The organism is Microcoleus sp. A003_D6, assembly GCF_036702825.1.
In the GTDB taxonomy this organism is placed as follows: Bacteria; Cyanobacteriota; Cyanobacteriia; order Cyanobacteriales; family Microcoleaceae; genus Microcoleus.
The window spans coordinates 1-43570 of record NZ_JAUBWA010000058.1; the positions used below are offsets into that span (position 1 = coordinate 1).

Genomic DNA, 43570 nt, shown 5'->3' on the forward strand with positions numbered 1-43570 from the left:
AAGGTTCTGAACCGACTAAATCGTCAGTAAAAGACGTTAAAACCTACCCCCGGACTGGAGGAAAGTCACGACCGAGGAGCTAGTTGCAATACTAGAATAGCAGACCGCCAATTTTGGCAAAAGGATTGCGCCCGGAAACCCTAGTAATAGGGATATTAAGACCGAAATGTCTTAAGAATCTCAGTCGCTTTAGCGCTGAGAGTGTCAATCTGTTTAAAAATAGCTTGGGCGATCGCACTTCGAGCGATCGACTCGGCCCAAAGGTCGATCGGCATTAAAAATCCCACAACGCAAACACTCACAGTAATCCAACCGCTACAGCAGTTGACTGCACTCGTTAGTTTCGATAAATTTATGTTCAGGATTTGGGATGGGAGTAGAAGGACTTGAACCTTCGACCTTGAGATTAAGAGTCACCTGCTCTAACCAACTGAGCTATACTCCCGCATCTAAGCTACTATAACACAACTCTTCTGAAAATTCAAGTGTTTTCGTAAAAAATTGTGGCGATCGGCCTGACTCAACATTGAAATCGAGAAAATACCGCATACAATTTTTGTGTAATTCCTAGAAAATCATTTTGTAGTAAGGACTTCAGTTCTTTTTGGCCCGCAGTAATTGCAACGCATAAAGCCCCGATTGCTAATGCTTCACTCGATAATGAAGTAACATGAAACCGTTGCTGTAGATTTTGCGATCGGCAAGTTCCAAATTTGTCGGAGCAATTGCACCGGAAAAAAGAGGAATTCCTGCTCCGATAACTACCGGATTTAACTTCACAATCATCTCGTCAATCTCAGAAAAAAGAGTGGTTGCTAAAGCGCCTCCACCGCAGAGCCAGATGTCTTTACCCGTTTCTTTTTTCAATTCCTGAACCAATTCAACAGGATTGTCCGAAACAAGTTGAATATTCTCATCTGGACTGGCTTCCATAGTGCGCGAAAAGACATACTGCTTCAAGCTGGGATAAGGATTAGTTATACCAACATTTAGCCCTACCTCATAGGTTTTCCGTCCCATCAAAACCGCATCAAACTGCTTGTTCTCTGCACGAATGCCTAATGCTTCCTGAAGGTGAACCGGAATAGTCTCAGGAAAAGACTCAAACAAATCAGCAAAATGCTCTCCTTGCATAGGAAAACAATCAAATGACCCATCTTCGCGAGCAATAAACCCATCAACGGTGCAAGCAACGTAATATTTTAGTTTTCTCATGTTTCACCTTTTTTATTAAGTTGTTTGGTTACTGCTTGCTTCTGAATGTAACTAATAGACCTCTTGCAAAAATAACTAGGACGGGCAAGATGCCCATCCCACAAAAAACATTTTTCCTTGTGGAACGGGCCGGAGAGCCCGTTCCAAAATTTGATTAAAAGGACTTTTGCAAGAGGTCTAATATATCCGATCGCTCCCTTGGTTAGAGATTTGCGATCGACCTTTTTATTTGTTAGCGCACAGTTTCGCAGCAGCAGCCATTTTATCGCGCGGCGCCCGCATCCCTACAGACGATCGCAGCAAAGCGCGATCGGACACTCAAAAGGAGATAAGCTGGTGTCAACTAAATATGACTGCTGCTAATGGCTGACAAAGAAGAGACTGCTGTGATTAAAGTCACAGTTCCCAAGCGTTTGCACGAAAAACTGAGAAACATCTCCCAGCAGACAGGAGTTCCTATGTCCACTCTGCTAGTCATGGCGGCTATCAAGGAATACAACCTCGTGGACGAAAATGAGACTAAGTAACTATTAGTGTACTTTAAGTACCCTTTAAAGGTACTATATGGTATATTTTAGGAATAGTCAACCCTGGAGGTGTGCTTGTGACTCAAGATCAACTCGAAGCCCTTGTCGATGAACTCGGCTTAGTGTCAGTCGTCAGCCTGCTGGCAAATATCTGCCACAACAAAGCCCGACAAACCTTGTGCATGAAGGGACAAGGGGCTACTCCTTATACCGCTTGGAACAGCAACGGCTTCTTGCTGAAGCAGTTGATGGCCAGACTGCGGCCAATCGGCAGCTACGATCGCGATTTAGACCTCAAGAACAACTGAGGTTCTGAGGTTCAACCCGTGCAAGTGCGTAAAGCATTGGTTTTAGTCGGTTAACAGCCGAGTATGTATGCTTTAACTGTTAGGGCACGGGTTGAAACTCTTCGATTTGGACTTGAACCTTGAATGGAGAGGACGGGACTCGAACCCGCATCGATCGACAGCAACTTTCAGGAAACGCGCTTCCTTACTGCCCGCAAGCAGACGGGAACTGCCCCCATCTCGGACTGTTAATTCCTTTCAGTGCCTCCGCAACCTGTTGCCCGTTGGCGTTTTCAGGGAACGTCGCGAAGCAACTTTTTACCCTACTCAACCAACCAGATCGTCCTTTTGGGAGCCGCTTTTCCAAAGTTTTTACGGTGCCATTCCACTTAGGCGACCTCCCCATAATTTTGCTCGCTATATATACGATCGCAAATCAAGACAACTGTTTTCGCTCCAGAATATAAGGCAACAGTTTGGCGATATTTCTAGCATCATCAATCCCTCGGTGATGAGTTCCTTCTAGCGGTAAACCCGCCAGTTGCAGAGCTTTCGCCATCCCATGACGTTTTCGCAAACCTTGCTTTTGGGAAAATAATTGTTTGAGATTGACATGAGGATAAGCAATGGGAAAAGGTACTTTGTGAAAATTGCTGTCTTGTTGAACAGGAAACGCGCTTCCTTACTGCCCGCAAGCAGACGGGAACTGCCCCCATCTCGGACTGTTAATTCCTTTCAGTGCCTCCGCAACCTGTTGCCCGTTGGCGTTTTCAGGGAACGTCGCGAAGCAACTTTTTACCCTACTCAACCAACCAGATCGTCCTTTTGGGAGCCGCTTTTCCAAAGTTTTTACGGTGCCATTCCACTTAGGCGACCTCCCCATAATTTTGCTCGCTATATATACGATCGCAAATCAAGACAACTGTTTTCGCTCCAGAATATAAGGCAACAGTTTGGCGATATTTCTAGCATCATCAATCCCTCGGTGATGAGTTCCTTCTAGCGGTAAACCCGCCAGTTGCAGAGCTTTCGCCATCCCATGACGTTTTCGCAAACCTTGCTTTTGGGAAAATAATTGTTTGAGATTGACATGAGGATAAGCAATGGGAAAAGGTACTTTGTGAAAATTGCTGTCTTGTTGAAATTGTTTGCGATCGAAATCACCCCAAGAACCAAACACGCCGTTTGAGTAACCGGACAGCCATTTTTTCAGAAGTGCGATCGCCTCCGGGTAAGTGGGAGCTTCCTCGACTTGTGCCTGAGAAATAGATGTTAGCGATTTGCAGAATTCAGTCAGCATAGGATGGCGAACTGGCTTAATAAAGCTTTGAAATTCATCAATGATAGTTAGCGTTTTTGCTTCTACCATAACGGCTCCAATCTCAATAATCTCCATCTCACTCTGTTTGATAGTTGCTTGTTTGTCACAGCAGGTTGCTTCAAGGTCAAGCACTAAATAGTAATGGTAATTGTTTAAATTCATATTTAACCTGTATTTTTATCCTGTGAAATTACAACAACTTCACATCGTACTGTTTGAACCTGTCGTCATGTGTAATGATAGTATAATCTTCGGCTTGGGCTTGAGAAATAATTAGGCGATCGAAAGGATCTTGATGGTAAAAAGGGAGATTTTGCAATTTATCGTAATGAATGAACTTAGTCTCTAGAATTTGAAACTCGTGGTTAATCAGAAATATTTCTAACTCCGATACAGAAATAGACAAAGACAACTTACCGATGCTGATTTTGATAGTAAGTTCCCACAGACTAGCTTGGCTGATATAAATTTCATTAACAGGATTAGCAATCAACGCTCGCACATCTTCATCAAGCCGAGCGTTACCTTCAACAAACCAAATTAGAATGTGAGTGTCAATTAGATATTTCATGGCAACATATATTCTTCAAAACCAGGAGGTGTTTCATCAAAATCATCCGCAACATAAGTAAAAATTCCTTGGCCACAGCCAAATTGACGGGGTTTGAGGACAGCAGTCTTTTCAGATGACTTTTCTCTCAGTTTTTGGATTTCGTCTAAAAGTTGAATATCCTTTAATAACAAAATCCACTGAATCAATTCTAATTTGAGAACTTGAATGCTCATGGCTACTATGTTGAATGGCTAGCAAATCTAGACTTATTATAAACCAATCCATCCACCAGGGAGGTACTGCCCCTCCTATTTCCGCGTTATCAGCACGGCGTCTCGCTTTTCGACTTCTGGTGGAAAAAGGAAGATGAAGGAATCGAACCCTTACAGTTACCTGTACCCCAGTTTTCAAGACTGGTTGCCAACCGTTTAGCGGCATCTTCCGAGGGGTGTCTGACGGGAATTGAACCCGCTATTACTGGTTTCACACACCAGCGCCGCTACCGCTTTGGCTTCAGACACCGCAGTGGAATCAAGGAGAATCGAACTCCTAACCTCTTGCGTGCAAAGCAAGCGCTCTACCAATTGAGCTATGACCCCGCGTAAAAGATTCACCTGTGGAGTAAATCTAAAATCTAAAATCTAAAATCTAAAATTGGTGTGGTGGATTGCGATCGGATTTGAACCGATATCTTTCTAACAGCCAGTTAGATGCTTTACCAATTAAGCTACGAACCCCAGAGAGCAGGAGCGGTAGGACTCGAACCCACAACATTCGAGGTAGAAGCTCGACACTCTATCCAGTTGAGTTACGCTCCCATGTTTTTTGTTAATGCGCGATTCCTTACGGGAATCGCTCTTAATATAAAAAATTATCCATTCAATGGAATCAACCTCCTTAAATTAAAGCAAAAACAACGAGAGTGGTAGGACTCGAACCCACAACATCCGCGTCCGAAGCGCGGCGCTCTATCCATTGAGCTACACTCCCATAAACCGATTGTAGATTTTAGATTTTAGATGTTGGATTGAATAAAACCTAAACCGATTTTAGATTTTGGATTGAATAAAACCTGTACCGATTTTAACCAAGCGGATAACGGGACTCGAACCCGTATCGCGAGTTTGGAAGACTCAGATGCTACCGTTGCACCATATCCGCACTTCAATTAGTTTTACCGATTGCAACTATTAAATCTCAACATACAGCCTCTACAAAATTGTCAAGTAAGTTTGCGTTGGACTGATGGGTAAAATTATTAACCGCTGATTTTTTAAATCTAATTCAATTCCCAACGCTTCCAGAGGAATCACGCCTAATAAAGCATTCATACCTCCCGGCAATTCCAAACACTCAAACGTGCCTTCGCGTCCTACTAAAGAAATTTTGGCATCCTGAAAAATTCTGGCTTTACCAATGCCATTAGCCGTCTCTACATCCACTTCTTTCAGCAGTTCTAAACCGAGTTGAGCAATGATACTTGCAGGCAAACACAATGTTGTTGCACCTGTATCAACTAGCACATTACTTAGAGTGACTGAACGGATTTGGTCGGAAGGCATAAATCCTCTGGCTGCGACATTTTGATCGGCGCGGTTAGTCACGGTGAGTGTGGTAATAATTTTTCCCATTGAGGTGTTGTCAGTTGCTAGCATAGTTTAACCTTGAACTACTCTACCTCAATCATCGCAAATTTTTGGAAAGTCGTGTAACTTTTAGTTGCCTGAAATAAATGTACTCTGGAATTCTGCAAATATTTTTGCTTGTTCAGAAGAGTCAAGTATAGAAAATAAGATGCTTTTTACTCTTCCCCAGAATTGACCATTGGGCAACAATAAATCTGCAAACATTTGGGCAACCATTGCTGGATCATTTTTAAATACACCGCATCCCCAAGCTCCCAAAACTAGAGCGTCGCAGCCATTAGAAATAGCTAGGCTCAACAATTTTGCACCGCGTTCATACAGAATTTCGCGTATTTTTTCAGCATCCTGAGATTGTTTTCTCCAAACTTCACCAGCATTAGGAGCTGGACTTGTGATGAAATCAACAAGATAAGGTGTTTCTAATAGCGTTCCATCATCTTTTCGGAAAACTGGACAATCAGGTGAATAGAGCATCCTATCTGAGTACAGGAGCGAATCATGAGAGCGATGAAATTCGTAGTGACCGCGACATTTCAAGATACTTTTGTAAAGAGCAGAACTGCGTGCTAAACTCTCTTCTTGAGCTTGTGCGCCTTTGAGAAATCCACCACCAGGATTTTTAGCAGAAGCAAAATTTAGGACTCCAATCTTTTGAAACTGTTGTCCTCTTGCCATACGTTCTGCTCCCATCAAAGTCGTCTCATTCCTCACTTCAAATTCAATGTTTGAGAATTGGGGAGTACCAGAAAGAACGCTTTGTTTGATATTAGAAAGAGCGTCGGGTTCATAGCATTTTGTCTGTTCAACACAGTATGCTATTTTTTGAACAAGTTCAATGCGTTTACCTTCAGGAGAGCAGTAGTAGCCTGCTTCAATAATTTTTAGTGTGTCTTGAGCGATCGCAATCCGTCTCATAATTTTTTCTCTGATTCCTTAGCAAAAAATTAACAGAAATAATATCTGTAGGGTAGTTACAAGCAGATGGCGAGATTTGAACTCGCAAGAAAGCTTTACAAGAGCCTCATGTTGCCAGTTACATCACACCTGCATTTTTGGTCGCGGGGGCAGGAGTTGAACCTGCTATGAAGAGGCTTATGAGACCTCCAAGCCTACCCAGGCTACTTCACCCGCAATGTCACCAAATACCCCTGACTGGCCTCGAACCAGCAACCTTCTCGTTCTAAGCGAGACGCCTCTTCCAATTGGGCTACAAGGGCAAAATCGATCGCACTTTTGGGTTTTGATACCCAATACCCCTGGCTGGACTCGAACCAGCAAAACACTCGTTCTGAGCGAGCGATGTTTTCCAATTACATCACAGAGGTAAAGTCGGGATGGTTGGATTTGAACCAACGACTCCATGCTCCCAAAGCATGGCTTCTGGCCGCTGAATTACATCCCGTTCATACTCCTGGCTGGATTTGAACCAGCATCATCCGATTTTTAAGATCGGCGCCTCTTTCCAGTTGGGCTACAAGAGCTATTTTTGGTACTCCTGACTGGATTTGAACCAGTAACACACAATTTTTGAAATTGCGGCCTCTGCCAATTGGGCTACAGGAGCATCTTATTTTCTACTTTTTGATTATTGAAAAGCAGAACTGGGAAGGCAGGGCTTGAACCTGCATTTGTCCGCTTTCAAAGAGCGGTGCCATACCGATTAGGCGACTTCCCAATAATTGAATGCTTGGGTAGACTGTGAACATAGATAAAATCCTGTTTAAAAAATAGGTAAATTTACCAATTTGTCTACCCAGTAATTTGAAAAATGGCTGCCTCAGTAGGAATCGAACCTACAACCATCACGTTAACAGCGTGCAGCTCTACCGTTGAGCTATGAGGCAACGCAATCCCCCAAGTCAGTATCGAACTGACGACCTCTTGTTCTTCAAACAAGCGCTCTACCAACTGAGCTATCGGGGGAAAACGGAGAAGGTGGGATTTGAACCCACGACGGTTGTTAAACCGCTCTTTCTTAGCAGGAAAGCGCCTTAAGCCGCTCGGCCACTTCTCCACACCGAGAACGGAGGGATTTGAACCCTCAATCTTCAGTTTTATTAACTGAGATGTTATCCGGCTACACCACGCTCTCCAGATTGCAACTGCATATTAAATACAGTTACAAATGGGTCGGGCTGGAATTGAACCAGCAACGCTTTAAGCTACTGTTTTACAGACAGCTACCCACGCCAATAGGAGGGCCGACCCCTGATAGAAATTTTGGTAGGTCGTCGAGGAATTGAACCTCGATCCATCCGCTTAAAAGGCGGCTGCAAAACCATTCTGCCAACGACCCAGTTTGGAAGTGCTGACGGGAGTTGAACCCGCAATCACTTGGGTGAAAACCAAGCGGCTTAAACCATTTGCCTACAGCACTATCGATTTTAGATTTTAGATTTGGGATTTTGGATTGCTCTTTGAGATTTGAGATTGCTCCTGCGAATAAATAGGAACAGAGGTTAGGGCGGGATTTGAACCCGCGAAATTCGGTTTTGCAGACCGACGCCTTCAACCACTCGGCCACCTAACCTGGGAGTCCCGACGAGGTTTGCACTCGCAATCTTCTCGCCAGAGGGGGAGACGGCTTGACTTTTGCCTACGGGACTTTGACCCCCGCCGAAAAACGGATATTTGCTTTCCGACAGGAGGTGTGGATTTTAGACCAAAGTTCCAGATCCCAGATTCTTCTCCTGTGGAGTAAATCTAAAATCTAAAATCTAAAATCTAAAATCGACGGACGGGAGTAACGAGACTTGAACTCGCAACCTTTCGCTCGACAGGCGACTGCTCTGACCGGTTGAGCTATACCCCCGCGAAAATGAACAATATTCTGTCCTTGAATTACTCAAGTTGGGACGGGGTGGCGGTTGATTCCGCGTACTACAACCCGATCGGGCTTTTGTTGCCGGAGTCTACACCGCCGATGTCCACAATTATGTGACATGATTAACTTCCTATTCAGTTTTCAAGGTTCATATTGCTCGTGGAGTAAGGCTTTTAAGCTCTTTCCCCTTCGCCATACATTTATACTACATTGCGTAATACAAGACTGTCAAGGGGGTAATACAACTTTTTTTTAAATTGGGTTTTTTAAAGGGGTGCCGATCGCTCCCACAAACACTCTGCCTTCCCCCAAACCCTTATGAATCAACAGATTTTGCTCCTCAACTGATGTTGTGGCGTAAGCTAAATCTGATTTTGCAACTGTACTACACTCCAATTTCTCTAAATTCTCGCCGTCGCGCGATGTGGCACTTCTGGAAAATGCGATAATCAGCTTTGAGATATCACGTACTACAAATCAAACCTTGTCTCAATTGCCCTTAATTCCCGTGCCCGCAACCCCAGAAGCCGATCGCCCAAACCTCCCTGACTGGCTGCACTCCTTGGATACCTGTCCGAGTACCAACAGTTGGGCGATCGCCCGCGCGGCCCAACTCCACCACGGAGATGCAGTATTTACCCAGCGCCAAACCAGCGGGCGCGGTCAACACGGGCGCACCTGGCACGCCCCAAGCGGTGTCTTGACTGTTAGTTTTGTACTCGACAATCTCAACCCCAATTTGTTACCGGGACTCAGTTTAGCAGCGGGTTTAGCCGTGATTTACGCGATCGAAGATTTGGTTCCCGAATGTCGCGATATGCTGCGCCTGAAATGGCCAAACGATGTCTGGATCGATCGCCGCAAATTAGCCGGAATTCTCTGCGAAGCCACTTCCGGCAATGTTTCGGGTAAAACTCGCGCCGTTGTGGGAATTGGACTCAACCGCTGCGTAGATTTCGCGGCTGCGGGATTGGATGAAAGGGCGATCGGCAATGCGGTAAGCTTGCATTCTATTGCTAGTAAAGTACCAGATGAACTGTGTTTGCTCGATCGACTGCGGCACTATTTACTCGAACTAGCCGATATGTTTTCCACCACAGACAAGCCAGCCTCCAAGTCCGGTTTAGCGCTACTTTTGCCCCAATTGCGCCGCCGCGATGCGTTGATTGGCTGCCCGGTGGCGATCGAACTTGCGTCGGAAACCATCTGCGGAGAAGCCGCCGGGATTGACGGATGCGGCCGCTTGTTAGTATGCTTGGCGGGCGATCGAATACAAGCCTTTACCTCCGGGCGAGTTCGATTAATTTAAAAGGAAGAAGGAAGTTCGGCAACGGATTCTGTAACGGATGTAACGGATGTAACGGATAGAAGGAAGAAGGAAGTTCGGCAACGGATGTAACGGATGTCAGTCCGATGGAAGAAGGAAAATAATGTCCTAACCTTCTTGCCACTTACTATAAATTAAGAGAAAGAAGTCATTAGTCATTAGTCATTAGGGAAAATTCCCAATTAACAATGCCCGATGCCCAATGCCCAATTAACAATGCCCGATGCCCAATTAACAATGCCCGATGCCCGATGCCCAATTAACAATGCCCGATGCCCGATGCCCAATTCCCAATTCCCAACTTTAATTTATAACCTCAAATACTACCAATCTGCTCAGCCACAGCGGTTGATTGGCCTCCACACCTTCGGGACGACCCTTAGTAGTAGCAACTTGTATTCTGTTGCCATTTATCCCTTGTCTAACCAAAATATTTTTCACATTTGCCGCCCTTTCCAGTGCCAACTTTTGATTTTCTACCGGAGTGCTTTTAAAATCGCTGTAGCCAACTATCCTTAAATTATTCGTGCGATTTTTCTCCATATATTCCTTGACTTTACTAAGCTTTTCTGCTACATCTTTCGCCTGCAAACTTGCCGAACCTGCACCGAAATACACGCGAACTGGCATTATTATCTTTGGTGGCGGTGGAGTTCCTATTATCACTGTATTTGTTACCGACTTAACCCCCGGAATTTTCTCAAACGCTTGAGTTATTTTCTCAGCATCTGCCACTTTGCCCACGCTGCCTGCAACGGCGAGTTTTCCCTCTGTATACCGAGCCGAGATATCAATGCTTTCTACTTTATTCAAAAGAGCTGCCGTCCGCTTGACATCGGCTTCGACTAAAACCGGATCGGCTGGTACTTCAACGGCTATAATTTTATTGTCAATTCTTAATTTTGGAGCCGTTTTTTGAGCGATTTTTTCCGCTCTCAATCGCAGCTTTTGATTCGGCACTCGTCCCGAAATCTCCAAGACTTTATCTTTAACATCTGCCGCGAGGCGATAAACCGATAACTCTGGAGCAGATTGTAAAGCTAAATTTGTATCTGCTTCTAACCTCGCTGCAACTGAGCTGCGGTATTGATGAATTCCCCAAGGTACGCCAATTAAACCTAACGCTGCCACACCGATAATTGGTAAAATTGGCAGTTTAGGAGATTTAACTTTTATATCTGTATCGATTAATTTTTGCAAATTCAAGTTGACTTCGGCCGGCACAGTGGTCGGATCGCCGTTAAATGACTGGATTTGAGTTCCGTATTCTTGAACAATATTGTTGAATATCGCTCGCATTTTATACTTAAACCACTGGCGGGTTTCTCCTTGCATCACTACTGCTAGATAACACGAACCCGCCACTTCCAGTACGATCGTAGATGTGCCGTATTCTATAGCATCAATCTCTGCAATATTTCCCGACTGAACTATACAATCGTTGACAAAAGCCCGAATAGCCGTCAGCATCCCCGCTACCATGTCTGATTCTAGCTGTTCGCGTTCAGAGTGCTGCACTGCTGAAATTACTAAGCCCGATTCTGCTTGAATTAAAAACACAGCTTTAACAGTCAGCGGTGTTGTTTCTTGCATCAGCAGTTCGGCTTCAGAAATTCCCTGCAATTTGGCTTTAAATTTGCGACTAATTCCCTCTGGACTTAAAGATGATTCGAGTTTTTTATTGATCTCCCGCATCATCTCGGCGATGTATTTTAAAATCGTGCTGCCGATAATCGGATAAAGTGCATCCGACATTGCTTCTCGCTTGAGATTAATTTGCTGTTTGATAGCAGAGGCCATTTCCGGTGCGATGGCCGTTGCAATTTCATCGGGCGATTCACTGATTCTGTGGCTGATTCCCACAGAAAGAGCCGGCGATATGGCTACTCCCATCGAGTGCCTATTTTCTTGGGTTTTGGTATTAATTAGTTCATCAATTATCGGAGCGATTGTTTCGGTAAATGATTGTCTCGATTCATTAATTGTTTGGAGCATCATTTCGGGAAAGATGATTCTAATGCGGGCCTCTAATTGTTCCCGATCGCCTCCCCATTCAGCATCATTTATTTTGCGTTCGAGTTCCCCCACTTTATCGTTGAGTCTGTAATTATAACTTACAACTTCATCTAACAATGGTAAAATAGATTCGATGACCGACTTTTCCAGTTGGGCGTGATGGCTGACCATCAGCTCGTCAATCAAAGGTTTCAGTAAATCTGTAAACAAGTCTGTCGATTCATAAATCCGGTGTTCGATCGCCACAATCTTTTGTTCGATAGTGCCGAGTCTTTCATCAATCCTTTTATTCTGAACGATCGCATCCACAGCGGGGGCGATCGCAGATTCTATCTCTAGCTTTGCTTCCCCGATTTTTCGCGACAGCATCTCTACAATCGCGGGCATGATTCTTGCCATCAACCCTTCTATCTCGGCTAAAACTTGCTGCTGAACTTCGACTATCTTACTTTCATTTTTAAATATTTGTCCTGCAATACCGCTGTTTTGAATAGCCGTGTTGACAGCCGGCGCGATCGCCTCTCTCACCTCTAACTTGGTCTCGTCAATTTTCCGGTTCAGCGACTCAATCATTAACGGCATCAACCTTGCCATTATTTCTTCCGGCTGAGATTTTTGCTGTCGTTGAAGATTATTTAGTCTACTTTCTACGTCGCTCAATTTTCCTTGAACTTCTCTTTGAAGAATTGCTGATTCTATCAAAGGTTCGATCGCCGCTGCTACCTCTAATTTGGATTCATCGATTTTCCGGTTCAGCAAATCAGTGATTGCTGGCATTAGCACCGCCATTATCTCTTCAGGCTTCTGAGTTGGCGACTGTTGGGTAGCCAGCCGGCGCTCGATGATGCTCAATACTTTTTCTTCTATTTCTACCCAAGCTATTCTTACCTGTACTGAGGGAGCAACAGCTTCTACAACCTCTAACTTTAATTCACTAATTTTGCGGTTCAGCAAATCGCTAACTACCGGCACTAGCTGCTTGATTAAATCTTCCGGTTCCTGCTGGTAACGCTGCTGAATATTCGCAAGTTTATCTTCAATTCTTACTACTTGTTTTTCCAGCCCGTTTTGATTGTGAATTACTTGATTGACTGTCGGTGCGATCGCCGAAGCTACCTCTAACTTAGACTGCTCTACCTTGCGGTTCAGCAGTTCGCCTACCACCGGCATCAGCCGCTGCATTAACTGTTCTGCATTCGGCAGTTGCTGCTGGTTGAAGTTAGCAATTTGATTTTCCAAATCCGCTAATTTTCCCTGCAATTCAAGGCGATTAATTTGACCGTTGTTTGCGAGTTCGATCGCCTTTTTCAATTCCGACTTCAACCCCTCTAATTCTTCTCTCACTAACTCTGGAATTAACGGCTTCAGTAAATTTATCAATTCTTTCGGTTCAGCCATTATATTCTCAAAACTTTCTAACCTTTGTTCCACACTCAAAATATTACTGTAAAATTCCGGCAAATCCCTTTCAAATAGCAGTTTCTGCAACTGCTTAAACTGCTCCACTGCTTGTTCTAATTCTTCCTCCGACGGCCGATATTTTTTTTCTACATTCGCGGTTCTAGATAAACCTGGTTCCTGATTATTTTTTTGTCGTCTTTGAGATGGTATTTCTTCATTTTTAGTCAATACTTCGGGTACAATCGCCAGTGATTCGATCCGAAAAGACAATTGCTTGCGCCGATTTTCCTCATCCTCAAGTCGCTCTACCGGCTTTTCAGAGGGCGGTAACTTCAGCTCGCTTGGTTCTTTTTTTGATTTTTTCACTAACTGCAATTCTGTCAGTATGGTTAGCAATTCCTGAAGTTGATCTCCAGCTTTAGGACTGAAGAGAGTTGTATCAGAAACTTCTTGTTCTGACTGATATATTTTGCCTGAGTTATCATTAGATGCTGCCATACTGTGCTACCCAAATCTGATTTTAACCGATCGCAGGAAATGACCAGCTTGCTTGTCGCCTCGCGCAGCGCGAAAATCAATAAGAATGACACAATTTTTCGTAGCGTCAGGCGTAATAAAGCTATGGCCATATTTTAACTGCTGCTCTGCGACTAGCCAACTGGGCCGCCAACTGCAATGCTGCTTTCATGCTGGAGGCATCGGCAATCCCTTGACCTACAATATCAAAAGCTGTGCCGTGATCCGGAGATGTGCGGACAAAGGGTAAGCCAATTGTAGTGTTGACAGCTTTGTCGAAAGCCATCAATTTTACTGGAATCAACCCCTGGTCGTGGTACATTGCCAAGTAACCGTCGTGAGCTTCCGTGCCTAAACCGTACCAAACTTTAGCCGGTTTTACCCACAGGGTATCTGGGGGTACTGGCCCATCTAACTGGACTTGAGGAAAGCGATCGCGCTGCGTTTCCAACCAAGGTATCATCCAGTATTTCTCTTCATTTCCCAGTTTGCCATTTTCGCCGCTGTGAGGATTTAAGCCAGAAATCGCAATTTTCGGTCTTTCGATCCCAAAATCTTCCCGCAAACAGTCTACCAGCAATTCTAGTTTTTCGCTCAGCAATTCTGGAGTCAAAGCATCGGGGACTTGACGGAGGGAAATATGTGCGGTAGCCAATAAAGTTACGAGAGTCCAGCCGCTGTGGGGAGATGTGGCGGCAAACAGCATTCCGAACCGCTGCGATTTCGCTTTTTCTGCCAGGAGTTCTGTTTGTCCGGGATAATTGTAACCGGCCGCCTGCCAGCAAGTCTTGGAAATCGGGCCGGTGACGATGGCCGAGAATTCGCCGGCGAGGGTACGGGCGATCGCACTTTCCATGTAAGCAAAGCTAGCTGCACCGCTAGCTGCATTCCCGACACCGGGGACAATCTCGCCCCACTTGCTGTCTGGTTCAATATCAATAATCTTTAATGTTTCGGGATTTACCGCTTCTGCTGCTGGATTGCTCGATCGCAACTTATCGTAAGTTTGCTGCAAAATCATCCTAGAGCCGAAAACCGTCACCATCAAAGCAGCAGCCGGATCTGCCAAAGCCTTGAGAATCACTTCCGGGCCAATTCCCGCCGGATCTCCCAGAGTTACAGCTAGTTTTGATTCCCGATCGAGACTCAAGGCAGTTCTCCAACAAAGTACAGGAATTTGGGCACTAAAATTTTAGCATTTAGCTAGCTAATTTGCCAAAAACCGCAGAAAAATGCTACAAACCTCGCGAATGCGACACCGCGCATGAAAGCTAACAGCAGACTTGACAATCCCTGTTAAGTTCTTTGATGGTGATTGTTGATATGAGTAGCTTGATACAGTAAAATACCTACCATGACACAGGCTGTAAAACCGTTGATACGTTTAACCACGATCTGCCAGTGGAACGATCGATCGAGAAGTAGTAATGTCAAGTGGGTAACTCGATCCACTATAAAAACAGTTAGGAAAAGGAAAACTTGACCTAAAAACCAGGAAAACTAAAATTTTGGATAAAAAAGTAGGGTGCGGCACGTCCAAACTCTAGGTCAGTATCCTAGTAGGCTTGATTGAGATGAACCCGCACAGATTTTCTAAACTTCACTGTTTGGTTGCTACTTTGGTACAGTCAAATAGTTCAGGAATTGCTCGCAAGAGATAGCCAATTTTAAGGTAGTTCGCTGAATTAAGAATCCCTATTTATAAGAGATCGGGGAATGTCAAATTATGTTTATTTAACTACCAGCCGGGAAGTCCCGGGCGTATATTTAGAGGGGATTAATCAGAGCGCGGAGCCCCGTACCCCGTTGGGAATTACCGCAGGGATGAAAGGCTCGTCGGGTGTAGGTACGGAAACCGACAAATATTCTTTTATACCCCAAGATGATCGGGAAATACTCTGATACTATATTAGCAAGTGGGGGTGGAACTACCTCACTATAAAAAGCCTTTGAAAAAAAGGAAAAAGAAGCCTGCGGTCTAACTGTACTCAGTTGACCGTCAGGTTTGTTCACTTTGCAATCGTCAAGGAACTCTAAAACAAATGAACCCTGAATTTCTCAGCGCAGCCTTTTTGTCCTTTTCCCTAATTTTCGTCGGTATCGGTGGAGGCTTCCTGCTGCTCAAACTCCAAGGCGGCGAAGAATAATAAGTTATAGCCTTTCTCAGAAATATGAGGTACGACTGGGCATAGGGCATAGGGCATAGGGCATAGGGCATATCTCACTTTTTTGAGAACCGCTATATCATCCCTGACGCCGAAACCGGGTTTTTCTATCAAAAACATCGTGCAGCACCACTGGCGACAGTAGAAAAACCCGGTTGATTCAGATTAGATGCCTGAGTCCTGAGTGATTTCACACATCGTTCCGAAGACAGAAGTATGAAGGCTGAAGGCAAAATTTTTACCGCCGATAAATTCTCCGGGATTTCCCGATCGCACATTTTTGCTTAACTGATGTCTCTTCCCGGACGCCGAACGCCTTTGACCTTGCGCCGGATGCCGGGGCGATCGTTTGATGAGAGGATTTCAGGTTTTTGTTAAGTTTTTTATAAAAACTTAACAAAAACCTGATACCATCTTATTGAAAGTTTAAGATTCATCATTAATCCCTAGATGACTTTATTGATTTTAGGTGCCACCGGCACTCTCGGTCGCCAAATAGCCCGCCGCGCCCTAGACGAGGGCTACCAGGTGCGCTGTTTAGTCAGAAGTTACAGAAAAGCTGCATTTTTGAAAGAATGGGGCGCCCAACTCGTACCGGGGAACCTTTGCCAGCCAGACAGTCTGCCTCCGGCGCTAGAAGGCGTCAGTGCTATTATCGATGCAGCAACAGCCAGTGCAGCGGATTCTGTCAGCATCAAAAGAGTAGACTGGGACGGAAAAGTATCGCTGATCCAAGCAGCAGCAGCAGCAGGCATCAAGCGTTACATATTCTTTTCCTTTCTCGACGCCGAGAAATATCCCCAAGTCCCCTTGTTGGAAATCAAGCGCTGTACCGAGCTGTTCTTAGCAGAATCCGGTCTAGACTACACAATCTTGAGACCTTGCGGCTTTTTGCAAGGACTGCTGAGCCTGTATGCAATGCCGATTTTGGACAATCAGGCAGTCTGGCTGCCCAACAAGCCATCCGCCCTTGCCTACATGAACACTCAGGACGTGGCTAAATTTGCCGTCCGGGCCCTTTCGGTTCCCGAAACCGAGAAAAAAAGTTTTCCGGTTGTGGGAAAGCGCGCTTGGGATGCTGAAGAAATCGTGCGGTTGTGCGAACGGCTGTCAGGGAAGCAAGCCAAAATTACGCGCACCCCAGATGCCTTGTTGCAGGCTACTCGTCAATTTGCTAAGTTCTTTCAGTGGAGTTGGAACGTAGCTGACCGATTGGCTTTTTCAGAAGTTTTGGCAGCCGGAAAACCCTTGAAAGCTCCGATGGATGACGTTTACAGCGTCTTCGGAATTGACCCTAAAGAAACTACTACTTTGGAGTCTTATCTCGAAGAATACTTTAATCTGATTCTGAAGAAACTCAAGGAAATAGAGTACGAGCAGCTTAAAACTAAAAAACGGAGTAAACAAAAAATGCCCTTTACATTTTAAAGTGCCGAAAGCTGGAATTATATACAACGATGTTAAACCTGTGGCTTGTCGCATCGCCGCAGAGTTGAAAGACAAGCTGACTGCCCGCGGCTGGGAGGTCTGCTCGGTTTCTGGTTCGGGAGGAATTCTGGGCTATTCTAGCCCCGATCGCCCGATGTGCCACACTCCGATCGACCAACTCGTCCCCCCCGGTTTTGACAGCGACATGGAGTTTGCAGTGGTTTTGGGCGGCGACGGTACTGTGCTGTCGGCATTTCGCCAAGTTGCTCCCATCGGAATACCGCTGCTGACTGTCAATACCGGTCACATGGGCTTTTTAACAGAAACTTACCTAAACTTGCTCCCGCAAGCTTTGGAAAAGGCGATCGCCGGAGAATACGAAATCGAAGAAAGGTCAATGCTGGCCGTGCGGCTGTTTCGAGAAAATGACTGCCTCTGGGAAGCCCTTTGTCTCAATGAAATGGTGCTGCACCGGGAACCGCTGACTTGTATGTGTCATTTTGAAGTGGCGATCGGTCAGCACGCCTCTGTGGACATTGCCGCAGATGGAGTAATTATCGCGACTCCGACAGGATCGACGGCTTACGCTCTTTCTGCCGGCGGCCCTGTAATCATTCCCGGAGTACCGGTGCTGCAATTGATCCCTATTTGCCCGCATTCAATGGCTTCGCGGGCGTTGGTGTTTTCCAACACCGAACCGGTCAAAATTTTGCCGGCGAGTCCGAATCGCCTGGTAATGGTGGTAGATGGGAACGGCGGATGTTATGTTTTGCCGGAGGATTGGGTGCAAGTCGAGCGATCGCCCTACCCAGCCCGCTTTGTTCGGGTACAATCTTTTGAGTTTTTCCACATTTTGCGGGAAAAATTGGGCTGGGGTTTGCCTCACATTGCTAAACCGAGTTCGGTTGAGTTGCCTTGATAGTTGTTGTTGACACTCCCCGACTATCAAGGTACGGGGATTGTTGGCTCAACCAGTTGGCTTGCTCGTAGATATCATATCAAGTCCTAGCTGTAGGAGATGGCAATTCCCGTTCCCGTTTTTCACCGATTGAAGGGATTTTGATTTCTTTATCTGTTGATAAATCGTAGAATAAAGCAGCAATTAGTGTTGGTAATGTAGGGCGACATTTATCTACCGGAATCCTTAATTCTCGATCGAGCTTCCGAATCATCTCCAAAGTCAGGCAGTGTTTATGATAGATGTATTCTCGTACTTCTGGGAGTTTAAACCATGTCTCTCGCTGAGTTAATTCCTTTGGTGAACAATCTGAGCCAGTCAGACAAATTATCACTCTTCAAACTCCTAGCCGTGCAAATCCCAGACGCTGAACTACAAGTCATCTTTTCTGCATCAGAGTATCCAGTTTCGTCGCCCTACGATGCAACGGAAGCTGCAAACATTATGATGCAGATGATTCGCGACGATCGAGAGGCATCTACTCATGCCTAGTTCGATCGAGTTTCCCTTTTCTGACGATGAAGCATTACCCACGATTCCGATCGCTCTGAGTCATGCAGGCTTTTCTGTCTCCGCGAATGCACTGCTAGATACTGGGTCTGCGGTCAACCTATTACCTTATGACATAGGGCTGCAATTGGGTGCAATTTGGGAGGAACAAACTATCCGCTTGCCATTGGCTGGAAATCTTGCAAGGGTTGAGGCGCGGGGTGTATTTGTGCAGGTTCAAATTGGGAATCTGGAACCAGTTCGTCTAGCATTTGCCTGGGCACAATCCTCTCAGGTGCCATTAATCCTTGGGCAAACGAACTTCTTTCGAGAATTTGATGTTTGTTTTCAGCGATCGCGATGCACGATCGAGATTGTTCGCTTCTAAATAAACGTCGATGCAGAACTCGGAGTTTTATTTATAGCTTAACTCTCGATCGAGCTTCCGAACCATCTCCAAGGTGAGGCAGCGTTTACGAGATAACGGCAAAACGCAGGGGCGGCAAGTAACACCGATAACGAAGCGAAAAGACTCTATTCCGTCCGCTCCACTTTGTTGTTAGCTGGCTGGCTACTACGCGATGCTTCTAATTTCTGCCGAATTGCTGCCTGAATTTTTGCGTCAAAATCGGGATCGCTTGGGCTTGCAATGATTGATTTCGGACGCTGACTGAACCTGTCTAAATATGCCTGACAAGCAGCTCGATCTTGGCGATTTTCCAGAAAGTACCGTCTCAATTCGGGATCGCTCATAGCCTCAAAATTCACTTGGCTCATCAGAATACCTCCCCATTCGGTACAATTTCAAACTCAAGGTCTTCACCAGATCCAGCTAGAACGTATACATTTCGAGTACGACGATCGACACAAACCAGATGAATCGGTTGCAACATGATGAACGTTAACTGATAGCTGACGCGATATAAACTCTCTAACTGAGCAGTAGTTGGCATTTCGGTCACTCACTCCATCTGTTGCCCATTTTAACAGACGCTCTGATTAAACGACTGTGAGCATATCTTGCTCCTTTAGAATGCGGGGTTTTGGTACGTTTGCCGAACCCATTATCTAATGGTGCTTGCTAATATCACGGCTGTTCTTCTACCGCTGCTTCTCCAATGCTTGGATCTGAGCTTCCAACTTGAGCGATTGGGTCTACAGTCACAACCTTGAGTGGGGTCGTGCTTTTGGTCAATGCTGGCAAGGGAAAACAATGCTAAAACTCTACTCTGATCATCAAAGTGAACTCATACATCTCCCTTCTGATCTTTTCAACCTGTGCTTGCAGATTAGCGTACACGGGAATTTTTATGTCAGCCACCACTTGAAGGTTTCTTTTAGACTCTTCACTAAGGCTCAAAGTAAGTTCTCTGCTCTGGATTGGATTTTTGCCTCTACGTTGGTCTATTAAGGACTTCATAGACATATCATTTAGTAGATGATACTGGCGTAGATGAGCTTCGGCTTCTTCTAAATTGGGTTCGCCACCACCAAATTTACTTTGCAACTTAATCTTATTACGTATTTCCTCAAAGGTTTTGTTCACCGCATCAATGCTTCCATCAGCATATGGACTGTCTATGGAACCCTTAAATATTTGCTTACCCGCTGAAGTCTGGACTTCGATTTGTTCTACCGTGACCTCTCGCGCACCAAGTAATCCACATAAAGTAGTGAAATGAAGATATTTAGTTAGTGCAAAAGTTGAAGATGCTTTATTAAAAATGACGTAATCAGATGTGTCATAAGGATTTTGAATTAGTAAAGTTCCTGGCTCTAGAAGCCCACTACTATCTAATTTCTTTTCTATATCGTTAGTAGTCACATATGAAGGAACCAAAAGATAGACTTGCTCACTCAGAAGAAGGTTGCTTCCTCCCGGTGTGTATTCCAGTCGGTCTAATTCATGGGGTGAGATGACTAGAATAGCTTTGCGCTTGTTAGGTGGTGGAACTTCATCAAGTGTCATATCTGTTACTGCTCGATTTCTTTAATAGTTTTTTGGGGAATCATTTTTTTTGTCTAGAAATCTTCCTTAACACCTTGTCCCTAAGAGCTTTATACAGTTTGCCAAGCGCTCCAGAAGACGTTTGAGTCGGCTGAGGAGATTGATCTGGGAGTCTTCCGTCTTTTTTTTTAAGATTTCAGATAGCCCACCCTTAATAGTTGCTAACGTGCTGTGATTTAAATTCCTATTCAATGTGTTTGAGACAAAATTATTGATTTCCTCATACACCTTATCGACCCAAGAAGCTTCTAAAACACCATCCGGCAACACTCCATAAATAACGATAGGAGCAAGACGCTTAAGTTCATCTTTTTCAGTGGGAATAGCTTCTATTACAAACTTTGAATAGCTATAACGAATAGTAACGGCTGAATCAGCAGATACAACCTCACTGTCACTCTTAGGGAACTCATAAATTTCTGAGACAAGCTGTTGTCGTGACTCATCATCAGATAACTCTTTTCCATTCTTGAAAATTACATCACGAGCTTGGTTGTCAAGGCTCTGCCCCCAGAAGTATAAATCTGTCATTTCTCAACCTGCCGAAAAATATCTTTAATCAGAGTTTCTGAATCTTTTTCAGTCGCTAAACTCCCAAGCACAACTTTTACTGTAGCTGCTCCTCCAGCAAGCTGAGTCATTTTTTTCACAACTGGAAGTGCCCTGAAGCGATCCACATAATTACCTATCTGATCGGGGGTAAGATTTTTGAATTCAGGATCTTCGTCCCAATGATTTCCAACAATAAAAAATTGTTTTTTTGAGTTACATTCGTTGATCCAACCCTGAACCTGCCTCATATCATCTTCGGCACGTTCCTCTGCGCTTGAATCATGCTTTAGTAGCTTATCAGTCCTAACAACATACAAAATCAAGTCAGCTTCCTCAAAGAGCTTTTTCCATACGCCGTATGCAGCCTTATCACCTGAAACGTCATCGGTTTTTTTAAGTCGAATATCTAAATCACCAAGTTGGATGCGTGTTCTCTCTATTTCTTGCCTATCGAGAGTTTGCTTATACCTCTCAATCAAAATACCTTTTTCCATATATGTTAGGAGAGTAGTTTTACCAACTGCCCTTGCACCCAAAACAGCGATCTTTTTACCTTTGAGTGCATATGTGATGTTTTCCCAGTTGGAGACAACAGCTCCACCAGCGACCCCGCCTACTGCAAGAGCTATAACTATCGGGATAAAAGGCAAAGGCATAGACGTTAGCCTCAAATAATTTTTTTCTCAGTATACCCTCAGCAATCGCACCCTCAAAGTAACCTTAAAATCCTAACAATCTAATCAATCTCCTGGGCCTTGTCGCTAGGGCGATCGCCCTTCGCTACTGCCTCAACAGACCTTCTTCTGGGCGCTTTCGGGCTGACAGACAACCTTGAACGACGACTGCAAAGATTCGATGCGGAGACAGCTAACTTATAATTTTAGATTAGTTGCGGTACAATACTGGATATAATCGAATAATACCGCAGCTCGATGATGTATGTCAACCCCTTCTTACTCCCCATCAGAATCTCCTTTCCTCGATTGAGTTCGCCGCACGATTCGACTCAATCACTTAAGCCGTCGCACTGAAAAAAGCTATCTATATTATATTTTAGATTAGAGAGCATTTAGAGTCGATCGCACACTCTCGGCGATCGGCTGTATGAAGGCATGAATATTCAAAGAGCAACGGGATTGACTACTATTTCTACTGACGCTTTAAACTGTCCAATCTTCGATCGATAACCCTGTTACTTTACCAAAATCTCTATGATTACGGGTTAACAAAATCAACCCACGGAACATTGCAATTGCCGCGATCCGAGCATCCATCTTTGCCAGTTGAATCCGTTGTGACTGTAATCGATCGAATGTTGTAGCCGCACCTGCATCGAATGAGATAAGGGGCAACACTTTGAAGTCACTAACGAGCCGCGCCATCATTGTATACCCTCTCACTACCTCATCCGGGTTACGAGCACGATTAATATAAGCGTGACAGCCAAGCATCTGTTCATGAAACGTTACAGTGGATACGGCAAAATCTGATAGCGGGTACTGAGCCATGCGCGTCGAAAGGTTACTAAAATCTATGCCTGCTTGACGTTGAAGAATACTCAGATGATCCGTATCCAGTAAATATTTCATAGCTCATCTTGAGCTTCGAGGAGAGACTCATCCCCTTGGCGAATCGCTCGTCCATAGGCAAGTAGCTCTTCAAAGGCAGGTTCATCTTTGAAAGACCCTATAATTTGTTGCAACCAATTCGTCGGTTGAGAAGCCACAATTTGCTTCTGCAACTCTGCGATCGCTGCTTCCACTGCTGCAAGCCGTTCCTCTAAAGAAGTGTTAATTGCCATTTGAGTTTCCCTAATCAATCCTTCCTATCCTATAAAAAATGATAAAAAAATACCCCTTGGGCGACAAGTTTTCATCAAACAGTAATTTCATGCCGATAAGGTCGCGGTCATAAACCGACGCTCGCGGTCAGCAGCATAAGCTATGCAGGCTTTTAAATCTTCTCGCGTCAAATCGGGAAAATCGTCGAGAATTTCTGCTTCGGTCATCTCGGAAGCCAGGTACTCAAGCACTTCATAAACCGTAATTCGCAAGCCTCGCACACAAGGCTTACCACCGCGTTTATTTGCTTCTATCGTGATGTGGTTTCGGTAGTTCATAGTTGGAATTTTTGAGAATCTCCTCGTTTAAGGTTTGGCTAAAAGATTGGATATACTAGCTTCTTGCATGGGTGCGCGATCGAATAATTGTATTGCAGTTGCGGTACAATACTGGATATAATCCAGTAATACCGCAGCTTGATGATGTATGTCAACCCCTTCTTACTCGCCACGATTAGACTACATCACTTAAGCATAATAAATTCAAGATTGCTGCTCGAAAACAATTTCTTCATAGAATTGCTCGATCGCCAAACTCAACCCAATACTTCTAAGCTCGACGCGATCCCCCGATCGATAGCTCAGAATCAACCAATCCCCCGCATCATTTTTATGATAAATATCGATCGCCATCTCATCAGAACTCACTAAAACATAATCAACCAAATTCGGGTTGCGGCGATATTTGTCAAACTTCTTGCCTCGGTCGTAAGCCTCGGTACTATCCGATAAAACCTCAACAATCAAACAGGGATAGGTAATATATTGAGGGCTAGAATTATCTCGCGGATCGCAAGTGACACTCAAATCGGGATAGGTATAGTTGCGAGTATTGAGGATATTAACCTTTAAATCCGAATTAAAAACTCTACATTGATTTCCTCGCAAGTGAGGTCTAATCAATAATAAGAAATTGATAGCGATCGCACTATGATTTTGCGTACCCCCACTCATCGCATATACGCGACCATCGATTAGTTCATGTCTTTCTAATTGTTGCTCCTCCCAAGCAAAATACTCTTCAGGTGTAAAGGACCGATCCTGCTCTCTAGCTGCAATCATAACAATCTCCTAATTTAAAAGTAGTAATACCAAGACGCTCACCGGACGTAAATCACCTGAGCTTTATGATGTATGTCAACCCCTTCTTACTCCCCATCAGAATCTCCTTTCCTCGATCGAGCTCGCCGCACGATTTGACTCAATCACTTAAGCCGTCGCACTGAAAAAAGCTATCTTTATTATATTTTAGATTAGAGAGCATTTAGAGTCAATCGCACACTTTCGGCGATCGCCAAAACCACAACATTCATCAAAACTTCTTCAGGCACGAATAACTGTAACGGTTCGCCCCATTGGTGTCAGATGAATTTCAGTATTCAGTCGTTCTTCTAATTCGAGCGCATTCTCGCGTCGATCGAATATCACCAACCACCCTTCATCTTGTCCCAATCGAGCCAAATATCCATCTAACTGTTCCAACCCTTTACTCAACGGATCGACTTTCCGAGTTCGCCAAACCTTCAGTTCAATTCCCAATGTTACCTCACCATAACGCAAACATAAATCCATTCTGTCGCGTCCGATCGCATATTCTCGCTCCAACGTTCCCCCACCATTAATCACCCGATGCAGAAATGCCATCAACACCAAATGAGGGGCTATTTCGGGATAAGACGCACTTTTGAGTAAGGGTTCGCCATGTTGCAGCCAAAATTCCAGAAAAGTTTTCAATAACGCTTGGGTGTCTAATGTCCCCTGGGGTGTTAACCAACTCGGTGCAATTTGTGGCAGAGAAGCCATCGGCGTTACGGTGAGGACGCGGGGCAAAACTTCGCGATAAATTGGATTGGCGATCGTCAATCCACCCTGAACATCCATCTTACACAAACCCAAATCGATTAAAAACTGAATATCATCATTGGGGATATTGCCCAGTTCCAAACCCGCCAACATCGGCTCGATAATGGCTTTGACTCGATTTTCTCTAAGCCGTTCTGCCAAACTATCCAAATGCGTATCTTGCCGTGTGATGAGAATCTCTTTAGCTGATAAAATATGTTGTGGTGTAATTTCTATAGATTCATCTGTTACTAATTCTTCTACAATTTCCTTAGCTAAAGCATTCACTAACCAAGGTTGTCCCTGAGTCAGTTCAAAAGCTAAGGCTACGGCTTCAGGTGTAAAAACTTGTCCGGTATCTTCGGTATGTTGCGCGTAGAGTTCCGCGACTTCTGAGGCATTAAAATCTCTGAGAGTAATCGATCGCACTTTAATATTAAACGGACTAGATGTATTGAGTCGATCGCTTCCCCCCGCAGCCACTTTGTAATCGCGAACATCCCGCAAACCAATTAAGCCCACCGATTGCGGAAACGCTTTCGGGCGATTGGGATAACCATCGCGTAATTGGCGCAAAATAGAAATCAAAGCTTGGTCTTGCAATGCGTCAATTTCGTCGATGAAAACCACCAAAGGACGAGATGAAACTTGTGCCCACAGGCTGAGTACATGGCCGATTTGCTGTCCCGGTTCCGACGAGGGCCAAGCAGGTGGCTGCAATTCTGGGGGAAGTCGAATCGAAATCGCCCGTCGCCAAGCCCCCAAAATAGCCTCTTCTGCACCCGCGATGTCTTGACTGAAGGGTGCGCCCACTTCAACTGACAGCATCACGGCGGTGTATTGTCCGCTTTCGGTGAGTTGTTTGGCTAACGCCAGCATAGCGGTGGTTTTCCCCACTTGCCGGGGTGCATGGATGACGAAATAGCTTTGCTGAGCAATCAGTCGCTCTAAATTCGGGAGGCGACGGGTGGCAGGAAGCAGATAGTGAATGTCATCGCGGCAAGGGCCGGCAGTATTGAACCAACGCGGCATAGGTCAACTGGGGCGAATGGGGCTGCTCTCAGTTTACTGTACTGTTGTTGGAATGGCGTTCTAGTTGTTAAGCGGGGGTTTGTATCGACTCTCCGCACCCGATGAAACTCTCTCAGAGCGAAAGTCGTACTCGATTCTTGATTCATAGAACGGAAGAACCCCAACTGCCAACAGATAAAGTTTTATTCTTCCACGCGATAGCCCAATTCCGCCAAACGAGTCCGCGACTGCCGCCATTTCGGCTGCACCTTGACAAATAACTCCAAATATACTTTGCCTTCAATTAACTTTTGAATCTGTTCTCTGGCGGCGCTGCCGATCGACTTGAGCATACTGCCGCTTTTACCGATTAAAATACCTTTTTGGGAATCCCGTTCGACGTGAATTGTCGCCAGAATGCGCGTAATTTTGGCTTCTTCTTGAACAATGTCGATGGCGATTGCTACGGAATGCGGCACTTCTTCCCGCGTCAGCAGCAAAATCTGTTCCCGAATCAATTCGCCCATAATAAAGCGTTCCGGCTGGTCTGTGACTAAATCGGGCGGATAATAATAGGGCCCAACCTCCAGATGTTCGATTAACAATTGTTGCAGCGGCTCGACACCCTCGCCCGTGAGAGCGGAAAATTTCACTACAGGCCACTCAGGATTGACAATTTGTTCGTAAGTTCGATCGATCAACACGGAATCCTCCGGTTGTTCGTCCAGCTTATTCATCCCCAAAATCACCGGAATTTTGCAATTGCTGAGAATTTCGACAATATATCGATCGCCCCCTCCCGATTCCACCGAACCATCCACCACAAACAGCACCACATCCACCGACTGAATCGCTGTGCGCGCATTCTGCACCAAAACCTTGCCCAATTGGTGGTGTGGCTTGTGAATTCCGGGAGTATCAACAAAAATAATTTGTGCTTCCGGTGTCGTTAGGATGCCCCGCAGCCTGTTGCGCGTCGTCTGAGACACCGGCGAAGTAATCGCAATTTTCTGCCCCACCAACTGATTCATCAGCGTTGATTTGCCGACATTCGGGCGTCCGACAATACCCACAAAGCCCGATTTGTACCCCGCAGGAGCCGCGGGAACACCCATAATTTCCGATACGTCGATAAATTTACTATCTTCCACTAAAATCACCCATTTTCAAGCCCATTCTCTGTCTATTGTCGCCTGAAAATACTCAAACGCCCATCGATGCACTCTAGCATCTTTCTCGCCCTGGTATAGCCCGCAACACTCAAAGGGCGATCGAGCCGCTTTCCCAGTGTTAAAACGTGATACCCGATCGGCAAAACTTGATATCTGAGACAAAATTTGATAAAGTTCCAATGACATCGATCCAAAATGAATAATTCTGGTAAAACCGACTCCCCAATGCTGTAACAACTTCAGATGTGTCAATATCTAACTCAACTGAAACTATTCTACAGTTGGTCAGGCAAACCAGTTTTAACATTTTTGAAGATGTTTGGTAATAAATTAGCTACGTTGAACTCAAACTCAAAAGCTCAATATCAACAGGCGCTTTCTAAATAAAAGCTAGTGTCTTTTGATCGTACCTAAATTAGTGCTAATCGTCATAAAGTTGAGGAGATGAATCGGATGAAATCGAAATTATTTTGGAGTTGTTGCAGCGTTGTGCTAGCAAGCTTGCCTGTTCCCGCCTTTGCTCAAACCAGCCCTCCCACAAGCCCTGAAGCAGGTATTGACTACAAGGGTGGCTCGATGCAATACCAGTTGCTACCAGGCAAAATACAGGACAGAACCTTGCCAAAAGCTTTTGACTTTCCAATTATTACCAATGTTGCTACTGACACTAGCATCACCAGCGATCACCTAATTACCGATCAGTTTCGGGCGCCAGCGACTCGTACAGAATACACCGCAGCTCTCACCGCCTGGTCACAATCAATCAGAGAATGTCTGGCCAAACAGCCCCGCTTGATTCGAGCCAGTACCAAGAACCCGATTCAGATTAATGGCAGAGTAGGCACGATTGTTAGAAACGCAAATAACCGTGCAGTTTGCAAATAAGCTAGCAATATCACGGCGGCTAAATTGACCGTAATTGCTGTAAGGGCGGGTTCACCAATATCTCCAATGCAAGCATCGATACAGTAAACCCGTCACTGCGGCGATATTGTGGTCAATCGACCCCACTTGATACTAACTTCCCCTGTCTGAAGACAAAAACTAGAGAGTATTTTTGAACAAAAAGAGCAATAGAAAACCTATTGCTCTTTTTGTTAGCGAAATTTCAATTAATATCTATTAGGACTCTATACGGTTCACTTAAGACAGATCCCCCCTAACCCCCCTTAAAAAGGGGGGGACAAGAATGCCCTCAAAGTCAACCCCTACTCCCCTTCTTAAGGGGGATTTAGGGGGATCTCCGGGGCATAAATATGTTAAGTGAACCGTATTGGATTAGGACTTCTATGATATCGGCTGGAACGAGCTCATATAAGAGGTTTGCAGCGAGGAATGCAAGTCCTTATCGAACTTTGAGGACTTGCATTCCTCACTGCAAACGACATAATTACGCAGAAACCAGCTTTTTTCCAAAATATCCCGTGGAACCGGAGAGATATGGATTTTAACACCCGGTTTATCAAAGTTTGTCTGCGTAATTCACGATTTAGTAGCGCAAAATTCATGTGTACTCAGTAAAATTTCGCCATAATCAGGAATCCAAGCTAGCCACTTTTTATCCGAACATTCACACAACAGCCACGCTTCGTCAAAGCTGAATGCGGTTGGCGGATTGAACAATTTAACCCACATAGAAGGAGCCAATTTGGGTGCAGGTACGGCGCAGCCAAATTTTTCCCAGTCGCGGACACTGGCGAAGCTTCCGGGCGTTGGTTGGGATTGCCAAGTACGAATATCTGTTTGCAGTTTCATAACTACTCCTGTCTAGCTAAGAGTCTGCACCAGGGCGCGGTTGAAACAACGCAGAGCTAAGGCGCAGATAAAGTTTGATTATGTAGTCTATGTTACGGAATTATCTAGGCAAATGTGTAACGTTGTAGCAAAAATTTACAATCGAGAGGAAAACACAGGCTCAAAGCTGAAAAGGTCGATCGGCTATTGTTCCGCTCGGCAACGATCGATTACGATCGTAAAAACATCGGATTCATAGCAACCGCACCCGACGGCTAGGAGGTTATTAATTCCTCAGTCTTGGACGCACTCCGACTCTGAGAAACCGGGTTTTTTACCCAATCTGTGGGCTGCAACGAAGTAGACGCAAAAAAAACCAGGTTTCTGGGTTTCATGCAATATCCATCCGTTACATCCGTTACATCTGTTAAAAAATCCGTTGCCGAACTTTCTTCACACATGAACCAAACTGAAAAATCCCAGTGGAAAACTCTAGATCGGTTTGTAGAAATCAACTCTCATTGGGTAAAACTAATCGCGGAACATCTCGAAACAACCGAAGGACAAACAGTAGAATATTGGCGGGTAGAAAGAGCAGATTCAGTTGTAATCTTGACTGTTCAAGCTGACAAATTGTTGTTTCCCTCACCGATGTATCGCCCCGGTGTAGCATCCGCCACCCTCGATTTTCCCGGCGGTCGCGTACCAGAAGACACAACGCCAGCAGCGGCTGTTCCAGCTATAATCAAGAAAGAACTAGGCGTGACAGAAAGTGCGATCGCCCGCATCCAACCGATCAACACCGTCGGCTGGGCAATAAACAGCTCATTCTCCAATCAAAAACTCTACGGTTTTGTTGCAGAATTGCACCCTACAGCAACAGTAAACCCCGAACTTATCGGTGCTGCATATCCTGTCACCCTAGACGGAATTCGCGACTTGCTCAAAAAATTAACTTGCCTGCAATGTCGAGCATTGTTGCTAGAATGGCAAAATCAAGTCGATTTTAGATTTTAGATTGGAATTGTTTTCCGATTGTCGCCGATTTTAAGTTGCTAAAAACCCAAATCACTGAAACTAATCATGCCTCTAAATAACGAAGTTGCTGTCGAATGCCTCGACGTTACATATCGCCTCAACCGCAGGCATTTAGTAGACAAACTCAATTTTAAAGTGCTGCAAGGAGAAGTTTTAGTATTGCTGGGACGCAGCGGTAGCGGCAAAACTACCACCATGAAATTGATTAACAATTTACTGACGCCAAGCAGCGGCGAAGTTCTTGTCATGGGAAAACCGACAACTCAGTGGAACCCAATTCAACTGCGGCGAAAAATTGGCTACGTGATTCAAGAAATTGGTTTGTTTCCCCATTTTACCGTCGAACAAAACGTCGGTTTAGTACCGAAATTGGAAGGTTGGGAGGGCGATCGCATTCAATCTCGCGTCCGCCAACTGTTAGAATTAGTCAACCTCGACCCCCAACACTTCGCCAAACGCTATCCCCATCAGTTATCTGGCGGACAGCGGCAGCGGGTGGGCGTCGCCAGAGCACTGGCGGCTGACCCTCCGATGCTGTTAATGGACGAACCGTTTGGTGCTTTAGACCCCATTACTCGTCTAGAATTACAGCGGGAATTCGGTCAATTGCAGCAGCAACTGGGCAAAACTGTGATTTTTGTGACTCACGGCATTCAAGAAGCTTTTTTGTTAGCTTCTAGAATTGGTTTGATGCAAGACGGACGGCTGGTTGAATTGGCATCGCCCGCTGATTTTATGAAATCTCAGCATCCAGAAGCTCGCGCATTTCTTGAATGTTTGCAATTACCCGGGACTGGGTAAGATTATGTTTGCATTTCTCGTTTTTAGGTATAGGCGGGGCGGGTTTTTTAAGCTGATGGCGGGGAATTAAATATCTGGGCGAACCCGCCCCTACGAGACATTTGATTATACCACAATCATAAATTACCAATTACCAATTACCCAATGATAGAATTTTTAAATCGGTACGGTGTCCAGATAGTTCAGCGCGCGATCGAACACTTATATTTAGTAACTGTGGCAATTTTTATCGCTATTATTGTGGGGATTCCCCTCGGTATTTTAGTCACGAGAAAACCCAAATTGAAAAAGCCAATTTTGGGATTTGCTAATATTATGCAAACAATTCCCAGTTTAGCTTTGTTTGGCTTGCTAATTCCGGTGCCGGTAGTGGGTGGAATAGGCGATCGCACGGCAATTATCGCCCTCACTCTCTACTCTTTACTGCCAATTATCCGCAATACTTATACCGGCATTGTCGGCGTCGATCCGGCGATTGTGGCAGCCGGAACAGGCATGGGAATGACCGATATGCAACTGTTGTGGCAGGTGGAAATTCCCCTGGCGCTGGGCGTGATTTTGGCGGGCGTGCGAGTTGCTGCGGTAATTGCGATCGGGCTCGCTACAATTGCGGCTGCGATCGGTGCCGGCGGCTTGGGCGTGTTTATTTTTCGGGGCGTTGCTACAGTCAACAATCAGTTACTTTTAGCTGGGGCAATTCCGGCAGCTTTGATGGCATTAGCTGCGGATTTTGGGCTGGGTTTGGTAGAAGGGCGCCTCTCGAAAAGATCGGACGGCGGTTGAAACCGCGTCTACAAAAACGAAGTCTGCCTCCGCAGACTGAAGAAAATTATGTTTTACGTTATTTTCACCGCCCGTTCTTCAACCCACGGAGGTGAGTTTTGTTTGTATAGACGCGGTTTCAACCGCCCGGTCTTATGAAGAAAATTATGTTTTACGTTATTTTCACCGCCCGTTCTTCAACCCACGGAGGTGGGTTTTGTTTGTATAGACGCGGTTTCAACCGCCCGGTCTTCTGCAAGCTTCAAACCCGAAGCATTCGCAGGATTCGCTATCAGATTGCGGATTTCATTTGAGCGTTCAATGTACTCTCGATCGCTCAAAACAGCTTGGCTTCCCTCTAGCGAAATAGGAGCCGCCACATCGATCCAAGAACGGCAACCGCCGTATTCAGCAATATACGGAATTTCTACTGTTTCTGCTAACCGATAAGTCCGCAGCAATAAAATAGAAATGGGCTGATTTTGTTTCCATTTCAAACGGTCGCTGACAAATTTTTCATTCCAAATATGGTAAGGAAAAAGCGCGGTAATTGCCGGTTCCCAAGCTACCAAAAAAACATCGGTAATCTCTGCCCAACTGCCAATTCTAATAATTTCAGGATGCCAACCAGATTCAACTGTTTTTACTTGACTCGCAAAATTCGGCTTTAATAAATCAGGATGTTGGTGTTCAAAAGTTGGATACAGCAAAACCTGCTTGTCAGCGATATTAAACTGTCCTGCTTGCTCGCGAATGCCCCCTTTTCGCAACAGCACAATCGTTTGACCTTGTTCCAAAGCATTAACTGCTACATTCCATTCTTTCAGTGCGCGAGTAGTTGCTTTCATAGAAAATTAGTCTTGTTTTAACAATAGTAACAAAATCCGTACTTTCAAGCAAGTACAGCAACTTGATTCTGCTAAAATTATATGGCGTCAGAATAAATGATCGTGAAAAAAAGCAGGGTTAAAGATATGGAAAATCGGCAATTGGGGACATCGGAAATTTATATCACCCCGATAATTATGGGGACTTGGCAAGCCGGCAAGCGGATGTGGGTGGGAATTGAGGATGCTGAAACTGTCAAAGCAATGCGCGCGGCTTTTGAGGCAGGTATTACCACCTTTGATACGGCTGAGGTTTATGGAGAAGGGCATTCGGAACAAATTATCGGTGAAGCACTTTCAGATGTGCGATCGCAAGTAGTTTATGCTAGCAAAGTTTTCGCCAACCACTTGAAACCCGATTTGGTAATCGAAGCGTGCGATCGATCGCTAAAAAACCTCAACACTGATTATATCGACCTTTACCAAATCCACTGGCCCGCTGGCACTTGGAATTCCGAGTTAGTGCCAATTGCAGAAACAATGGACGCCCTGAACAAGTTAAAAGAACAGGGAAAAATTCGGGCGATCGGCGTTTCCAACTTCTCCCGCGCCCAAATAGAAGAAGCCGCCGAATACGGACGCATCGACAGCTTGCAACCGCCATATTCTCTGTTTTGGCGCTGGGTAGAAAAAGATGCTATGTCCTATTGTGTGGAGAATCATATCTCAATCATTGCCTATTCATCTCTAGCTCAAGGAATATTGACAGGTAAATTCGGGCCAGAACACAAGTTTGAAGAAGGTGACCACCGCGCCAAAAATAAGCTGTTCCTCAAAGAAAATTACGACCGAGTGCAAACAGCATTAAATCAACTCAGGCCAATTGCCGATCGCCACCAGACAAGCTTGGGCAACTTAGCTTTAGCTTGGTTGATTTCCCAGCCGCAAACCAATGCAATTGTCGGCGCGCGCGACGGGGAACAAGCAGCCGAAAATGCTAAAGCTGCTGAGGTAAAATTGAGTGAGGAGGACTTAAAAGAGATTGACGCGATCGGGCGAACAGTCACCGACCCTTTAGACGATAACCCAGTCATGTGGAATTTCTAAAATAGCTTGGGATAAGAAGACCGGGCGGTTGAAACCGCATCTATACAAACAAAACCCGCCTCCGCGGGTTGAAGATCGGGCGGTTAAAATTATGTTATTTTCTTCAGTTATTTTCTTCAGTCCGCGGAGGCGGACTTCGTTTGTGTAGACGCGGTTTCAACCGCCGTCTTATCTTATCTAAAATCTTCGTTCGTGTAGACGCGGTTTCAACCGCCGTCTTATCTACAATCCGAAATCCCCAATCTAAAATCGAATGAGTTATTGTTTAAACCCCAACTGTTCCAAGCCACAAAACCCTCCCGCAGCCAAAATTTGCCGAAATTGCCGTTCAAAACTGCTGCTGCGCGATCGCTACCGGGCCGTAAAGGCGATCGGACAAGGCGGTTTTGGCAGAACATTCCTCGCCGTTGACGAAGACAAACCGTCAAAACCCCGCTGCGTCATCAAACAATTCTTACCCCCAGAAACCCAACTCATCCCATCAGCAAGCAATCGCAATAGCAAAAAAGCAGCCGAACTTTTTGAACAAGAAGCAATGCGATTAGACGAATTGGGCAAACACCCTCAAATTCCCGAACTATTAGCCTATTCCATCCAAGACAGCCGACAATATGTAGTCCAAGAATTTATCGACGGGCAAAATTTAGCACAAATTGTAGAAACAGAAGGAACATTTAGAGAAAATCAAATTCAAGACTTACTCAATAGCTTACTACCCGTACTTCACTTCATCCATTCCCACAACGTCATTCACCGAGACATCAAACCCGAAAACATCATTCGCCGCGCAGACAAACAATTAGTTTTAGTAGACTTTGGTGCCGCAAAAATTGCCACAGGTACAGCATTACTCAAAACAGGAACCAGCATCGGCAGCCCCGAATACATCGCCCCCGAACAAGCCAGAGGCAAAGCATTTTTTACCAGCGATTTGTACAGTTTAGGCGTAACTTGTTTGTATTTGCTAACTCAAGTTTCCCCATTTGATTTGTTCGATCCTGGTGAAGATGCCTGGATATGGCGGCAGTATTTGGTCAACAACCGGGTGAGTGAACAACTCGGTAAAATTTTAGACAAAATGATTGAAAATGCTACCAACCGCCGCTATCAAACGGCTGTTGAAGTATTAAAAGAAATTAATCCCCAAGTGGCGATCGACCTCACGATTCCTCAAATAATTACCAAGCCAGTCAAACCCGCCGCCAATCCGAATCCGCCCCCACAGCAAACCCATAATTGGCAATGTATTCACACATTAACCGGACACAAAAACTTAATTTCGTCTGTAGCTTTCAGCCCCAACGGAGAAGTTATCGCCAGCGGCAGCGATGACAAAACAATCAAACTTTGGCAAGTACAAGACGGGCAAGAAATAGTGAGTCTCGCAGGACACGCAAACTCTGTTCATACAGTAGCTTTCAGCCCTGACGGAAAGATACTTGCCAGCAGCAGCCACGACAAAACAATCAAACTTTGGCGGATGAAAGACGGGCAAGAAATCCGCACTCTTAGCGGTCACAGCAACTCTGTTTATGGCTTAGCTTTCAGTCCAGACGGTGAAACAATTGCTAGCAGCAGTTGGGACAAAACAATCAAACTTTGGCGCCTCAAAGACGGACAAGAAACTCGCACGCTTGCGGGTCACATCAACTTAGTTTACTTCGTCGCATTCAGTCCAGATGGAGAAACTCTGGCGAGTAGTAGTTGGGACAGAACCATCAAGATTTGGCGTGTCAAAGATGGCAAGTTAATTCGGACGCTGACAGGTCATACAGACTGCGTGCGCTGCCTAGCTTTCAGTCCAAACGGAGAGTTTCTTGCCAGCGGCAGTCACGACAATACTATCAAAATTTGGTGGGTCAAAGATTGGCAAGAAGTTTTAACAATTGTAGGTCATTCTTGGTATGTTGATTCGATCGCATTTAGTCCCGATGGCGAGGTTATTGCCAGCAGCAGCAATCAAATTATTAAGATTTGGCAGGTAAAAGACGGTAGAGAAATTTGTAATATTTTAGGTCATACAAATTCTGTTTATTCCGTTAATTTTAGCCCGGAAGGAGAGTTTATTGCTAGCGGTAGCAGTGACAAAACTATTAAGATTTGGCAGAATATGATGTTTGTTTAAGTGCTATAATTAAAGTTGTAAATCATGATAAAGATTGTAACCAAAAGATTTCTGCTGCGTGACTTTGTAGATACCGATCGATCGCCATTCTTGGAATATCAAGCCGACCCCCGCAACCAGACATTTTACGAACCCGATCGGTCTAGTCCCGACCAGGCAGCACGTTTATTCGAGATGTTTCAGGCATGGGCTGGCGATCGCCCTCGACTCAATTACCAACTGGCGATCGTACAACGACAGGAACCTTACGCGCTTGTCGGTTGCTGTGGACTGCGGGGAAGATTGTCTGAAACTGGCGAGATGGAATTTGGTCTTGAACTGGCACCAGCCTATTGGGGGCGATATGCCTACGCGATCGAGGTGGGGCGTGCACTGCTCGACTTTGGGTTCACGGAACTCGATCTGAAGGCGATCTCCGGGTCTACCGTGAGTGCAAATACCCGGATCGCTCGGTTGGCCCAGTGGATAGGAGCAGAGGTGGTTGCTACCCGCCCAGGGTCATCATGGATGTCCGATCGCGGTTGGAGCGAGGTCGATTGGCGGATTGCACGGGCGCAATGGGAGCATCGTACTCTGCGGCACGGCCGATAATATATTTTTGTTTTGTGAACGCTTTATGAATGAGACAGCAGCCAATCAAATCCGTCAGCAGGTGGAAGCTGTGTACCGATCCGAGTCGCGTCGCGTTTTAGCCACCCTGATCCGCTTGCTCGGTGACTTCGATCGCGCCCAAGAGGCGATGCACGAAGCCTTCGCTGCGGCTGTAGCGCAATGGCCACGTGACGGCATTCCCGCTAACCCGCGATCGTGGCTTGTTTCAGTGGGTCGCTTTAAAGCGATCGACACCATCCGCCGTCGCGCCCGCTTTGATACGCACTTGGCAGAACTCGCTCAACAACTCGATCCGAGTGACACCACAATCGAGGATGACGAGGACGTTGAGGACGATCGCCTGCGCTTGATTTTCACTTGCTGTCATCCGGCCCTGTCGCCAGAAGCTCAGGTGGCGTTGACGCTGCGGGAAGTCTGCGGACTCAGTACCGAGGAAATTGCCAGCGCCTTCCTGATTGCTCCCCCCACGTTGGCGCAGCGGATCGTGCGGGCCAAGGCGAAGATCCGCGACGCACGCATTCCTTATCAAGTGCCGTCGAAAACCGATTTGCCCGATCGACTGGACACCGTGCTTCAAACGATCTACCTGGTGTTTAACGAAGGGTACGCGGCCTCATCTGGCAGATCGCTGACGCGGGCCGATCTCGCTGACGAAGCGATCCGTTTGGGACGGCTGGTAATGGAACTGTTGCCAGACTCCGAGGTAATTGGACTCCTGGCGCTGATGCTGCTGCAAGAATCCCGGCGCACCGCCCGCACTTCCTCCACAGGCGACCTCATCCTTCTAGAAGACCAAGATCGATCGCTCTGGAATCAAGCACAAATTTCTGAAGGCAGGTTACTGGTGCAGCAATCGCTATCATCAGGACGGTTTGGTTCGTACACGCTTCAGGCTGCGATCTCAGCGGTGCATTCAGAGGCCCAGAGTGCTGCTGCAACGGACTGGGCGCAGATTGTGGGCTTATACGACCTGCTCGTGCAATTAGAGCCGTTCCCCGTTGTTGCCTTAAATCGGGCGGTGGCAGTGGCAATGCGTGATGGCCCCTTAGCGGGACTGCAATCGATCGACCAAATATTAGCGCGTGGCGATTTGGCAGACTACCATCTGGCACACTCCGCGCGAGCCGATTTGTGTCGGCGACTGGGAAGAACGGCTGATGCCAGAGAATCCTACCAAAAGGCGCTGGCGATCGTGAAACAGGAACCAGAGCGTCGTTTTCTCGAAAAACGCCTTCGCGAGTTAGGCTGAAAAATTTTTTTGTCCGCTGTCGATTTGCAGCTTCGCCGAACGACTACTAAATGAAGGCGACTATCTCAGATCGAATTTTGGAGGTAACGATGAAATACATATTGCTGATTTACAGCGACGAAAATGCCTGGACAGAAAGCGAGCGGCAGCAATGCTACGCAAAGTCTTTGCAGCTAACCCAAGAACTGCAAGCGAACAATCAATATTTGGGTGCTTCGCCGCTGCACTCGATCGCCACAGCAACCAGTATTCGAGTGCGTGACGGCAAAAAACTTGTCACCGATGGGCCGTTTGCGGAGACGCGCGAACAACTCGGCGGCTACTTTCTGATCGAGGCCAAGGATCTTGACGAAGCGATCGCGATCGCAGCACGCATACCAAGCGCCAGTAAAGGTACGGTTGAAATTCGCCCGATCGTGGAACTGTCGGGCTTGCCATCAGACCAGTAGTTGCCGTCAATACCGCTCAAGGCAAACTTCCACATCCGCACTGACCAACTTTTCCAGAAAAAATGTTCAACTTGTCGATCGCACGCACCTGTATTCGACTAGATGGTAGAGCAAGGGTTAGCAGTTTTCAATCTGTGCCCGGAACACCAATCGACATAAATAAGGAGATACCGCGATGACTGTGACAACCGAAACCACCAAAACACAACAAGACGAAGCCCAGATTCGACAAATCATCGCAGATACGGCCAGTGCCATCTGCGCCAAAGACCTCGATCGCATCATGGGGCACTACGCCCAAGATGTGATTATTTTCGATGCAATACCCCCGTTCCAAACCAAAGGTGCAGATGAATTTCGACGGACGTGGGAGGCGTGCCTGCCTTGCTTCCCGGACTCCTTCGGGATTGAGATGCGAGACCTCAGCCTCACCGTGAGCGGTGATTTGGCGATCGCGCACTGGCTTTTTCACTTCACAGGGATGCCAACAGATCACCCAGCGGCGCAGATGTGGATGCGAATCACCTCTGCGTGCCAGCGGAAACAGGGCAGATGGCAGATTGTGCACGAGCATTGCTCTGTCCCCTTCGATCCAGAAACGTCTAAAGCCGTTTTTACGATCGCACCTTAGCCCAGCTCAACAACCATAAACAACAGGAGATTTCACGATGAAAGTCATGGTTCTAGTCAAAGCTACCGAAGACTCAGAGGCAGGCGTCATGCCCAACGAACAGCTTCTGACCGAAATGGGGCAATACAACGAAGCATTGGTCAAGGCGGGAATTATGCTCGCTGGCGAAGGGCTACATCCCAGCTCAAAAGGAGCGCGGGTGATGTTTTCAGGCACAAATCGCAGCGTGACTGACGGGCCGTTCACAGAGACAAAAGAGCTGATTGCCGGATTCTGGATCTGGCAAGTGGAGTCGATGGACGAAGCGATCGCCTGGGTCAAACGCTGCCCCAACCCGATGCCTGGAGAATCCGCGATCGAAATTCGCCCGATCTTTACAGCAGAGGACTTCGGCGAATCCTTGACGCCCGAACTCAGGGAACAGGAAGAACGCATTCGGGCGGGGGCAGAACAACTCCAGGGTTCTTGAGGGCATAACTACTGCCTAACTTTTCCTCCGACAGCCACATCATTTCCCGTGAATGGATTGCTCGATCGACTATTAACCAAAGGAGTACATGATGCAATCGAATACTTATCTCTTTTTTGACGGTGAATGCAAAGCTGCATTTAAATTCTACGAACAGTGTTTAGGTGGCAAAATCGAGATGATGACCTATGGGGATGCGCCCATGTCTGAGGAAATTCCCTCCGAACAGCGCGATCGAATCATGCACGCCAACTTAACTGTTGGTGCAATGGTATTGATGGGTTCTGACACTCCACCCGATGGCTTTCAAAAACCACAGGGATTCTCTGTGAATCTTCAATTTGACGATCTGGTCGAAGCGGAGCGGATATTTCAAAAATTGGCAGAAAACGGAACGATAAAGATGCCATTCCAAGAAACCTTCTGGTCTACCCGTTTTGGAATGCTTGTCGATCGATTTGGCACACCGTGGATGATTAATGTCCAGCCAGCTACCTAACCCTTTCAAGTTGGCTCACACGCCTTACCCTTCAATTCAAACATTAGCGAAAAATCGTTAATGTTTCACCTTGCGATCGAAGTTAAAAAGGAGAAAACATGGCTACTAAAATTTTCGTGAATTTACCCGTCAACAATCTCGATCGGTCTGTCGAATTTTTTACCTGCGGGGGTGACAAAGAGGTCTACGAGATAGACCGTATAAGGGTTGCAGCCCGCATACCTTGTTGATAAAAGCGGCGTTTAGAAGGAGTTAACTTCATTAACTGTTCCACCTCCAAAGAATATTGTTCTAGATAATTAACCCACTTTTCTCCATCTATACCAACACCAAATGTACTCCGTCTGCGATATTTTTTCTTGGGTTCTTTGCGACGAGATACATATTTTTGTACCTGCTTTTTCTTCAGTTCAATGCCTTGAAATATTGCTGAACTGTACGCAAGTGTCATGAGCAGAATCATGTTAATAAGTCGGTTCCCTTTGAGGCTAGTTCCTTCAACATCGTAGCCTCCTTTTTTACAGTCGCGGAACATTTCTTCAATGCCCATCCGCTGTTTATAAGCATTGACTGCTGCTGACAATGAACCTAAATCTGTGAGAATAAACCAAGCTTATTTAACTCGATATTTACCATAATTTCTTTTCCATTTACAAGCCAGCTCGAATCCGGTGACAGGTCGAGTTTTTCTGACTCTTTTTCCTTGAACATATAAAGAGGTTTAAGAGTACTATTCCTAATTCATCTAACCGTTGCCAAATCAAATGTTCTGTCTCGATACAAAGATTCTTTTTTAGTCTTAAGCAAAACGACACACCCTTTGATTTAAGCCAGTTTCCTAAATCAACAGAACAAAATTCACGGTCTCCTAAAACGATGACTTTATATTCTGAAAATAGTGGTAAAACTTGCTCTAAATTTGTAGTTTGTTCCTCGAAGCTACTGTTTCCTAATTTGGGCAACAGCGACCAGTATAATGGAATTGCTCTTTTGTCCCAGATTAGGCTAACCATAAAAAGATTAATGCGCCCCCATTGACTACGGTCAATTGCGATTGATAAACGAGTACCAACACGACAATAAGTGGTCAACCAATAAGTAATCAAGGGGAACCAAATTAATGAGATAGTCAAGTTTGGTAAATCCAGAAATCTTTGTAATTTTTTACGCCGACTTTCTGTTGCAATTGGACAAGGAAATACCCGTGCCAGTCGTTCTAATCTCACTTGTTTTTCTGATTGCATCACAGGTAGCAAAATTGTCATGACAAGAAACTGAGCTTTCGTCAGTTGTTTTTTTAAATGAGTCTGGTAAAATGTTGGTATCATTATTTTTTGGATTGCTTGCGTGTAACAATTATGCTGCCTATCTTTTTTTAGCATACATTGGCTCAATCCTCACCACCTCTGGGTTTCAGGCTGGTTGTCACCCCCCCAGATTTTTTACTAAACTTGGATTCAGTTTTAACGCTCAGTTTACTGACAAAACTGCCACTTGTATGGTTGTGAGCGAAGACATCTTCGTCATGCTCTTGACAGAAGCCAAGTTCAAGGAATTTACACCCAACGCAATTTGCGATGCCACCAAGAGTACAGAAGTGCTGGTGTGCTTGTCTTCCGAAAGCCGAGAAGAAGTGGATAAAATGATTCGCAAGGCAGTTGCTGCTGGCGGAACGACCTACAATGAACCGCAAGACCACGGATTTATGTATGGTCATAGCTTTCAGGATTTAGATGGCCACATTTGGGAAACTATGTTCATGGAACCCAGCGCAGTAAATCAAGGTTAGGCATTTTTTATCTGCTTCCTGAAAACAATACAAAGCTCTTCTCAATGGGTTCAAGTTAGCGATTGCATTGAGAAGAGCGATCGAATTTTTCAATCCATCTGCTTCACGACCTCCAAGGCTAACCCTAACACCTCTGCAATTTGCTCATCCTTTAATCCCAACTGTCGTAATTTACCAACCATTTCAATTTTAACTTGATTAGTGCCATCCTGGTAGTCAGGAGTCGCAGGCTGACTTTTATCTGGGTAGGATTGGGTTGTTCTGAGCAACCATTGATATAATTAATTGTGTGGCTATTACCAAAATTAGTAGTGCGATCGCCAAAATTTATATTCAGATTTAATTGCCGTTCTAGAACAGATTCCAGATTACCTTTATCAACTGATTCACCGAAAGTATCAGATAACATATGTAAAAGCTTGTAACCTACATCCTTAGCATGACCCGCCGTACAACCATAAGTATTTGCAATGTCAGAATACTTTTGTCGCTTCAGTATTCCCTCGATAATTCCACGCTGCAAGTCATTTAGATGTTTGCCTGTCTTCGCGCAGACTACTTCATCTACAAATTTCAAAATGTCGGCAGTGTCCATCAGTAGCGGTGTCAGAGAATTACAGTTAGTATAGCCGACTTTTTCCGTCTTTTTCCGTCTTTTTCCGTCTTTTTCCGCCTTGCACCCCAAGTTGAGAAATACCCGTCTTTTTCCGTCTTTTTTCTCTTTGCAGTTTTGGGCGATCGGTCTATGATACGCAAAGAGATAAAAATTAGTTTCATCGCCTGTATTGGTGAACAGAATTTCATCTACCAGTTTTCAGGCTTCTGCTATGTTTATCGATCGGTGATATAGCCAGGTTTTTCCGATATTATCCGATCTTTGTGACATTTGGGCAAATTTTTCTGGAAAAGTTCCGACTCAATCCGACTGACAGGGCGATCGGGTTTTGGTTTTGATTGGGAAGTTATTGTTTGACACTTAGATTGTTAAATATGAATCCGTAAAAGGAGATAAGTATGAAAAAAATGATTGTGGGCATGATTTCTGGAGTTGGAATTTTTGCTTCTACAATACCAGGGGTAGCTCAGAATCCACCACCTCCAAACATCCCATCTGGTATCTATGCGAGTCAAGGTCACAACTATTACTGGAATGACACCGAGAAAGCTTCGTGTCACATTGTCGGTCCAGCCCAGTTGAGGCTATTCGTTAATAGAGGTATGCCGAATCGAGGAAATGCACTTTTTACCCCCTATAATTTTCAAGGTGGTTGTCTATGGCCTCAAGGGCTTTATGTGCCACCAAACAACCAAGGCAGAGTGATGTACATCAACTCCCGTAAAGAGATTTGCCACGTAGGACCGTCATTGTTCGGATTGTTACGCCAGCAATTTGGAGCGCCGCAGGAAGGTTCTTCTCTAGAAGTTATCTCTCAAGGTTTAACAAATATTGGTACTTGCCCAAATCCTGGATAAAATCTTGGGTATTATGGCCTCTATCGCCTTACAAAGAGGGCAGGTAATTCCCACCTTATTTGTAAGGCTATTGACCTGTACTTTTTTGTGCGATCGCCCTGTCTATGAAAAGTGTAGAAGTGTAGATGCGATCGCACCTTGTCTTTTTTCACCGACAGGGCGATCAATGAGGGGTTGGGATGCGATCGCCCCTTACTTTTTTTATCGAGAGGCGATCGATAAGGGGTGTAGATTGTTAAATATCCTAGTATACCTGGCTGTATCAGTCAAGATCGCACCAAAGAAGAGGCACTCTTGAATATTAAAGATGCGATCGCCTATTTTAACTCCTTTCACTCAGGTTAGACTTAATAAGTAACTAATTTTGAACCAGATATGACTACAGTAGCGATCCTACCTGTATTTAATGCCAACGGTGATAAATCTTATCGTGCTATTGCCGGCGATCGGCAGTCTGTTGGCCGAACTGCGGGTCAAGCTTTAGATGCTTTGACTGCTTTGTTAGGTGAAACAGACTTCAGTGCATTAATAGTTATTCAAAGCTTTAACCCTGACGAATTCTTTACTATCCAACAACAAAAACGATTATCAGAACTAATGAATTTGTGGCGTACAGCACGCGATCGAGGACAAAGCCTTTCTCCCAAACAACAAGCGGAATTAGAAAGTCTTGTCGAGGCAGAACTTAAAGCTGCTACAGTTCGGACAGCAGTTCTCGTACAACAATTGAGCTGATGAACCCTTACTACACTTTAGTAGCCGATCGCGCTGCTCATCGCTGCGAATATTGCCGTGCTCCTGAAATTATATTTAACTTCCCTTTTGAGGTTGAACCCACATTCCGCAGATATTCAGACAAATTTAATAATTTTAAATTTGGAGGCATGAAACCCTGAAATAAATACCT

General features: G+C 45.4%; 51 protein-coding genes, 25 tRNA genes and 1 pseudogene. 24 read left to right on the top strand and 53 right to left on the bottom strand.

Annotation, left to right across the window (positions count from 1 at the left end; all coding sequences use genetic code 11):
- Window positions 1-155 precede the first annotated feature (155 nt).
- From QUB70_RS17075 to QUB70_RS17085, 3 genes are all read right to left on the bottom strand, one after another.
- The gene (locus QUB70_RS17075) at window positions 156-302 is read right to left on the bottom strand and encodes a hypothetical protein (RefSeq protein WP_332982133.1); all 147 of its coding nucleotides are present in this window, start codon (window positions 300-302) and stop codon (window positions 156-158) included.
- Between the two features lie 69 nt (window positions 303-371).
- Window positions 372-445: transfer RNA gene (locus QUB70_RS17080), tRNA-Lys, on the bottom strand.
- Between the two features lie 197 nt (window positions 446-642).
- Window positions 643-1215, bottom strand: a complete 573-nt coding sequence (locus tag QUB70_RS17085) for a dihydrofolate reductase family protein (RefSeq protein WP_332982136.1) — start codon at window positions 1213-1215, stop codon at window positions 643-645.
- A 362-nt stretch (window positions 1216-1577) separates the two neighbouring features.
- On the opposite strand from QUB70_RS17085, the gene QUB70_RS17090 reads away from it, so the two are divergent.
- Window positions 1578-1742, top strand: a complete 165-nt coding sequence (locus QUB70_RS17090; protein WP_332982138.1) for a ribbon-helix-helix domain-containing protein — start codon at window positions 1578-1580, stop codon at window positions 1740-1742.
- A 77-nt stretch (window positions 1743-1819) separates the two neighbouring features.
- Window positions 1820-2050: a hypothetical protein gene (locus QUB70_RS17095; protein WP_332982140.1), complete on the top strand. Its 231-nt coding sequence runs from the start codon at window positions 1820-1822 to the stop codon at window positions 2048-2050.
- A gap of 415 nt (window positions 2051-2465) precedes the next feature.
- Here QUB70_RS17095 and QUB70_RS17100 read toward each other — a convergent pair.
- From QUB70_RS17100 to QUB70_RS17245, 30 genes and pseudogenes are all read right to left on the bottom strand, one after another.
- Window positions 2466-2684: pseudogene (locus QUB70_RS17100) on the bottom strand (3'-5' exonuclease); the annotation flags it as partial.
- Between the two features lie 258 nt (window positions 2685-2942).
- A complete protein-coding gene (locus QUB70_RS17105; RefSeq protein ID WP_332982142.1) occupies window positions 2943-3512 on the bottom strand; it encodes a 3'-5' exonuclease in 570 nt (189 codons plus the stop codon).
- A gap of 28 nt (window positions 3513-3540) precedes the next feature.
- Window positions 3541-3921: a type II toxin-antitoxin system VapC family toxin gene (locus tag QUB70_RS17110; protein ID WP_332982143.1), complete on the bottom strand. Its 381-nt coding sequence runs from the start codon at window positions 3919-3921 to the stop codon at window positions 3541-3543.
- Window positions 3918-4136, bottom strand: a complete 219-nt coding sequence (locus QUB70_RS17115) for a hypothetical protein (RefSeq protein ID WP_332982145.1) — start codon at window positions 4134-4136, stop codon at window positions 3918-3920. The genes QUB70_RS17110 and QUB70_RS17115 overlap by 4 nt, the downstream gene beginning before the upstream one ends.
- A 127-nt stretch (window positions 4137-4263) precedes the next feature.
- Window positions 4264-4346: transfer RNA gene (locus QUB70_RS17120), tRNA-Ser, on the bottom strand.
- A gap of 4 nt (window positions 4347-4350) precedes the next feature.
- A tRNA-His gene (locus QUB70_RS17125) sits at window positions 4351-4424 on the bottom strand.
- 5 nt (window positions 4425-4429) lie between these two features.
- Window positions 4430-4502: transfer RNA gene (locus QUB70_RS17130), tRNA-Ala, on the bottom strand.
- Between the two features lie 61 nt (window positions 4503-4563).
- Window positions 4564-4640, bottom strand: a tRNA-Ala gene (locus tag QUB70_RS17135).
- 7 nt (window positions 4641-4647) lie between these two features.
- Window positions 4648-4721 (bottom strand) — tRNA-Arg (locus tag QUB70_RS17140).
- Window positions 4722-4820: 99 nt separating this feature from the next.
- Window positions 4821-4893: transfer RNA gene (locus tag QUB70_RS17145), tRNA-Arg, on the bottom strand.
- A 100-nt stretch (window positions 4894-4993) separates the two neighbouring features.
- Window positions 4994-5064, bottom strand: a tRNA-Gly gene (locus QUB70_RS17150).
- Between the two features lie 50 nt (window positions 5065-5114).
- The gene (locus QUB70_RS17155) at window positions 5115-5558 is read right to left on the bottom strand and encodes a retroviral-like aspartic protease family protein (RefSeq protein ID WP_332982147.1); all 444 of its coding nucleotides are present in this window, start codon (window positions 5556-5558) and stop codon (window positions 5115-5117) included.
- Window positions 5559-5618: 60 nt separating this feature from the next.
- Entirely contained in the window at window positions 5619-6464 is an 846-nt protein-coding gene (locus QUB70_RS17160) for a TIGR02452 family protein (protein ID WP_332982148.1), read from the bottom strand.
- 61 nt (window positions 6465-6525) lie between these two features.
- Window positions 6526-6597, bottom strand: a tRNA-Thr gene (locus QUB70_RS17165).
- A gap of 5 nt (window positions 6598-6602) precedes the next feature.
- A tRNA-Met gene (locus tag QUB70_RS17170) sits at window positions 6603-6681 on the bottom strand.
- 11 nt (window positions 6682-6692) lie between these two features.
- Window positions 6693-6766, bottom strand: a tRNA-Leu gene (locus QUB70_RS17175).
- 34 nt (window positions 6767-6800) lie between these two features.
- A tRNA-Leu gene (locus tag QUB70_RS17180) sits at window positions 6801-6874 on the bottom strand.
- Between the two features lie 4 nt (window positions 6875-6878).
- Window positions 6879-6951, bottom strand: a tRNA-Pro gene (locus tag QUB70_RS17185).
- Between the two features lie 4 nt (window positions 6952-6955).
- Window positions 6956-7030 (bottom strand) — tRNA-Leu (locus QUB70_RS17190).
- Between the two features lie 6 nt (window positions 7031-7036).
- Window positions 7037-7113, bottom strand: a tRNA-Leu gene (locus QUB70_RS17195).
- Window positions 7114-7150: 37 nt separating this feature from the next.
- Window positions 7151-7224, bottom strand: a tRNA-Gln gene (locus tag QUB70_RS17200).
- 94 nt (window positions 7225-7318) lie between these two features.
- A tRNA-Asn gene (locus tag QUB70_RS17205) sits at window positions 7319-7393 on the bottom strand.
- A 6-nt stretch (window positions 7394-7399) separates the two neighbouring features.
- A tRNA-Phe gene (locus QUB70_RS17210) sits at window positions 7400-7472 on the bottom strand.
- Between the two features lie 4 nt (window positions 7473-7476).
- Window positions 7477-7563: transfer RNA gene (locus QUB70_RS17215), tRNA-Ser, on the bottom strand.
- A gap of 4 nt (window positions 7564-7567) precedes the next feature.
- Window positions 7568-7641 (bottom strand) — tRNA-Tyr (locus QUB70_RS17220).
- Between the two features lie 34 nt (window positions 7642-7675).
- Window positions 7676-7757, bottom strand: a tRNA-Tyr gene (locus QUB70_RS17225).
- A gap of 13 nt (window positions 7758-7770) precedes the next feature.
- Window positions 7771-7845: transfer RNA gene (locus QUB70_RS17230), tRNA-Lys, on the bottom strand.
- 4 nt (window positions 7846-7849) lie between these two features.
- A tRNA-Glu gene (locus QUB70_RS17235) sits at window positions 7850-7926 on the bottom strand.
- 79 nt (window positions 7927-8005) lie between these two features.
- A tRNA-Cys gene (locus QUB70_RS17240) sits at window positions 8006-8079 on the bottom strand.
- Window positions 8080-8287: 208 nt separating this feature from the next.
- Window positions 8288-8361 (bottom strand) — tRNA-Asp (locus tag QUB70_RS17245).
- Between the two features lie 6 nt (window positions 8362-8367).
- Between QUB70_RS17245 and QUB70_RS17250 the strand changes: the two genes are divergently transcribed.
- Both QUB70_RS17250 and QUB70_RS17255 read left to right on the top strand, forming a co-directional pair.
- Complete coding sequence (locus QUB70_RS17250; protein ID WP_278187183.1) at window positions 8368-8490, top strand: hypothetical protein; 123 nt, start codon at window positions 8368-8370, stop codon at window positions 8488-8490.
- Window positions 8491-8857: 367 nt separating this feature from the next.
- The gene (locus tag QUB70_RS17255; protein WP_332982152.1) at window positions 8858-9682 is read left to right on the top strand and encodes a biotin--[acetyl-CoA-carboxylase] ligase; all 825 of its coding nucleotides are present in this window, start codon (window positions 8858-8860) and stop codon (window positions 9680-9682) included.
- Window positions 9683-10003: 321 nt separating this feature from the next.
- Here QUB70_RS17255 and QUB70_RS17260 read toward each other — a convergent pair whose 3' ends face one another.
- The 3 genes from QUB70_RS17260 to QUB70_RS17270 form a co-directional block, all read right to left on the bottom strand.
- The gene (locus QUB70_RS17260) at window positions 10004-13615 is read right to left on the bottom strand and encodes an OmpA family protein (RefSeq protein WP_332982154.1); all 3612 of its coding nucleotides are present in this window, start codon (window positions 13613-13615) and stop codon (window positions 10004-10006) included.
- 121 nt (window positions 13616-13736) lie between these two features.
- A complete protein-coding gene (gene pdxA / locus QUB70_RS17265) occupies window positions 13737-14783 on the bottom strand; it encodes a 4-hydroxythreonine-4-phosphate dehydrogenase PdxA (protein WP_332982155.1) in 1047 nt (348 codons plus the stop codon).
- A gap of 146 nt (window positions 14784-14929) precedes the next feature.
- The gene (locus tag QUB70_RS17270; RefSeq protein ID WP_332982157.1) at window positions 14930-15067 is read right to left on the bottom strand and encodes a hypothetical protein; all 138 of its coding nucleotides are present in this window, start codon (window positions 15065-15067) and stop codon (window positions 14930-14932) included.
- A gap of 608 nt (window positions 15068-15675) precedes the next feature.
- Between QUB70_RS17270 and petM the strand changes: the two genes are divergently transcribed.
- The 3 genes from petM (at window position 15676) to QUB70_RS17285 (ending at window position 18145) form a co-directional block, all read left to right on the top strand.
- Window positions 15676-15780: a cytochrome b6-f complex subunit PetM gene (gene petM, locus QUB70_RS17275; RefSeq protein ID WP_193974770.1), complete on the top strand. Its 105-nt coding sequence runs from the start codon at window positions 15676-15678 to the stop codon at window positions 15778-15780.
- Window positions 15781-16248: 468 nt separating this feature from the next.
- Window positions 16249-17226: an NmrA family NAD(P)-binding protein gene (locus QUB70_RS17280; protein ID WP_332982160.1), complete on the top strand. Its 978-nt coding sequence runs from the start codon at window positions 16249-16251 to the stop codon at window positions 17224-17226.
- Between the two features lies 1 nt (window position 17227).
- Entirely contained in the window at window positions 17228-18145 is a 918-nt protein-coding gene (locus QUB70_RS17285) for an NAD(+) kinase (protein ID WP_332982161.1), read from the top strand.
- A gap of 79 nt (window positions 18146-18224) precedes the next feature.
- Here the strand turns inward: QUB70_RS17285 and QUB70_RS17290 are convergent, their stop codons facing one another.
- Window positions 18225-18398, bottom strand: coding sequence for a hypothetical protein (locus QUB70_RS17290; protein ID WP_199297303.1), 174 nt, complete (start codon window positions 18396-18398; stop codon window positions 18225-18227).
- Window positions 18399-18457: 59 nt separating this feature from the next.
- Between QUB70_RS17290 and QUB70_RS17295 the strand changes: the two genes are divergently transcribed.
- Window positions 18458-18676, top strand: coding sequence for a hypothetical protein (locus QUB70_RS17295; protein ID WP_332982164.1), 219 nt, complete (start codon window positions 18458-18460; stop codon window positions 18674-18676).
- Window positions 18669-19061 (top strand): aspartyl protease family protein, encoded by a 393-nt coding sequence (locus QUB70_RS17300; RefSeq protein WP_332982165.1) that lies wholly within the window; start codon window positions 18669-18671, stop codon window positions 19059-19061. The genes QUB70_RS17295 and QUB70_RS17300 overlap by 8 nt, the downstream gene beginning before the upstream one ends.
- Before the next feature lie 146 nt (window positions 19062-19207).
- Here the strand turns inward: QUB70_RS17300 and QUB70_RS17305 are convergent, their stop codons facing one another.
- From QUB70_RS17305 to era, 11 genes are all read right to left on the bottom strand, one after another.
- Window positions 19208-19450: a DUF6887 family protein gene (locus tag QUB70_RS17305; RefSeq protein WP_332982166.1), complete on the bottom strand. Its 243-nt coding sequence runs from the start codon at window positions 19448-19450 to the stop codon at window positions 19208-19210.
- The gene (locus QUB70_RS17310) at window positions 19450-19626 is read right to left on the bottom strand and encodes a DUF6888 family protein (RefSeq protein ID WP_332982167.1); all 177 of its coding nucleotides are present in this window, start codon (window positions 19624-19626) and stop codon (window positions 19450-19452) included. The genes QUB70_RS17305 and QUB70_RS17310 overlap by 1 nt, the downstream gene beginning before the upstream one ends.
- Window positions 19627-19889: 263 nt before the next feature.
- Entirely contained in the window at window positions 19890-20642 is a 753-nt protein-coding gene (locus tag QUB70_RS17315; protein WP_332982169.1) for a hypothetical protein, read from the bottom strand.
- A 66-nt stretch (window positions 20643-20708) separates the two neighbouring features.
- Window positions 20709-21212 carry a hypothetical protein gene (locus QUB70_RS17320; protein WP_332982170.1) on the bottom strand — a complete coding sequence of 168 codons (504 nt, stop codon included), beginning with the start codon at window positions 21210-21212 and terminating at the stop codon, window positions 20709-20711.
- Window positions 21209-21889, bottom strand: coding sequence for a GTPase domain-containing protein (locus QUB70_RS17325; RefSeq protein WP_332982171.1), 681 nt, complete (start codon window positions 21887-21889; stop codon window positions 21209-21211). Before QUB70_RS17325 ends, QUB70_RS17320 begins: the two co-directional genes overlap by 4 nt.
- Before the next feature lie 504 nt (window positions 21890-22393).
- On the bottom strand, window positions 22394-22822 hold the full coding sequence (locus tag QUB70_RS17330) for a type II toxin-antitoxin system VapC family toxin (RefSeq protein WP_332982174.1): 429 nt from the start codon (window positions 22820-22822) through the stop codon (window positions 22394-22396).
- Window positions 22819-23034 carry a hypothetical protein gene (locus QUB70_RS17335; protein ID WP_332982176.1) on the bottom strand — a complete coding sequence of 72 codons (216 nt, stop codon included), beginning with the start codon at window positions 23032-23034 and terminating at the stop codon, window positions 22819-22821. Before QUB70_RS17335 ends, QUB70_RS17330 begins: the two co-directional genes overlap by 4 nt.
- An 87-nt stretch (window positions 23035-23121) precedes the next feature.
- A complete protein-coding gene (locus QUB70_RS17340; protein WP_006634608.1) occupies window positions 23122-23352 on the bottom strand; it encodes a DUF433 domain-containing protein in 231 nt (76 codons plus the stop codon).
- Between the two features lie 204 nt (window positions 23353-23556).
- Window positions 23557-24135 (bottom strand): Uma2 family endonuclease, encoded by a 579-nt coding sequence (locus QUB70_RS17345; RefSeq protein WP_332982179.1) that lies wholly within the window; start codon window positions 24133-24135, stop codon window positions 23557-23559.
- A gap of 261 nt (window positions 24136-24396) precedes the next feature.
- Entirely contained in the window at window positions 24397-25947 is a 1551-nt protein-coding gene (locus tag QUB70_RS17350; RefSeq protein WP_332982180.1) for an ATP-binding protein, read from the bottom strand.
- Between the two features lie 182 nt (window positions 25948-26129).
- A complete protein-coding gene (era, locus tag QUB70_RS17355; protein WP_332982213.1) occupies window positions 26130-27041 on the bottom strand; it encodes a GTPase Era in 912 nt (303 codons plus the stop codon).
- A gap of 510 nt (window positions 27042-27551) precedes the next feature.
- On the opposite strand from era, the gene QUB70_RS17360 reads away from it, so the two are divergent.
- Window positions 27552-27983: a hypothetical protein gene (locus QUB70_RS17360; RefSeq protein WP_332982182.1), complete on the top strand. Its 432-nt coding sequence runs from the start codon at window positions 27552-27554 to the stop codon at window positions 27981-27983.
- Window positions 27984-28580: 597 nt separating this feature from the next.
- Here QUB70_RS17360 and QUB70_RS17365 read toward each other — a convergent pair.
- On the bottom strand, window positions 28581-28853 hold the full coding sequence (locus tag QUB70_RS17365; protein WP_332982183.1) for a hypothetical protein: 273 nt from the start codon (window positions 28851-28853) through the stop codon (window positions 28581-28583).
- Window positions 28854-29291: 438 nt separating this feature from the next.
- Here QUB70_RS17365 and QUB70_RS17370 point away from each other — a divergent pair, with 438 nt between their 5' ends.
- From QUB70_RS17370 to QUB70_RS17380, 3 genes are all read left to right on the top strand, one after another.
- Entirely contained in the window at window positions 29292-29849 is a 558-nt protein-coding gene (locus tag QUB70_RS17370; RefSeq protein ID WP_332982184.1) for an NUDIX hydrolase, read from the top strand.
- Between the two features lie 66 nt (window positions 29850-29915).
- Window positions 29916-30671, top strand: a complete 756-nt coding sequence (locus QUB70_RS17375; RefSeq protein WP_332982185.1) for an ATP-binding cassette domain-containing protein — start codon at window positions 29916-29918, stop codon at window positions 30669-30671.
- A 144-nt stretch (window positions 30672-30815) separates the two neighbouring features.
- Window positions 30816-31454, top strand: a complete 639-nt coding sequence (locus QUB70_RS17380) for an ABC transporter permease (RefSeq protein ID WP_332982186.1) — start codon at window positions 30816-30818, stop codon at window positions 31452-31454.
- Between the two features lie 176 nt (window positions 31455-31630).
- On the opposite strand, the gene QUB70_RS17385 is transcribed toward QUB70_RS17380, so the two are convergent.
- Window positions 31631-32281 carry a DUF1802 family protein gene (locus QUB70_RS17385; RefSeq protein ID WP_332982188.1) on the bottom strand — a complete coding sequence of 217 codons (651 nt, stop codon included), beginning with the start codon at window positions 32279-32281 and terminating at the stop codon, window positions 31631-31633.
- Window positions 32282-32407: 126 nt separating this feature from the next.
- On the opposite strand from QUB70_RS17385, the gene QUB70_RS17390 reads away from it, so the two are divergent.
- The 8 genes from QUB70_RS17390 (at window position 32408) to QUB70_RS17425 (ending at window position 39401) form a co-directional block, all read left to right on the top strand.
- Entirely contained in the window at window positions 32408-33367 is a 960-nt protein-coding gene (locus QUB70_RS17390; RefSeq protein ID WP_332982189.1) for an aldo/keto reductase, read from the top strand.
- A gap of 253 nt (window positions 33368-33620) precedes the next feature.
- Window positions 33621-35492 carry a serine/threonine-protein kinase gene (locus QUB70_RS17395; protein ID WP_332982191.1) on the top strand — a complete coding sequence of 624 codons (1872 nt, stop codon included), beginning with the start codon at window positions 33621-33623 and terminating at the stop codon, window positions 35490-35492.
- Window positions 35493-35516: 24 nt separating this feature from the next.
- A complete protein-coding gene (locus QUB70_RS17400) occupies window positions 35517-36083 on the top strand; it encodes a GNAT family N-acetyltransferase (protein WP_332982194.1) in 567 nt (188 codons plus the stop codon).
- 25 nt (window positions 36084-36108) lie between these two features.
- Window positions 36109-37353 (top strand): RNA polymerase sigma factor, encoded by a 1245-nt coding sequence (locus QUB70_RS17405; protein ID WP_332982196.1) that lies wholly within the window; start codon window positions 36109-36111, stop codon window positions 37351-37353.
- 89 nt (window positions 37354-37442) lie between these two features.
- The gene (locus tag QUB70_RS17410) at window positions 37443-37802 is read left to right on the top strand and encodes a YciI family protein (RefSeq protein WP_332982198.1); all 360 of its coding nucleotides are present in this window, start codon (window positions 37443-37445) and stop codon (window positions 37800-37802) included.
- Between the two features lie 175 nt (window positions 37803-37977).
- Window positions 37978-38433: a YybH family protein gene (locus tag QUB70_RS17415; protein WP_332982199.1), complete on the top strand. Its 456-nt coding sequence runs from the start codon at window positions 37978-37980 to the stop codon at window positions 38431-38433.
- A gap of 37 nt (window positions 38434-38470) precedes the next feature.
- On the top strand, window positions 38471-38902 hold the full coding sequence (locus QUB70_RS17420; RefSeq protein ID WP_332982201.1) for a YciI family protein: 432 nt from the start codon (window positions 38471-38473) through the stop codon (window positions 38900-38902).
- Window positions 38903-38990: 88 nt separating this feature from the next.
- Window positions 38991-39401 (top strand): VOC family protein, encoded by a 411-nt coding sequence (locus QUB70_RS17425; RefSeq protein WP_332982203.1) that lies wholly within the window; start codon window positions 38991-38993, stop codon window positions 39399-39401.
- 184 nt (window positions 39402-39585) lie between these two features.
- Here the strand turns inward: QUB70_RS17425 and QUB70_RS17430 are convergent, their stop codons facing one another.
- Together QUB70_RS17430 and QUB70_RS17435 are read right to left on the bottom strand one after the other, a co-directional pair.
- Window positions 39586-39984, bottom strand: coding sequence for a hypothetical protein (locus QUB70_RS17430; RefSeq protein ID WP_332982205.1), 399 nt, complete (start codon window positions 39982-39984; stop codon window positions 39586-39588).
- A 67-nt stretch (window positions 39985-40051) separates the two neighbouring features.
- Window positions 40052-40783, bottom strand: a complete 732-nt coding sequence (locus QUB70_RS17435; RefSeq protein ID WP_332982207.1) for a hypothetical protein — start codon at window positions 40781-40783, stop codon at window positions 40052-40054.
- 122 nt (window positions 40784-40905) lie between these two features.
- Between QUB70_RS17435 and QUB70_RS17440 the strand changes: the two genes are divergently transcribed.
- The gene (locus tag QUB70_RS17440) at window positions 40906-41190 is read left to right on the top strand and encodes a VOC family protein (protein ID WP_332982208.1); all 285 of its coding nucleotides are present in this window, start codon (window positions 40906-40908) and stop codon (window positions 41188-41190) included.
- 151 nt (window positions 41191-41341) lie between these two features.
- Here the strand turns inward: QUB70_RS17440 and QUB70_RS17445 are convergent, their stop codons facing one another.
- Complete coding sequence (locus QUB70_RS17445) at window positions 41342-41785, bottom strand: hypothetical protein (protein WP_332982209.1); 444 nt, start codon at window positions 41783-41785, stop codon at window positions 41342-41344.
- 419 nt (window positions 41786-42204) lie between these two features.
- Here QUB70_RS17445 and QUB70_RS17450 point away from each other — a divergent pair, with 419 nt between their 5' ends.
- Both QUB70_RS17450 and QUB70_RS17455 read left to right on the top strand, forming a co-directional pair.
- Window positions 42205-42663, top strand: coding sequence for a hypothetical protein (locus QUB70_RS17450; protein ID WP_332982210.1), 459 nt, complete (start codon window positions 42205-42207; stop codon window positions 42661-42663).
- A 375-nt stretch (window positions 42664-43038) separates the two neighbouring features.
- The gene (locus QUB70_RS17455; protein ID WP_332982211.1) at window positions 43039-43398 is read left to right on the top strand and encodes a hypothetical protein; all 360 of its coding nucleotides are present in this window, start codon (window positions 43039-43041) and stop codon (window positions 43396-43398) included.
- The last annotated feature ends 172 nt before the right edge of the window (window positions 43399-43570 follow it).

Excerpts from the sequence above, each read along its gene's own strand:
- QUB70_RS17085 (WP_332982136.1), bottom strand. The coding sequence starts at position 1,215 with ATGAGAAAACTAAAATATTACGTTGCTTGCACCGTTGATGGGTTTATT.
- QUB70_RS17090 (WP_332982138.1), top strand. The coding sequence starts at position 1,578 with ATGGCTGACAAAGAAGAGACTGCTGTGATTAAAGTCACAGTTCCCAAG.
- QUB70_RS17105 (WP_332982142.1), bottom strand. The coding sequence starts at position 3,512 with ATGAATTTAAACAATTACCATTACTATTTAGTGCTTGACCTTGAAGCA.
- QUB70_RS17110 (WP_332982143.1), bottom strand. The coding sequence starts at position 3,921 with ATGAAATATCTAATTGACACTCACATTCTAATTTGGTTTGTTGAAGGT.
- QUB70_RS17115 (WP_332982145.1), bottom strand. The coding sequence starts at position 4,136 with ATGAGCATTCAAGTTCTCAAATTAGAATTGATTCAGTGGATTTTGTTA.
- QUB70_RS17155 (WP_332982147.1), bottom strand. The coding sequence starts at position 5,558 with ATGCTAGCAACTGACAACACCTCAATGGGAAAAATTATTACCACACTC.
- QUB70_RS17160 (WP_332982148.1), bottom strand. The coding sequence starts at position 6,464 with ATGAGACGGATTGCGATCGCTCAAGACACACTAAAAATTATTGAAGCA.
- QUB70_RS17250 (WP_278187183.1), top strand. The coding sequence starts at position 8,368 with ATGAACAATATTCTGTCCTTGAATTACTCAAGTTGGGACGGGGTGGCG.
- QUB70_RS17260 (WP_332982154.1), bottom strand. The coding sequence starts at position 13,615 with ATGGCAGCATCTAATGATAACTCAGGCAAAATATATCAGTCAGAACAA.
- petM (WP_193974770.1), top strand. The coding sequence starts at position 15,676 with ATGAACCCTGAATTTCTCAGCGCAGCCTTTTTGTCCTTTTCCCTAATT.
- QUB70_RS17280 (WP_332982160.1), top strand. The coding sequence starts at position 16,249 with ATGACTTTATTGATTTTAGGTGCCACCGGCACTCTCGGTCGCCAAATA.
- QUB70_RS17290 (WP_199297303.1), bottom strand. The coding sequence starts at position 18,398 with ATGATTCGGAAGCTCGATCGAGAATTAAGGATTCCGGTAGATAAATGT.
- QUB70_RS17295 (WP_332982164.1), top strand. The coding sequence starts at position 18,458 with ATGTCTCTCGCTGAGTTAATTCCTTTGGTGAACAATCTGAGCCAGTCA.
- QUB70_RS17300 (WP_332982165.1), top strand. The coding sequence starts at position 18,669 with ATGCCTAGTTCGATCGAGTTTCCCTTTTCTGACGATGAAGCATTACCC.
- QUB70_RS17305 (WP_332982166.1), bottom strand. The coding sequence starts at position 19,450 with ATGAGCCAAGTGAATTTTGAGGCTATGAGCGATCCCGAATTGAGACGG.
- QUB70_RS17310 (WP_332982167.1), bottom strand. The coding sequence starts at position 19,626 with ATGCCAACTACTGCTCAGTTAGAGAGTTTATATCGCGTCAGCTATCAG.
- QUB70_RS17315 (WP_332982169.1), bottom strand. The coding sequence starts at position 20,642 with ATGACACTTGATGAAGTTCCACCACCTAACAAGCGCAAAGCTATTCTA.
- QUB70_RS17320 (WP_332982170.1), bottom strand. The coding sequence starts at position 21,212 with ATGACAGATTTATACTTCTGGGGGCAGAGCCTTGACAACCAAGCTCGT.
- QUB70_RS17325 (WP_332982171.1), bottom strand. The coding sequence starts at position 21,889 with ATGCCTTTGCCTTTTATCCCGATAGTTATAGCTCTTGCAGTAGGCGGG.
- QUB70_RS17330 (WP_332982174.1), bottom strand. The coding sequence starts at position 22,822 with ATGAAATATTTACTGGATACGGATCATCTGAGTATTCTTCAACGTCAA.
- QUB70_RS17335 (WP_332982176.1), bottom strand. The coding sequence starts at position 23,034 with ATGGCAATTAACACTTCTTTAGAGGAACGGCTTGCAGCAGTGGAAGCA.
- QUB70_RS17340 (WP_006634608.1), bottom strand. The coding sequence starts at position 23,352 with ATGAACTACCGAAACCACATCACGATAGAAGCAAATAAACGCGGTGGT.
- QUB70_RS17345 (WP_332982179.1), bottom strand. The coding sequence starts at position 24,135 with ATGATTGCAGCTAGAGAGCAGGATCGGTCCTTTACACCTGAAGAGTAT.
- QUB70_RS17350 (WP_332982180.1), bottom strand. The coding sequence starts at position 25,947 with ATGCCGCGTTGGTTCAATACTGCCGGCCCTTGCCGCGATGACATTCAC.
- era (WP_332982213.1), bottom strand. The coding sequence starts at position 27,041 with ATGGGTGTTCCCGCGGCTCCTGCGGGGTACAAATCGGGCTTTGTGGGT.
- QUB70_RS17360 (WP_332982182.1), top strand. The coding sequence starts at position 27,552 with ATGAAATCGAAATTATTTTGGAGTTGTTGCAGCGTTGTGCTAGCAAGC.
- QUB70_RS17365 (WP_332982183.1), bottom strand. The coding sequence starts at position 28,853 with ATGAAACTGCAAACAGATATTCGTACTTGGCAATCCCAACCAACGCCC.
- QUB70_RS17370 (WP_332982184.1), top strand. The coding sequence starts at position 29,292 with ATGAACCAAACTGAAAAATCCCAGTGGAAAACTCTAGATCGGTTTGTA.
- QUB70_RS17375 (WP_332982185.1), top strand. The coding sequence starts at position 29,916 with ATGCCTCTAAATAACGAAGTTGCTGTCGAATGCCTCGACGTTACATAT.
- QUB70_RS17380 (WP_332982186.1), top strand. The coding sequence starts at position 30,816 with ATGATAGAATTTTTAAATCGGTACGGTGTCCAGATAGTTCAGCGCGCG.
- QUB70_RS17385 (WP_332982188.1), bottom strand. The coding sequence starts at position 32,281 with ATGAAAGCAACTACTCGCGCACTGAAAGAATGGAATGTAGCAGTTAAT.
- QUB70_RS17390 (WP_332982189.1), top strand. The coding sequence starts at position 32,408 with ATGGAAAATCGGCAATTGGGGACATCGGAAATTTATATCACCCCGATA.
- QUB70_RS17395 (WP_332982191.1), top strand. The coding sequence starts at position 33,621 with ATGAGTTATTGTTTAAACCCCAACTGTTCCAAGCCACAAAACCCTCCC.
- QUB70_RS17400 (WP_332982194.1), top strand. The coding sequence starts at position 35,517 with ATGATAAAGATTGTAACCAAAAGATTTCTGCTGCGTGACTTTGTAGAT.
- QUB70_RS17405 (WP_332982196.1), top strand. The coding sequence starts at position 36,109 with ATGAATGAGACAGCAGCCAATCAAATCCGTCAGCAGGTGGAAGCTGTG.
- QUB70_RS17410 (WP_332982198.1), top strand. The coding sequence starts at position 37,443 with ATGAAATACATATTGCTGATTTACAGCGACGAAAATGCCTGGACAGAA.
- QUB70_RS17415 (WP_332982199.1), top strand. The coding sequence starts at position 37,978 with ATGACTGTGACAACCGAAACCACCAAAACACAACAAGACGAAGCCCAG.
- QUB70_RS17420 (WP_332982201.1), top strand. The coding sequence starts at position 38,471 with ATGAAAGTCATGGTTCTAGTCAAAGCTACCGAAGACTCAGAGGCAGGC.
- QUB70_RS17425 (WP_332982203.1), top strand. The coding sequence starts at position 38,991 with ATGATGCAATCGAATACTTATCTCTTTTTTGACGGTGAATGCAAAGCT.
- QUB70_RS17435 (WP_332982207.1), bottom strand. The coding sequence starts at position 40,783 with ATGCTAAAAAAAGATAGGCAGCATAATTGTTACACGCAAGCAATCCAA.
- QUB70_RS17445 (WP_332982209.1), bottom strand. The coding sequence starts at position 41,785 with ATGGACACTGCCGACATTTTGAAATTTGTAGATGAAGTAGTCTGCGCG.
- QUB70_RS17450 (WP_332982210.1), top strand. The coding sequence starts at position 42,205 with ATGAAAAAAATGATTGTGGGCATGATTTCTGGAGTTGGAATTTTTGCT.
- QUB70_RS17455 (WP_332982211.1), top strand. The coding sequence starts at position 43,039 with ATGACTACAGTAGCGATCCTACCTGTATTTAATGCCAACGGTGATAAA.